Here is a 57,671-nt window from a genome sequence, read left to right as displayed (position 1 = left end):
TCCATGAAGTATAAGGGATGAACAGGTATCCGGGCGTTTCCAATATATCCGGGCGGAGATAGTTGGAAGCCGTTGTTTCATAAACGTTCCAGTTGCCGTCGAGAACTTCGAAGCGTTTCTCTTTGGGCAATTTATATTTTCCAAGTTGTAGGATATAGCGGGGCAGGAGTGTATCCGGACGGACGGTAAATACTGTGTCATTATAGTATTCTTTCATGCAAACCTGATTCTGGAACTGGTATAAATATTTGTCGCATTTTCCCCATAAATAGAGGTTTAGCCCGCTGGGAATGGTGAAACGGTCGTATTGGGGAAATGAAGTCAGTGTATCGCCTTTAGAGTTGATTATTAATAATCTGAAAAGCTTGTTTCCCGTATTGTTGTAAATGTAGGACGCAAAAGTGCTGTCGTTCAGTGCCGAAAATTGCCAGGCAAATGGAAACTTACATTCATTCATGAACTCTCCGTTGCCGGAATATGCCAGTAGTTTTCCATGGTCCATCAGGAATACTTGTTTGGAAACATCGTCTGTTGATATAAAACGAATACCGGTATATTCTCCGGGGCCTTGTCCCATCCGGGCAACTGTCCGGACAAATTTACCCTCGTCCGTGAACTGAAAGACCTGTTTTTGCGTAGGGATGTATAAGTTATGTCCGCAGAGTGTAATACTGTTTTTTATGATGGCCGGCAGTAAACATTGGTCGGTGGTTTCCAAAGGGATGATTTTCACTTCCCGGGCTATCTGGCTCAGGGTAACTGTTTGTTCCGTCCCGATTCCGGTTTCAAAAGAGAGAGTGATGGGAAATGTTGTTTCGGAGATTGGTTCTTGTGGCGAAGAGGGTTTGTTGGTACATCCCAAGAAGAGTAAACCGGAGGAAAGGAGTAAGCTGAAAAGGGTTGTGTTCGTTCTCATAGTCTATGCTTTTTAGTAAATGGCATAAAACTACGTAATATTCGTAACTTAAATCAAACCTGGTAGTTAAACTATGTTATCCTTCAGTGCTATCCTTCTTATAAGGAATATATAAAAAGGGAAAAAGGGTTGAATAATGGAGGTATGCCTCAGATTTATAATTACTTCTGACATACCTCCGGAGTACTGTTGTTATTGGATTCCTATTTCTGCAAATCCCATAGTTTCTCCTTCTGTTACCATTTTGGTAGGTTTCAGAGAAAGGTATCGTGCTTTCACCGGAGTGAAGTAGACAGACTGTAGAATCGGATTGTTTTTGATGTTTGAAAATTCCCCTTTAGCTACTATCTGGTTTACCGCATTTGCTTCGGTACCTACAGATAGTTCATAAGAGGAGATTAATCCTTTGTTATATTCGCTTTGATCCGGCAGATAATGGAAAGAGGTAATTGTGCGTTCTTCTCCCAGATCGATCACCAGTGCGTCCCCTTCAACAAAAGCAGTGGTGCTCTTGTCTTTATCCATACATTTCTTAGTCTCCTCTTCGGATACTCCTACGAGTGTAAACGGATAACTTTTTAATTCTTTGGCCTCTACGGTGAATGTGTCGGGTGTCTCACCTGCATAATAAGCCTCTATGTTGTTGATGCAAAGGCAGGCGCGTGCATCCGTGAAGCGTATGCGGAGTTTGTCGGTCGAAATGGTTTCAAAGCGCAACAAGCGTTTGTAGCCCACGGTCGTAGTCTCTTCATTCAGTTTCACCGGCAGCCATTTTCCATCTTTATCATATTCCACTACGAATGATTTGACACGTTGTCCCAACGGAATATATTCCTGGATCATCATACGGTTGACCTTCTCCGTTTTGGGGAAGTCGAACTCAATATCTGCGGCAGTCACATCGTCGTTGGTAGCCCAGTAAGTATCCCAACTTTCATCTGTTGCGGCTTTGGCTGAGAATTTTCCTCCACGTTCATCCGATACTTTCGGTTGGATACCTGCGAGCAGGTTGTGTGCCAATTGTTTCTGTACATTCTTGTGGAAGTTTACTGCGTTGGCCGAGTCGATCGGATGGATCAGCCCGTCGCGGTCAACCGGGAAGTTAAGCAAGAGGGTCGCGTTGTGTCCCACACTCCGGTAATAAAGGTCTGTTAATTGGTCTACGGTTTTTACTCGGTTGTCTTCTTCCGGATGATAGAACCACCCCGGACGGATAGAGACATCACATTCTGCCGGTACCCATTGGTTACCGTCAGCGTGTCCGTATTGCAGTTCGCGATATTTCGGATAGCCCGGATACACTTCGCCCGCACGCAGGAACGACCAGTTGGTAGCTCCGGCAAATCCGTTCTCGTTACCTACCCAACGGCAACCGGGACCTCCGTCGGAGAAAACAATGGCCTGTGGTTGGAGTTTATCCAGTATTTCATAGATACGTGGATAGTTGTAGTAAGTCTTGCGGTCGATGGTACGGCTGTCTTTGGCTCCGCCATACCATCCGTCACCGCCGTTGGCACCGTCAAACCAAACCTCGAATACTTCGCCATAATTGGTCATCAGCTCAGTCAGTTGTTTATGGAAATAATCTACATATTCCGGTGTACCGTAGTTAGCCTGGTGTCTGTCCCAGGGAGAGAGATAAACAGCGAATTTAATGCCGTATTTCTTACAGGCGGCTGCCAGTTCACCTACAATATCTCCTTTACCGTCCTTGTAAGGAGTGTTACGGATACAATATTCTGTCAGTTCGGTAGGCCACAAGCAAAAGCCATCATGGTGTTTGGCGGTAAGGATTACTCCTTTCATACCCGATTCTACAAAGGTTTTCACCCATTGTTCGCAGTCCAGCTTGGATGGGTTGAACGTTTTCGGGTCCGAATCTCCGTATCCCCATTCACGGTCGTTGAAAGTGTTCAGACCGAAGTGAACGAAAGCATATGTTTCCATTTTCTGCCATTCCACTTGTTTTTCTTCGGGAACAGGTAAGATAGCTTCGGGAGCTTTCACAGCAGGAGCACAAGCGCCAAGTAGGGTCAGGGCAGCTCCGGCATACAGTAGTTTGTTTATTTTCATGATATGTTAAAAGGGTTAATGATGCAAAGATAAAAAAATCCCCGGAAACTCGTTCCGGGGATTAACTAAAAAGCAATTATTACCATCCCGGATTTTGCGGGAGAAGGTTCTCGTTTCTCTGAAGTTCCCCGGTCGGTATCGGCCTCAGGTAAAGCCTGTCATTCCAGGTGCGGCTTTTGCCTGCTTCATAAGAGTAGTCGGCATTGGTATAGGCAGGATATACGACTGCGTACTTGCCTTCCTTATAAGGTTCACGTTTTCCGACGTATGTCTTCACATTATCACATATTTTTCCGGCTTTCCAACGGGCCAGGTCGTCCCAGCGGAATCCTTCACCAGCCAACTCAATGCGGCGTTCGCGGCGGATTTCCTGTAATAGCGGGCTAAGGCTGTATCCCCAGGCGGGCCAGTTCGGATCGGTGAAACCTACTTCCATAGTCAGGTGAGGCATACCTGCACGGTCGCGCAATACATTGATGGTCTTGTTCAAGTCTGCTTGTGTAATCGTACCCAGTTCGGCTTTAGCCTCTGCGTTGATCAACAAGGTTTCTGCATAACGATAGGCGATGCCGTCATAAGTATTGTTGTTTGCCTCAAAGGCTTTATCTGTCGGAATAAGGTATTTGATGGACTTATATCCGGTCAGGCAGTATTGCGAAATGAAATCTTCTTCCTTTTCAACATACGTACTGTCGTTGGTGGCCACAGTCACCCGTGTAGGGAAGTCCCAGGTCAGGATGGTCTGCTTCAGGCGTGGGTCGCGGTCGGTAGTTTCATTTTTCATATTGTCATCCCCTTTATATTGGTCGTTTCCTGTAATGGGTTTACCGTTGAGACACAGATAACTTTCTACAAAGTCTTTTGAAAAGCCGGTATTGGCTTCGGACAACGTACGGCTCATACCGTGTTTTCTTTTGCCATCCAGATAGATCACCGGTAAGATAGCCTCTTTCAGGTTTGTTTTGTCTTCCATTACAAATACGTCGTAATAGTCTTTTTCCGGATGTCCGGTGTTATAGATCTCGTATTTGCCGGTTGCCATGATTGCATCTGTTTCGTCGGCTGCCATTTTCAGCAGACGGTCTGCTTTGTCTGCCCATCCCAATTCGGTGTGATATTTATAATATGTACCTTCGTGCAGACAAGTCCTGGCTTTCAACTGGCGTGCTACATCTTTTCCGATGCGTCCGGTAGCCGGTTTCTCGGGTAACCATTGGATGGCAAAATCAAATTCTTCAATGATTTTATCCATCACTTCATACCGTTTCAGTTTCGGTCCGTAAAGAATATCCGTATCACCCGTGCCCAGGTCTTTATCCAGCCAGGGGATATCTCCGAACGTTCTCATCAATCCGGCATATTGCATCGCTTTGAAGAAGCGGACTTCTGCTACATATTGGTTGATTTCCGACTCCTTGCCGCTTACCGTCTGATAGTGGGTCAGGAAGTAGTTTACCAGCCGGATCGGCTGCCATCCGCCTTTGCTCCAGTTACACCAGCTTGCTGCCTCTGCGGGGGTGCTCAACTGATTCCAGAAGAACTGGGGGATGCTGTTAGGTACCTGATTATCGCTCTCACCGTCTGCTATTGAGGTTACACCTCCGGGGAGGTAACTATAGAATTGATTGGCATATGTTTCCAAATCTCCTGTGGTATTCCAGAAGGTTTTGTCATTGATTGCTTCCGGGGCTCTTTCCAGGAAACCGTCGTTACAGCCCGATAGGGCGAGTGTTGCCACTCCTATATAGAATAAATATTTGATTTTCATAAGATGCTTTGTATTAGAATGTGAGATTTAAACCAACAGATAATGATCTTTGCATCGGATATTTGTATGGGTTATCCAATTCCGGATCGAGTCCGTCGGGAGTGTCTGAAATAGTGAAAAGGTTTTCACCGGTAAAGTAGATACGTATCTTTTCGATCGAAGCTTTCTTGGTCAATACTTTAGGTAATGTATAACCAATGCTGAGCGATTTCAGACGACAGTAAGAAGCGTCAACCAGATAGCGTGTCTGAGCCTGATTGATGGCCGAACCACCATTGAAGCGAGCGCGTGGGAAGTAGGCTCCGGTGTTCTCTTCAGTCCAGTAATCGTTGTTGTAGGCTGAAGGTACCTGCCATTCGCTTCCGTAATGGCTGCGGAATGAAGTGCCCGGCAGATAGAGGTCACGTTTGCCCACACCTTGGAAGAAGATACCCAAGTCGAAGCCTTTCCAATCGGCTCCCAGATTGATGCCGTAATGATAACGCGGAGTGCTGTTACCGATAATTTTCATATCGCCCGGATTATCAACAGTGTTGTCACCCCAGTCAATAACGCCATCGTTGTTGCGGTCTACAAAACGGATGTCACCCGGCATCAGTTTGATACCTCCTGATACTTTATCCTGATTGGCGGCTCCGGCTATTTCTTGTTCGGACTGGAATAAGCCATAGGTTTCATAACCCCAGATTTCTCCTTGTTTCTGTCCCACATACCAGTTGCCCAGTTCTTTTGACTTATTATCGAACTTGGTAACTTCCGATTGATAGTCGGACAGATTGAATCCGACTGTGTAGTGGAACCCGCTTGCCAACTGGTCGTTCCAGCTGATCTCAAATTCCCAACCTTTCGTCAATGATTCGGCTGCATTTTCCTGAGGTTCGTTGGCACCCAGGATACCCGGCAGGATTTTACCTGCGGCAAGAATATCCGATGTACGTCTCTGATAATAGTCGAAAGCACCTTTCAACCGGTTGTTCAGGAAGTTGAAGTCAAGTCCCAGGTCCCATTGTGTTACGGTCTCCCAAGTGATGGACGAGCTGACAAGTCCACCCGGAACCACATACTGCGGTTGGTTGCTGCCCATAATCCAACTGGTCTGTCCGGTACTGTAATTAGAGAGATAAGCATACCATCCATTGTCGAGTGCCTGATTGCCTAAGCTACCATAAGAACCTCTGATTTTCAATTCGTCAAAGAAACTGTTTGTCCAGTTCTTGAACCAGCTTTCATTGGATAGCCTCCAGGCTGCCGAGAAAGAAGGATTGAACACGGCACGGTCGTGTTTGGGGAATTTGGAAGAGAGGTCGTAACGGCCGTTTACTTCAAGTAAATAACGGTCGTCATATCCATAGTTGAGGCGGAAGAAGCCGCTTCGGGTAGCCCAGGAGTTGTCATAGCTGCCTACCCAACGGTCGCCTGTGGCATAGCTCAATGAACCCAAGTCATTTGAGATCAGTTGTTCGCGTCCGGCATTGAATCCGGTGGTGTGCTTGCTTTCCTGATTGTAACCGATCATTCCCTTCAGGTAATGTTTGCCCAACGTCTTTTCATAATCGCCGAAAAAGTTGAAAGCATTGTAGGTATCGTTGGCTTGTGACTGGGACACAGAGTTCGGATTGGTCCATGCAAAAGTTTGCAGGAATTGTCCGTTGGCTCCATATTCGTCGAATGACTTCATGTGTACCTTATTATTCTCACTATAGTAATTGAACGTATAGTCCATGTTGATGCTCATACCTTTAATAGGAGTCAGCTTCATCGTGATCGTGTTCCAAAGGTCATTTTTGTTGGTTTGCCGGTTACCGCCGTCTTCAAGAATGGCAGGGAAGTTGGTAAAGTCGCCCTGTCCGGCCCAATTTCCGTCCGGGTGTTTCACCGGCATGATAGGACGCGTATCACCTCCCATAAAATTATCGCCATGCACGTTATCCTGATTCAATCCTCTCAGCTTGGTGCGGTTGAAGCTTGTTTTCATGGAGAGGTGCAACCATTCGTTTATGTCATAGTTGATGTTGTTCATCACATTGAACTTCTTGAACTGTTCGTTACCGAAACGAATTAGAGATCCCTGGTCGGTATATCCTAAAGAAGTGTAATAGGTAGCCTTCTTACCGCCGCCACTGATATTGACATTGTACTTCTGGACAGGATAATTCTTCTTATACATCTCTTTCATCCAGTTGGTGTTACCGGCATACGTGTATTTGGTGCCGTTTTTACTGATACTCGGATCTGAGTGGATAAATACCGGAGAGTTGTTTGCCGGATCTTTATAGTAAGCTTCAATGTGTTGCATCCATTCAGCATCGAAATAGTCTCGTCCCACTGTGTTTTGCTGTGCGGTGTTCATCCAGGTAGCATATTGCATGGAGTTCATATAGGTGGGGCGCGTAGTAGGTCCGTTGAAAGAAACCGAAGCATCGAATGATACTTGTGTCGGCTGGTCCTTGCGTCCTCCTTTGGTTGTGATCAATACAACGCCATAAGCCGCACGTGCACCATAGATAGATGCGGAGGCGGCATCCTTCAGTACGGAGACACTTTGCACGTCTTGCGGGTTAATGAGGTTCGGGTCCATTTCCACGCCATCGACCAATACCAGTGGTGAACTTCCACTCATGGCAGTGGTACCACGGATATTGAAACTTGAACCTTCGCCCGGACGACCACTGGTGGTTACGTTTAAGTTGGGGATAGCACCTTGCAAACCTTGTCCGAGATTGACAATCGGGCGGTCTTCCAGCACCTTACTGTCCACAGCTGATACGGCTCCGGTCAGGTTGGCTTTTTTCACGGTGGCATAACCAACGACTACCACCTCTTCCAATGCCTTGCTGTCTTCAGCAAGCTTCACTTGAATGGGCTTTCCGGTATAAGGAATTTCCTGTGTGACATATCCGATGTAAGATATTACAATAATATCTCCTTTTTTCACGCCATCCAACGAGAATTTACCTTCTAAATTTGTGATGACGCCGTTAGTCGTGCCTTTTATCATGACACTGGCACCAATAACCGGGCCCATCGCATCTTCAACCGTTCCTGTTACTTTTTCTTGAGTAACTTCAGGAACCAATGCTTCTGTGGCTTGCGTTGCATACGAATAAGCTGGGAAGCTTAGTGCACCGGCGAGCAAGAGCAGAGTAACTTGTCTAGTGATTTTTAACATAACAATTTTGTTTTAGATTAATAATAAAGGTTTTGTTCGGTTCTTTTACATTTCACTTTCTCCATTCATCTGCCTTTCCTTTTTCTTTAAAATAGGATTAGTTCTAACAGAACTTGGTGTACTGTAAGGCGTTTATTATCACAGGGTATGCGCATTTATGTACAGCTCTGCTTTTATTGTGAATAGCTTTGTAGACGGGAAATAAAAGATTGAAATGGCCTGTTGTTCTACTAAATGACCGATTATCTTGTTTGGTATTTAGTGTTTTATGACAAACTGAAGACTTTTTGCAATCCTCTCTGTCTACCCTGACATATATCGAAGTTTATTTCTCTTGATTTGTTTCCGGAAGGAGCGTAGAGGGTGAGGAATATTGGGTTAGAATGAAAAAAAACTTTTGTGATTATTATCTATTTTTAAAATAATCGCTATATTTGCATCATTGTTAATCTAAAAAACAAAAAATATTCTGTTCTTTTTTAATACATTATAAAATGTGTTTCTTTAAAACCGATTAATATGGTTATAGTTCTGTTAGGAATAATCTGTATTTTATTATTTTGTCTTTAGTTAACCTGTTGTATAATAGGTGTATATGCGTCAGGTTGGGGGATGAATCGAATTGTGGTTCCGTATGTTGTAACAATCTGCCGGTTACAAGAAAGAAGGTGTGAATCTCGATGAAATATTCGAAATTTTTGTGATTGAATGTCCGACATTTGTTATGTTGGTTCTGTTTGTGTGTTCTTTTTTTCTCTGGCGATCCTGTTTGAATTGCTAAAGGTGTTCTGTTTACAGTGGGCGAAGTGTTTTTAATCTTGCTTCTCTCCTCCTGTTCTTGAAGGAATAGGAGGGGAGAAGCAGGTTGATAGATCACATTATTTCTTTGACAATGTGTTGCAGGGGATTAGTTTTATGCTATTTGTCGGTTCTTTCAAATTTGGCTAAATAACCTCCTCCCGATAATAATTTTATTTTTAGCGTTTTACCCGATTTTATTTTTCGATTGTTTATCACAATCTTTTTTCTGTTTTCTCCGTCATCGGATGCATAAGTCATGCGGTAGTTGCCTTTGGGCAAAAAGTCCAATTCGATTTCTTGGGTAACAGCCTTTTCTCCATTTAAGATGGAAAGATACCATATATCCCCTTTTCTCCTGGATAATGCGGCCAATTCGCCTATCCGGCTTTCTTTTAGAATTTTTGTCTGATCCCAGACGACTGGTACTTCTTCAATAAACATACGTCCCGGACATGTCAGCATATCTTCCATGTCGGCTGCAAAGATCAGCATGGGCGATGTGAACGTGTAGATACTCGCCAATTGATGCGTGAAAGTGACAGATGGAGGGCAGAATTGGCGGAAGTTCAATGGGGTATAGTCGGCAGGACCTGCCAGCCAGCGGGTAAAGGGTAACACCGTATTGTGATAAGGCCACGGTGGGCCTGGAGCCCAGTTATTTTCTCCACCTACGGACTCTAAACCGCGTACAGCCTCTTTAGCCAACAGGTTGGGATACGTATAGCTATCGCCTGTAGGTTTATTCACCCCATGGAAAATAACCATCAGATGTGCTTTAGCAGCATCTTTCAATATATTCTCCATAAAATTGACTGTAAATAGATTCTCTGTGTGGAAGAAATCTATTTTTAATCCTTTTACACCGATTTCCGCACATCTTTTCATAAAATTGTTGCGTTCGTCCTCATCCAGCAAGCCGACATCGGATTTATTACCATATCTTGGAGAAGAAGGCCGCCATACCCAGATATCTACGTTTTTGCTGCGGGCATAATCGACTAACTCTTTGAGTAATTCCCATTTGGTACGTCCATTGGCATTTTTCTCTGTTTCCGGCCAAAGTTCCCAGCCATCATCCACCACAACAGATTCCAGACCTAACTCGGCTGCTCCGTCAACATATCTTTTGTGAGTCTCTACGCTCAGCCTGTTCTCTCCTTCCACTAACCAGGTGAAAACCGAACGTCCCGGTTTAATCCATTGGGTATCTTTTCCTTCGGGGAAAAGTGTACGCTCCGGCTGGTCTGATACTTGGGCTATGATACGATTATTAACCAATCCATCCAGATTCTCCGATAACATCAGGATACGCCAGGGAGTGATTATTTCCTTACTACCGTTGCGGGGAGAGACGATCCAGGGGGAGTTGCGTACTTCTTCATGCCAGTATTTACTGGCCGGAATGCCTGTGATTATTCCTGTTTCCAGATGGCCTTTGTTGTCTACATAGCCTAATTGTACCCTGTTGTCTTTACATCCGAACAATACTGCACCGTGAAAATTAAACAGGTTAGCTTCGGTAATGGCGGCATACATCCCGTTGGGAAGACGGAAAGTGGCGGGAGGGGCCAACAGCTCGTTTTCTATCTTGTCGGTGGTGCGATCCTGGTAAGCTTGTATCCATCCGTATTGAAAAGGGCCGCTGGCGTACCATACCCGGGTTCCCGCTGGAAATGTGAAAGACGTCTCTTCACCATATACACAACGGCTGCCTGTAGATGGAATGCGGTATCTTAAAGCTATTCCGTTATCAAATTCGCGGATGTCAAGGTGATAAATGTCCCCATCCTTTTTTTCTATTGTATACGTTTTGTACTCCGCATCTGTTTGTTCGACCGACTTTATTTCGACCGATTTACCCAGATCTATATTGTCAATGTTCATGCCCAAGGGCGATGAACTGATGGTTGGTTCGCCTTTATAGGTTACTTCGAAACAGAGTCGGCCGGTTGCCGTGCTGAGGTTTATCTTTGTCTGCTGGGCTCCGGCAAAACCGGGAAAGCAGAGGGAGAATAAGAAAATTGTTAGTTTACTTTTCATATATTAATTTTTATGTGTGGCTATTCAATGACATACCATGTGTATCCGCCGGCAGGAATTCTGACAGTCAGTTCTACTGAGTAATCCCGTTGTAAGGTATGGGTAGTGGGCGTTCCCTCCTGTTCTCTTATCTGTGCGGTTTTTGTCAGGCCGGTATAATATAAAGGTAACCGGATGCGGCGGATGATTTCTTTGTCTGTGGGATTGAAGAACATGGCTAACCCTTTTTCTTTTTCCGCAGGGTTGGCATGCATGATGCCATCCCAATCGCGCGCATCGGGTTTACGTAGATGGATAATGTCGCTATTCAGTATGTTTCTGTATTTTTTATACCAGTTAATCACTTCCACGACTGCCTTCTTGGTTTCTTCCGTATCGTAAAGGCGGGGGCCGCGGTAGCAAGCTTGTATACCGGCACCGTAGTTTTGAAACATCAATGTCTTATACTCATACAAGTGTTCGCTCAACGGCTCTAATGTGGCAGCCGATCCGCCTCCTTGATATTCTACTAATGGGACAAAGCTCCAAAGTGAGGAAGGAATGCGTTCCCATGTACAGTCATAGTTCAACTGGCGGGTATGGATCAGCTGACGATCGCGTGGAAGCGACCAGTTGGCTTCGCGATAGCCGATACCTACTTTAGTAGAACCGTTCAGGAAGTAAAAGTCGGGTACATTGATGTATATTCCGTTCTCACACATCCAATGATAAAGCTCCGTAATCTTATAGAATTGGTTCCATTGTGAGTCCTCCAATCCTTTATGATGGGTATGGGCAGTGGAAGCACAAAAGTCTCCGGGATAAGAACCATCGTGCTCAAAACAACGCATGCCGGTTTTTTCAAAGAAAATTTTTATCTTACGGAAGTATTCGTAGCCCCAATCACTACTGAGGCAAGGAGAACTACCAAATCTCATGCCCCCACGTTTACCTGTCTTTGGATTGATAACGTCTGTCTCATCACTGATCCAGCGGCTGGCAAGTAGTGAGTAGCAACCCATTTCAATACCCTTGCTACGGGCGTAATCCACAAATGCTTTGTATTTTGCTATATTGGCATTAGAAATATCTTCTGCATTCAGTCCGGAGCCAAAGCTGAGGATAATCATTTCGTAACCTGTTTCGGCACATTGGTCGATGGCACGGTACACCACCTTCGGATCCGTGGAAGTGAGATGCATAAAGATTGGATTTTCTGTGCTCCACGGTGCTATCGTGCGGTATAGTTTCCGAGTGAATAAGCCTTTGCGCTCCCGGTCGTAGCTGTCGAACGGCATTTCGTATACACTGAAAGACTGGAATGTACCGTTGGGTTGCAAACGCTGGTCGGGACCTATCGGAGGAGAGACATCCAGCACGCAAGGGGTTTGTAACATATAGTTGCGCTGAGATGTATAGGCAGGATCGGTTACCCACTTTTCCGTAATATCCGTTTCTTTCTCAGTAAAACTTCCGCCGCAGGCGTAATCACTTTCTATGTGAATATTGGGTAAAAGGAATTTGGTGGGATCGCCCCCTCCGGGAGATTCCGGTTCGGAAAAGGCCAGGTATTCCACTTGAAAGGCATCGATATTGACAGGAAGAACAGAGTGGTTCACTAATTCAAAACGTTTGCGAATAACAGGAATCTTGTCATAAACGGAAACATGGAGCTTCACTGTGACATCCTTTAGTTCCTTATCGCCACGCAAAGTGAATATGATTTCGCAGCCTGTTGCCGCCTCCTTATTCAATGCCCAGCGGCTACGTGCCCATTTTATATCTTCTTTGATAGGGAGTATTTCAAAGTCTTCTATGAGGAACGATTCGGGAATGGTGGTCATTTTTTCTATCCATTCTTCTTTTAAATAACCTCGTTCCGGTTGTCCGGTCAAGCCGCCTATCATCCATTTCTTGCCATCAATTTGTATACTCCCTTCACTGCTGACAGCGCGTAGCATACTCTCTCCTGTCATTCGGTTGATGAAGTTGGTCGTTGCCAGATTGGGGAATATCCGGAAAGTGCGTGACACCATCGGATTGGCCACAATGATACTCTTTTGATCTGCCGATGCGTAAATGCCCGCTTTTGACTTCTCGGAACTGATCAGCCAGTCAAAGTTGGTTTGACTGGAAACCGGTTCGGATAAAACAGGGAGTTTACTTATTTTTTTCGCCAACAGAGTGGAGATGGTCTTTGTCATTTCAGGACCTTTTCCGGCATATCCGGCATCGAGGGTGCATGGGCGATCGGATTGATATTCTATAGTTGGCGCAATCCATAAAGCGTTGTCGCCGCTTGCGCCGTCATTGGTCGGTTCTACTGCCAATTCCAGAACCCGAACTCCCTTCAGGCTTACATCAATGGACTGGGGAGCCTCGTTACCACGCACAATGCCGCTATTGTAAAGTTCTTTGTTGTCGCCTTTCAAGACGAACCGAACTGATCCATTTTCTATTTTTCCACTTTTACCGGCCAGTCCTATGAACTGTTTGTCATCTCCTTCTTTGCGGAAATAGAGTTTCGTTCCATTAACAAACGGAAGGATGGTCAGGCTTTTGTCTGAGACCTCCACCTGAGAATCGGCAACTCCCACTTGGGCATGAAAGCGTGTGGCATTGCCGTGCAGATCTATTTTTAAGATACTTTGGGCATGGGTGCCTATCACGTCCTTAAAAGTCTGTCTTTGGATGGTGGCTGGTTCTCCGCTTACCGATTTCCCGGTTTGTACCTTTCCGTATTCTTGCCACAATTTAGATAAGTCCAGTTCGGACAGTTTGATGGTGTGCTGGGCTTGTCCACATAAGCATGTGAAAAGAGTACCCATAAGAAGTAATATTTTTTTATCCATATAATTTTAATGTGTTTTTATTGATTGTTACATCGTTTGTTACTATCCGTTCGGAACGGAGCGACAGGCAATCCTTCTTGATTGAATAAATTTCCGATAGTGGCATCATCGAAGCAATAGCGGACGGCTACCGGATGTTTTACTTTCGGTGAGTAAACCGTTATCTTGTTGCCTTTTATCTGCGCTTTGGCTTCTACGAAGCGCCCGTCTTCACCGGCTATGAGCAGTCCCCTGATTTCCTTCTCCGGACAGACCAACCCTTTGGAGGCATGTTTAAAAGTAAGTATGGCTTTTTTCTTGTCAACAACCATTTGTTCCAAGGTGGGGCTTTCGTATCCGTCTTTCAGTAAACCGTACTTTTTGCCCAACGCCATGTTGGCTAATCGTACGCCTACTTCTTGTTTCTGAATCGGATGAATGGTTTTCGGATCGCCTTTGTCTGTGATAACGACGAGCGCCGTGTTGCGAACCTTGCGTGTTATCTCTTCTTGCGCTTCACGTATAAGCGCAGGTCCGTTATGGGTTGAACCGTAGTTGAATGGAGCTATTTGAACCATGTAAAAAGGAAATTCTTTGCCGAATCCACTTCTCCAGCTTTCAACCATTTTCTCTATCAATGTCGTGTATGAAGAGGGGTTGTCTCTGTTTGATTCACCCTGGTACCATATTGTTCCGGCTATGTCGTAAGGCATCAAGGGATGGATCATGCTGTTATAAAGCACACCGGGCTCTACCGGCCACCAGGGATATGTCTTGTCAATGATCGCGTCTTTTATTAGGGGGGTGCCCATGACTACCTCTCGTGGTGTCCATACTTCTGCCGGAGTTCCTCCCCAGGCTGAAACGATCAACCCTATCGGAACATTCAGCTTCTGTTGCAGGTGCTTACCGAAGAAATAGGCGACAGCACTTCGTTGTCGCATGACTTCCGGTGTACATTTTTCCCATTGCGCATAGCAGTCTTCCTGTAAGGTTCGGCTACCTTGCTTGTTCAGGCTGAAAAAACGAAGGTTGGGGTGTATGGCTGTCGCAATTTCCTCTTGTTGATTGGGGATGCCGTTATTGGGACACCATTCCATATTCGACTGCCCGCTGCATAGCCATACTTCTCCCAACATAACGTCTTTCAACTCGATTTTATTTCCTTTCATGTTGTTAGAAAATAGTTGTAGGGTATAAGGACCGCCATGTTGGGTGGTGGGTATTTGGGTTTTCCAATGCCCGCAGTCGTCAATAAGAGTCTCGATAGTGTCTTTTTGCGCCCAACTTCCTACTATTTTAACTTTTGTGCCGGCTTCTCCCCATCCCCAGATGGGGGCTGAACTTTGTTGCTGGAGTACGATATGATTCGAAAAGATGGCAGGCAAAGATAGCCGGGTAGAAGTTTGCCCTTTGATAATCAGGCTGCTGCATAGGACTAAAGATAAAAATGCAATTCTTCTGGAAACATTCATAATGCTATATTACTAAGGTGAATATATAAAGGTATTATTAAAGCAAACAGCTTTGCTTTAAATTCGTTTGTAAAGAAAGAGAATAGAATGATATAAATCAATGTACTTTTGTAAAAAAAAGATGGATGATTTTCTTTTTACCGGAGACTTTATTCTCCTTTTAGAAAGACAGAGATGTTTTTTCAAGGCATCTCTGTCTTTTGTCTACCGTTATCTTATTCTATATTATTCGTAAGGATTGAATGTCCCATTATCCCAGCCTTGTGTCTGCTGCAATTTAGAGTTTTGCTCCAGATGCTTGTTAGGAATGGCATAAAAATAGTAATTATCTTGAAAATCAATTTCATATTTCTGATCCAATACCACTATTGAGTCTTTAAAATAAGTGGTATAGTCTTTCTCTATATCTACTTTATCTTTTAGATTATCAAATTCTGTTGGAGATCCTTTTAGTTTGGGTAAAAGGCCATGGCGCTTGATTCCATTCATTTCGGAAGCAAACATGCGCCGACGGCGTAAGTCCCAATATCGTTTTCCTTCATAGGCAAATTCTATCTTGCGTTCCAGCATGATAGCGGCTATCATTTCATTGTGTGACATGTTTTCTTTTAATCCGTACATATTATTGTCTCCGGCTGTTATTCCGGCGCGTTTACGGATACGTTTCAATACACTATATGCTTCATCGTATTTCTGAGTTTCGGCAGCGCATTCGGCGTAATTCATCAGCACTTCGGCAAAGCGTATTTCCACCCAGTCCGTACTACTTCTTTCGGTATCATAAGGGGTGAAATTTACGTTGATGGCTTTCCGGCAGTAGAATCCGCTGGCAGAGGGGTTGAGGGTGGAACTGCCTTGGTAAGTCCATTGGATTCTGTCTTTTTTGCCACTAAGTTCCCATAGGCAGCCGTTGTAGGCTATCGTACTGGTAAACCGTGGATCACGATTTCTCCAGAAATGAAGCGGATCATAATCTGCTGATTCTGTGATAGGAACGCCTGTGATCATTTGGTAAGATTCTACCATTTCCTTAGTGGGTTGGTTGGCTCCCGAATAATTCTGAGCTTCCGATAACGGACGGGTTGCCGCATCCCAGTGATGTACGATGTCGGGTTCTTGATAGCGCGTCACGAACAAAACTTCCTTATTCATTTCATCGAACCAGATATTTTCATAGCTTTCATACAAATCATAACCGTTCGTTTCTATTTGTTCGGCAGCCTTCTTGTTATAGACATAAGCTGTTTCCCAGCGTTCCGCTTTATTTTCCGGATTAAATTGCGGACTGGCATAATACAGCAAGATGCGACCTTTTAGTGCTATGGCTGTGGCTTTGCTGAAACGTCCTTCGTCATCGCCTGTCCATTTCCATGGCAAATCTTGAATGGCTTCATCCAAATCCTGAATGATCAAATTGATACACTCTGAGGTCTTGTTGCGGGTAACATACAAATCATCGGTCAGTGCCTGCGGTTCCATGATCATCGGCACGCCTCCATATTGGCGCACCATCTGGAAATACCGCCATGCCCTGAGCACTAGAGCCTGTGCCCTTAAGGAGGCTTTGGTTTCTGCATCCAGATCGCCGGTCTTAATGCTGTTCAGCATGATATTAATGTTACGAATGCTGCTGTAATTCCAAGTATCTATGGAATTGGTGGTAAGTTGTTCGTACAATATACCGGTCTCTCCATAAGCCTCGTCCGAATAACCTGCTACGTCCTGATCCCATCCGGCTGCGGGATATTTGGCATCCGTGTTTTCAGGAGTCCAGTAGTCTGCCCTGAATGCGTATGACGTTTCTTCCATTCCACCCCATTCTATACGTTTGTCATAGAAACGTTTTCCACCGGCTACACCCTGGAAGAACAGGTCGACGCTCAGTCCTTTCCATGATCCTCCTACGGAGAAACCGTAATTGATTGGAGATTTGGTGTGTTTGATTACCCATTCCTGATCATTACTATCGATCTTTCCATCCGGTTCATCAGAGTTGGCACCTCTGATATCTTTATAGTTCAACATTCCCAATTCGGGCTTTTTACCAAAGATGGTATATCCTTCGGGCAGGGCATCGAGTTCGGTTTGTGTACGGATAATGTCTGTAGCTACATAGCCCATTTGGCGGTCCGTATTGTATCCTAACTCTGATTTGTAAGGACGAATATTTTCAGCTTCGTCTTTGGTAATTAGTTCGTTGACTGCATATCCGAGGTTTCCGCTTATGTTGTAACTGAAATCGTCCCCTATCTTATCCTTATATGAGAACTCTATTTCGAAGCCTTTGGTATCGATGGTGGCATAGTTTTCTTTGGGCATGGTGCCACCAAAAGTAGAAGGCAGGCTGGCCAGGCGGTCACCTAAAATGTCGTAGGTATGTTTGTAAAATCCACCGACACTTAATGACAGACGATTACGTAGAATTTGCATATCAAATCCATAATCTATATCCAATGATTTTTTCCATGTAATTTCTGTATTGGGGATTACACTGGCTGATACCCCGTTGCTCAACGAACCGAAGTAGACGCCTGAGTTGAGGTTATAGCGTTGCATCCACTGCCAGCCGCCTACAGCATCGTTACCTGGCAAACCGACTGATCCGCGAAGTTTCAGGTAGTCTATAAACCCGATGTTGTTTTTAAAGAAATTTTCTTCTGAAATACGCCAGGCGACAGATGCGGAAGGGAAGAAGCCCCAGCGGTGTTTTGGATCGAAATTGACAGAACCGTCATAGCGGAAAGAGGCTTCCAGCAAGTATTTACTATCATAAGTATAGCCCAGCCGGCCTACATACGAAAGACGTCCGCCTTCTGAACCACTTCCGTTTAGTGTCGAATTCTTTGGATCGGAACTACCTGCGAATATTTGATCTACGGCAGAGGAGATGAAATAATTTCGTTGCCCGTCCAGCCAGTCGTTAGTACCTTCATACTGTTCGTATACAAACAATGCGTTGATATCGTGTTTGCCGAAGGTCTTGTTGTAGGTAACCATGGCGTTCAACTGATAACTGTTATCATTATTGTATTTCTCATACAGAAAGTCTCCATCATCTCTGGTTTTGACATAATCAATTTCATTGGTTGGGATATGATTGTGTACGCCGGTTGTTTTAAATACGTACAAGTCGTAGGGGCGACTGAAACGTTTGATGAAAGTATGCCGCTCATACCGGTTGTATGACAGTTTCAGGCTTAAGCCTTTAATGAAAGGAATATCGTATTGGAGAGCTACATTTATCTCGTAGTTGGAATAACGCTTTTTATTATAACCGCTATTCCCGTTAATAACCTCCATGGGGTGCCATGCCAGGAATGTCCCGTTGGGTTTTCCATCGATATAGGGGGCAAAAAGACCACGGCGTAATAGTCCGTTATAGAGATTACCCATGTTGTCATTGTCGTTATCCCATTTCCAGTAAGGTTTGCGATCGTTTCGGGTGTCCATATTCAGGTGTAAAGAAGCCTTCAGCCCCAAAGAAATATGGAAATGCCAATTGTCTACAAACTTATTCCGAAAACAAAATAGAGTTGGTTTTCGTATGGATTAGCTATCAGTTTACCAAAAACAGATGGAGTGAATCCGGATGAAATATTCAATGTTTTGGTAGCCGAAAGCCCGACATTAACTACATTAAATTTGTCAGCGTATTCTCCTTCCCATGGGGTGAACCCGGCTTCGACAGCCAAGTCTACTCCCTTTACAGTGAATGGATAGCTGAGTTCGCAATAACTGGACCAGGCACGTCTTTCATTTTCCCGGTAATCGTTTCCGGCAAAGGTGGTATACCAGGCCAACGATAACGGGAAACTTTCACTAATGGTATAGACAGCTCCTGCTTCGAAGGTGTGACCTGTGGTGCGGGGAGTATAGTGGAAATAGTTGAATGGTTCGTCTTCACTTTGGTAAAAGTAGTTATTAAGGCACAGTTGGAGGTTTTTATATTCATACTCCAGCGTAAGGTCTATTTCATTATTCTCGTTTCTGAATTCTGTCGATCCCCATGCCGATAGGGTCCATCCTTTCCACTCTACACCGAGAGTAGGCTGTACGGAAGCATTTCCATTCTTCATTCCACGCCAGATGTAACTGCTTACCAGGTCGGCATTGATAAATACTTCTTGTGCCTGTATGGCAAAGGGGCAAAGGATGAGAGCTGCAAGTATGGCTAATTTCTTCATTAAAATGGCGGATTATTTTTTCGGGCTGCAAAGATAGGTAATTACTGGCAAAATTCGTGGCTGAGGGGCATCGATCTTTTCAGGGTAACGAATAAATGCACCGGCGGAGAAAAGGGAAGTTCATGATTTACCATGCTTTATCGTCAAAACGTCCCTCTTTGTCGAGTTCTTTTGTCGGGTATGGACAAAAGGGGGTATTTTTGTGGACTAATCTTCAGAAAGACTTTATCATAATGAAACAGATTAATAAGCAGCAATTACTGGAGCAGGTGGTTTATCTCGTCATCTGGCTGACTGTTATCTTCGTACCGTTGGTGGGTGACTATCTGTTTTCATCCATTAGTTCGATACATACTTTCAGCTGGCAGACTATACGGGTGGCATGGCTGTTGACGTTACCCTTTTTTCTGCTTTTTGTAGTGAACAACTATTTACTCGCCCCCCGATTGTTGCTTCGGAAGCGATATTGGCAGTATGCATTTTCGTTGATAGGAGTCATTGTTCTGCTTTTTTTCTTATACCCCTCCTTCAGCCGGCCGAGGCACAGGCAGTTCAACAACCCGATGCCCGTTCCTCCCGGTTATATTTATGAAGAACATTCGTCTCAACCACCCATGCCCAAGCGAGTGATGGATCCGCTCCGGCAGGGGCCTTATCCTTTGCCGGGTTATCTTTTTGGACGTTTCTCACTGGCTTTACTGGTAGTGGGGTTCAATGTGGCTATCAAGCTTCTATTCAAGTCCATGCGGGATGAAGAGGCACTGAAAGAGTTGGAACACCAGCATCTGCAATCGGAATTGCAATATCTGAAGTATCAGATCAATCCGCATTTTTTTATGAATACGCTCAACAACATTCATGCACTGGTCGATATGGATGCCGGGAAAGCCAAGAAGACCATTGTCGAACTCTCTAAACTGATGCGTTATGTGCTTTACGAAGCAAGTAATAAAACGATTTTGCTTTCGCGTGAGATACAGTTTCTCGATAACTATATTACCCTGATGAAGCTTCGTTATACCGATAAGGTTTGCATCATGTGCGACATGCCCGGCGAAATACCAAAAGTACAGATACCGCCTTTACTCTTTATCTCTTTTGTAGAGAATGCGTTTAAGCATGGAGTGAGTTATCAGAAAGAGTCGTTCATACGAGTTGCCATGACTGTAGAAGATGGGAAACTTGCGTTTCGCTGTTCCAACAGCAATTGGGGAAAATCCGGTGAACAGAATCATGGCATCGGATTGGAAAATGTCCGTAAGCGGTTGAGGCTTTTGTTCGGGCAGGACTATACCCTGTCTATCAACGAGCGCGAGGGTAGTTTTAACGTTTTATTAATCATTCCTCTGTTATGATAAAATGCATTGCTATTGATGACGAGCCGTTGGCGCTTGAACAATTGGTAGGTTATATTTCACGTGTCCCCTTCCTGCAACTAATTGCTTCCTGTCAGGATGCTTTCGGTGCCATGCAGGTGCTTTCTGAAGAAGAAGTCGACTTGATGTTCGTCGATATTCATATGCCGGACCTGAACGGACTCGATCTGGTGCGTTCATTGGTGGTGAAACCTCTGATTGTGTTTACTACCGCCTATCCGGAATATGCTGTTGAAGGTTTTAAAGTGGATGCGGTGGACTATCTGTTGAAGCCGTTCGAGTTTCAGGATCTCCTGAAGGCGGCGGATAAGGCACGCAGGCAGTTTGAGTATCATTTGCAGGATTACGGGGGAGGGGCAGAACCGGATTTGCTGGAACGGGACGGTTCGTTGTTTGTGAAGTCCGAATCCAGGATTATCCGTATCAATGTGGCGGATATTTGTTATATCGAAGGCATGAGCGAGTATGTGCGCATTTACACGAATATGGCGGATAAGCCGGTAGTCACTCTGCTGAGTATGAGAAAACTGGAAGAGCGTCTGCCGCAAGAAATGTTTATGAGAGTACATCACTCCTATATCGTCAATCTCCGGAAAATAACGGAGGTCTCACGGTTGCGCATCATTTTTAATAAGAATATATACATACCTGTCGGCGATAATTATAAGGAGAGGTTTACAGAATATATCAACAAGATTTGTATCAGCAGTTAAGGTCGGGTTACAGACCATAAGAACGGGCTGTAATCTACAAGTGGATTGCACCTTGCAGACTACAGCCCGTGGCTCTGTAACTTGTAATTTCTTACTTGATTCCCAGTTTCTTTGCGATATCTTTAGGAAGCGCGTCTTTGTGAACCAGAATATTCATAGTCTTGTAAGCAACGAAAGCTTTAGAAGCATACCAGGTACCTTTGTACTTGTTATTAGTGCCCCAAGAGTTTTTCACCATAAAGTATTCTTTTCCGTTCTGATCTTTGGCGATACCGTAGATAATCATTCCGTGGTCATCGGTTGTTTCCCAGTTATCGAAAGCCGTCTGGCGCATTTCCTGAGTAACTTTAATTTCCGGCAGTGGCTTTGAAGTCAGTTCTTTGCGTTTGTCAGCGGCGGTCATTCCGGTCCAGCGGGCCATATCCGAACCTGTCAGTTCAGCACCCTTGGCTGCGTCCGGCATTACGGCGATACCGTCACGGGTAAATCCTTCTTCGCTGACGTCACTACCCCATGCGAACGTGTATCCGTTCTTTACAGCATTGTCCATTACAGCCATGAATTCGTCAAGCGGCAGATTGTATGACAATCCGTTGCGCCAGTTGTCCTGAATTTCGATGGCAAACTGTGAATAGAAGGGGTGGTGTGTGTATGAAGTCAGAGATACATAGTCGTCCGGATTCAAACCCAGAGACTGTGCAAAAGTCATCGGAGTATATTCTTTACCTTTGTAAGTGAAGTTCTCCGGACATTGTCCGAGGTAAGTGTCATAGATGGCGCAAAGACCCTTTTTCCATACCGGAGTCAGTTTCTTCAGTTTGCCTTTGGCAATGGCGTTTACATAACCTTCCGCTGTTGCATCCAGTTCGTTGTGAACGGGCAGTGAGTCACCATACATGATTCCCGGCATGGCTTCTTGCGGAACAAGTCCGTAGTTCTTCATACAGAACATGATGTCATAGAAGCTTCCGCCCGGAGAGAAGGAGCTGTCGCCATGATAGCGGACATAGTTAACGGCGCGGTCAACCATTGTGTGGTGTACAACGAACATTTCAGAAAGATCGTATTCGCCTTTTCCCGTACGGAGCAGTTCCGATTCGAGGAAGCCGAGGCTCGAGAAGCTCCAGCAAGTGCTTGAACGATTCTGGTTTTTGATGGATGTAATCGGGTTTTCTTTCACTGTCGTGAAAACGAAGCCTTCTTCTTTTGGTTTGTCTTTGCCCAATGCGCTCAGACTGATCAAGCCTAAAGCGGCCAGGAGGATTGTCTTTTTCATTATTATGTCGTTTTTATTAATATTTATGCGACAAAGATAGCTGAATATCCTTAAATATGGAAATGAACGCTTATCTTTGCTATCAATATTTTAATGTTTCATTTATAAAAACTTAAACCGATGAAAAAGAATCTTTATTGGATGGCAGCAGCATTCATCACTTTAACTGCTGTAGGTTGTACAAATGCGAAGAAAGCCGATGTGTCTGCGGCGGGCAACGATACCACACAAGTGGTAGATATGCATACAGCCGAAACCTCTCTCGATTACTATGGAGTTTACAAAGGTACGACTCCGGCTGCCGATTGTCCGGGTATAGAACTGACTCTGACCCTGAAAAAGGACCGCACTTATACATACCACTGGCTTTACATTGATCGCAAAGATGCCGAGTTTGATGAAACCGGCACATTCACGGTAAAAGACAATCTGCTGACACTTACTGAAAAAGGAGGCGAAGTCTCTTACTTTAAGGTGCAGGAGGGCAGCCTGGTGATGCTGAACAATGAGAAACAACCTGCTACCGGTGCTTTGGCCGATGCTTACGTTCTGAAGCAGGAAGAAGTGTTCCGTGATTAGTCTATTGTATTTTCGCCCGGTATGTCCGTTCCGAGAAGGTAAAGTTGAAGAAGAGTGCCAGCCCTTGTTCCCGTTGCATACCGTTGGGCAGATGGAGTTGATCACTGTATTTCACTCCTAACGAGAGGACATTTCCGTTATAGAGAGTGAAGTTGCTTCCCGCACTGATGTAGTAGTTGGTTGCTTTCTTCTTCTGGATGACCATATATGAATTGTTGACGCCCGCTCCGAGTAACAGTTTCACCGGATTGCGGTAGATATTGCCTGCTGTGTAGGCCATACCTGCCGATAACCGGTGTTGGTTTTCGAAGCGGACGTTGCTTTTTGAAGACTTCATGCGGCTCCAATCCGTATATTTGTATTCGGCTGTCAGCATCCAGCAGAGTCTATTGTATGATAATCCCGCCCCGATAAACTGCGGGAGGCATTGGCGCACATAACGTTGGCTTTCATCAATCGACTCGCTGCCCGACGAACTGCTCACCGACAGATTGTTGTCTTGTGCCAGATCTTGTGAGTATCCGTATACAAGTCCTGCTACAATGGACTTATCCCTGTTTAGAGAAAACTTGTATTGCACGCCGAAATCGACATAAAAAGCATGCTTGTAAGAACTCTCTTCCACACTGAGACTTCCCTGGGTCTCTGTTTGTTTGATGGTTCCGGTCACGTACGAAAGATTGGCACCGACAGAGAAACCTTTGAAAAGGCGGTAGGCGGTACTGATACCCATTTTAGATAGCCCCCCTTCTCCTTCAAAAAGTGATGATACGGTGGAATTTCCGGTTCCCGTGATGTCCTGATCCAGTGTGATAGCATATCCCATACCGCTGACCGGTGCCATAAATACAGCCCCGTACCAATGGGGAGTGAGACGGCAACCGATGCTGAGGTTATTCAGGTTTCCCACTACCGAATGATTGCTTGTTCCGGTTTGGGTGTAGATTTTGTATGCCCCCATCAGTCCGGCGTCTATCAGAAAACGTTGTCCTTCGATGGCGGTAAGTGAGGCAGGATTGGCAGTATTCAGGAAGTTATAGCTTTGCAGGGCGATTCCCGCTCCGCCCAGTCCGGCGTACTGTCCGCCTTCTCCGGTTGAAAGTTCGCCCAGGCCGAACATGGATGTAGGGGAATTGGTTGTGTTCTGACTATATATTAATAAGGTGGAGTGACAAAGCGTAAGCAGTAGAATCAGCTGTCTTTTCATGGGTTATATGTTTTATAAAGTATGGTTAGTTTCACGGGGCTACTGTCCGGGTGGCCGGCATCTCCGAATACGACTCCACTCAGGGTGGTGAAAAACAAATTGTCCGGAAGCATCAGCTGAAGGATTTTCCGGTTGTATCCCACCGTCCCCAGATTGCTTTGCAGGAAAGAGGTAATATCGAAAGAGTAATAGGTCTCTTCTCCCATCATTTCGTCCGTTACCAGGCTTCCGGTTTGTACCGAACTGCCTGAAATATCCGTCACGACATCTTCCGTTACATTGTTTTCGTCGGCTGTATATAGTGTCAGCGATTCGGGGAGAGGATACCGTTCGCCATACGTCTCTTTTACCGGATAAAGGCGGAGGAGCGCACTTTCGATAGTTACCAGTCTGCCTTCGGCGCGCAAGTCATTGAGGAATGGGAAGTCGATGTTGAGATACATTCCCGTCAGTCCTTGCAGGTAGGCCTGGTGGTCGGACTTTTCCGAAGGAAGCCCGTTATTGATTCCGCTTTGTAAGGAGGAGAGGGTTGTCTGGCTACGGTCACAACTGACCTGGTTGAACCTCAGGTCGCTGTTGGCTGGGAAACTGGCGGACAGTTCCGTTGCGTCTGTTTTCGTCTGGTGATAATAAAGTGTGATGCACAGGCTTGAATCATTCACCATGAAACCGTTGATACAACTTCCTCCCTCTTCGGGAATGAATGCAATGCCTTTGAAATAGTCGCGGAAGTATTCCTGTGACTCCATCTCGCGTGATCCGTTTTGGAAACGTTCGAACCACTCGAGTCCCCATTCGTCGGGGAGGCGGATTTCGTGTTCCCGGGTGGTTTCGCCCGGAGTGGGAGTGAAGGTGAACGAAGCTAAGGGAGTGGCATGGTACGCCACTGTCGATTTACTATACAGGTATCCTTCGTCCAGCGACAGATTTTCTGAGAGGCTGTGCAGTGAGATGCGTTGCGGATTCAGAGTATCTCCCAGATAATTGCCCGAAGAGTAGAATCGGATGGTAATGGAATCGAAACCATAATCGGCGTCTTCGCTGAATGAAACTCCCGGTACGTCATATTCTGCATAGAAAGCGGTTTTTATTTTGCCCCAGACGGGATCGTCAATGGTTCCTATCTGGCAGACTGTGTCGCCCGATGTGGCAAGAGAATCACTCAGGATAGTGCTGATGCGGACCGTGCAAGTATCGGTCTGTACCGTCCGCAGGGAACTTTCCACCCATTTGCCTCCTACTGTCGACAGTTCGTCCCGGCAAGAGGCAAGGAGGGATATTAAAAGAGTGATGAATAAAAATGATAGGGTTTTCTGTTTCATTAATCGGATAATTTTGCCGCAAAAGAAGTCGATTTCTCTTTCCTGTTAAAAAACTATCGACTAACCGGAATGATTTATCGACTGCATTTTGGTTGGTAGAGAGAATGTGCCTGTTAGTCGATCCTTTTTTTCACCCTTACTGATGTCGTCTACATTTGCGGTCAGTAATTAACGATTAAAAAACAGAATAAAAGAATGACTGGAATAGAAAAAACTGTAGCGAGTAAGTCCGCGTCCGGAGCATTGGTGCTTTGTGCCATACTCTTTTGTTTGTGTGCCTGTACGGAAGATGCTTCCTATACGGCCGGAGTATGGTACCGGCGTTCGGACTTTGACGGGGTAGCACGGACCGATGCTGCCGGTTTCACCATTGGCAACAAAGGGTACATCTGCGGAGGCTATAACGGAAAAACGACCCGGCTCGCCGACACTTGGGAATATGATATCGACAATGACTGGTGGACTCAGCGTGCCGATATGCCCGGTACGGTCCGCAATGCTGCCACCGGCTTCTCGGTAGGTAGCAAAGGGTATGTCACTACCGGATACAATCCCGATCAGAAATACCTGTCCGATACGTGGGAGTATAATCCGGAAACGAATAGTTGGAGGCAGATGGACGACTTCAAGGGAGGAGCCCGCTATTATGCCCTTGGCTTCGGGATTGATAATTATGGTTATGTGGGAACCGGTTACAACGATAATTACCTGAAGGACTTTTATCGTTTCGACCCTACTGCCGCAGCCGGTTCACAATGGACTATCGTGAACGGTTTCGGAGGACAAAAGCGTCAGGGAGGTACGGCATTTGTCATCGACGGGAAAGCTTATGTCTGCGGAGGGCAGAACAATAATTCCGATGTATCGGACTTCTGGTGCTTCGACCCTTCCGCTGCTACACCTTGGACACAATTGAGAGACATCGCCAATACGAGTGATGATGATTACGATGATGACTATACATCTATTGTCCGTTCCTATGGAGTCAGTTTTGTGATCGATGGAAAAGCTTATCTGACTCTGGGTTCCACTGCCGGAGGAAGCTATTATTCGAATTATTGGATTTATGATCCGGCAACCGATCTTTGGGAAGGTGACGACCTGACGGCGTTTGAAGGAAGTACCCGTATCCATGCTGTTTGCTTCTCTACCGGGACCCGGGGTATTGTTGCGACGGGTGGCAGTGGTTCGAGTTCTTACTTTGACGATACCTGGGAACTGAAACCTTATGAATATGAAGAGGAATAAGAAGCTGCTTTGTATGATATGCGTTGCCTGCGCTGTCTCAGTCTTCTTTTTCTATGATCGGCATGAAGCTTGTACGTATCGTCTCAAAGTAATTGAAACAGAAAATGGGAACGGATATGGTTATCAGATTCTTTGTGGCGACCGGGTAGTGATCTGCCAACCATACATACCTTCCCTTCCGGGGCGGAAAGGGTTTGCTTTGGAAGAAGATGCCCGGAAAGTAGGCAACCTGGTATTGGAACGGATCAGGCAGGGAAATGATTTTACAATATCGGCTGCCGACCTGAAGGGGCAGGGAATTACCGGCGATTAGTGAACAGGTGTTTTAGGATACATTCGAAACTATGTTCCCGTTAGTTTAAAACCAAAGTCCTCTGGGTTTTTAACTAACGGGTTTTACCTCTTAAATCAACAAGCCTTTGGTTTTAAATCAATTTTGTGTGTTGTTATAATCTTGTTTTCCTGTTGGTTATCTTTCTCTTTTATTCTTTCTTATTCCTCTGTATCTTCGTTTTACTGATGACAAACAGGAACTTTGAAGCGGAAATAAGGAAAGTAAACAGAGTGTCCATATATTCTTTTCAGTGCCTTTTTATATGAATCAATATTTAAACCCGCTCTAAAACTATTTTTTCTTTTGGTTTGTTTTATCTTTGCATAGACACACTTCACACAAAAATATGCTTGTATGCAGAGAGCCAAAAAAAATTATCTTATTTATGTAATCATGTTGCTCCTTTTCGGGGCACTTATTTACATGGCTATCGAGGAAGGTGACCGTTTTTCACACCATGTGGTAGCATCATCAGCTGTTGCGGAGGAGACTCCTTTCGCTATGTTTTGTCAGTTTGTCACCGACAACCTGCATCATCCGTTAAGTATATTGTTGATACAGATAATCGCTGTCTTGTTGATGGTGAGGCTTTTTGGTTTTCTGTTTAAACATATCGGGCAGCCGGGGGTGATTGGTGAGATTGTGGCGGGAATTGTGTTGGGACCTTCCGTGTTGGGCTATTTCTTTCCGGATGTATTCCAGGCCCTGTTCCCTCCGGAGTCCCTTACGAATCTTGAATTATTGAGCCAGGTCGGTCTGGTACTTTTCATGTTTGTGATCGGAATGGAACTCGATTTCAGTGTACTTAAAAACAAGATCAACGAAACATTGGTCATCAGCCATGCAGGTATATTGGTTCCGTTCTTCCTCGGCATCGTCGCATCTTACTGGATTTATGAAGAATATGCCGCTGCCCAGACAAGTTTCCTGCCGTTTGCCCTTTTCATCGGTATCTCTATGAGTATTACCGCTTTCCCGGTATTGGCCCGCATCATTCAGGAACGGAATATGACGAAAACTCCTTTGGGAACTTTGGCCATAGCTTCGGCTGCCAATGATGATGTCACTGCCTGGTGTTTGCTGGCTGTAGTCATAGCCATTGCCAAGGCCGGAACATTTGCCAGCGCTCTTTATGCCATCGGGCTGACTGCCCTTTATATCATAATCATGTTTATGGTGGTACGGCCGTTTCTCAAGAAAGTAGGAGAGGTGTATGCCAATCAGGAGGTGATTAATAAAACATTTGTGGCCCTGATTCTGCTGATTTTGATTATTTCCTCTACGCTTACCGAGATTATCGGTATTCATGCCCTGTTCGGAGCCTTCATGGCAGGAGTCGTGATGCCTCCCAGCCTGGGATTCCGTAAAGTGATGATGGAAAAAGTGGAAGACATTGCTCTTGTCTTTTTCCTTCCGCTTTTCTTTGCCTTTACCGGGTTGCGTACGGAGATCGGATTGATTAACAGTCCGGCGCTTTGGGGAGTTTGCCTGTTGTTGATTACGGTTGCTGTGGCAGGAAAACTGGGTGGTTGCGCCGTTGCCGCCCGTTTGGTGGGAGAGTCGTGGAAAGACAGTTTTACTATCGGTACGCTGATGAATACACGGGGATTGATGGAGTTGGTCGCATTAAACATCGGATACGAAATGGGAGTGCTTCCACCTTCTATTTTTGTAATCCTGGTCATTATGGCTCTGGTGACTACCTTCATGACCACCCCGTTGCTGCATTTTGTTGAACAGATTTTTGCCCGTCGCGAAGAACGTTTATCGGCTAAGTTGAAGTTGGTCTTTTGTTTTGGACGACCGGAGTCGGGACGCAGCCTGCTTTCCGTCTTTTTCTTATTATTTGGAAAAAAGATGAAAGCTGCCCATGTGGTCGCTGCCCATTTTACGGTGGGGACGGACTTAAACCCATTGAATGCAGAGCAATATGCCCGTGATAGTTTCTCGCTGGTGGACGAAAAAGCTTCCGAGTTGGGACTTAGTGTTGAAAACCGTTACCGGGTGACCGATAAATTGGTGCAGGATATGATCCGGTTGGCACGAAAAGAGCGTCCTGACATGTTTCTGCTGGGAGCAGGAAGTAAGTACAGACCGGATGCTGCCGGAGGCAGTGGAGTGTTATGGCTCTCTCTGTTTCGTGATAAGATAGATGATGTGATGGAACAGGTGAAATGTCCGGTAGCCGTTTTTGTCAACCGTGGTTATAGCGGAAACGTCCCCGTCTCTTTTGTGTTGGGTGGGGTGATCGATGCTTTTCTGCTTACTTATCTTGAGAGTATGCTGGAGGGGGGCGCACAGGTACATCTTTTCCTCTTCGATACGGATGATGAGGCTTTCCGGCAGTCTACAGATCCGATATTGGCCAAATATTCCTCCCGGATACGAACGCAATCCTTTAGTAGCGCCGTTGATCTGGCTTCGGTAGCAAAGGACGGCTTGCTTGTGATGAGCCACCTGTCCTATACGAAGTTGTCCGAAGAGGAAGAAGTGTTCCGTGATTTTCCTTCCTTGTTAGTCATCCGGCGGCCTAAGAAAAACTAAGGTACTACTAATTTATAACGATTAATTATTCTGAAAGATGACAATTGATAATCAAACCGGTCTGGTGCTTGAAGGCGGAGGTATGCGCGGAGTGTTTACCTGTGGGGTACTGGACTATCTAATGGACCATGATATTCGTTTTCCTTATACGATCGGGGTGTCTGCAGGGGCTTGTAACGGCCTTTCGTATATGTCCCGACAGCGTGGGCGTGCCAAGTACAGTAATATCGACCTGTTAGAAAAATATCATTATATCGGGCTGAAACATCTGCTTAAGAAACGGAATATTCTGGACTTCGATCTCCTTTTTACGGAGTTTCCCGAGCATATACTTCCATACGATTATCAGGCATACTTCAATTCTCCCGGGCGTTATGTGATGGTGACTACCAATTGCCTGACCGGAGAAGCCAATTATTTTGAGGAGAAAGAGGATAAAAACCGTGTGATCGACATTGTCCGTGCTTCCAGCAGCCTTCCTTTCGTTTGCCCCATAGCTTATGTAGACGGTATTCCCATGCTGGACGGAGGTATTGTCGACTCTATTCCTTTGCAACGTGCCATAGACGATGGATATCGGAACAATGTGGTTGTCCTTACCCGGAACCGCGGTTATCGGAAAGAGAATAAAGACATCCGCATTCCCTCTTTTGTTTATCGTAAATATCCGAAGATACGTGAAGCGTTGAGCAGGCGTTGTGCTGTATACAACGAACAATTGGAGATGGTTGAGCGTATGGAAGAAGAGGGAAATATAACTGTTATCCGGCCCCGGAAACCGGTTGTTGTCGATCGCATTGAACGTGACATTCATAAACTGACCGATCTGTATGAAGAAGGATACGAATGTGCGAAGCAGCAGTTTGAAGTTGGCTGATATTCCCGGCAAAGAATGTGGATGTTTTAAGAAGCCGGGTCACAAGTGGTTGAAAATAAAGTTAAAAGTCTGATTGGTTAAGTAACAAGTAAGTTACAGCCATGTTCCTATATAACGTCACTATAAAAAGAATATATATGGATACTTTGAAAATGCTGGCTGTTGTAACGGGAACGGATATGTATGCTGATGGAAATCTGGAAACAGGGTTGTGGCTCAGTGAGTTGACCCACATCTATCATTGTGCGGAAGAAAAGGGCTATGAAATAATCATAGCAAGCCCCAAAGGTGGCAACGTCCCTGTTGATCCGGAAAGTTTAAAGCCGATGGTTTTAGACAAACTTACGAAAGGGTATTGGGATGATCCTGAATTTAGGAAAGAGTTGCGACATGCGAAGAGTTTGGACGAGGTTACCGGAGAGCTGTTTGATTGTATCTATCTGGCGGGCGGACATGGTACGATGTATGATTTTCCTAATAATACCACCTTGCAGACGATTATTAAGGAGCATTACGAGCATACTAAAATAGTAGCCGCGATCTGCCATGGTGTAAGTGGGCTTTTGAATGTCAAATTGTCCAACGGAGAGTATCTTATAAAAGATAAAAGGCTCACAGGATTTTCCTGGTTTGAGGAAAGTGTTGCCGGGAGAAAGAAGGAGGTACCTTTTGATCTTGAAGCAGAGTTGAAAAAAAGAGGAGCCGATTACGAAAAAGCATTGATTCCGATGACCTCAAAAGTAGTGGTGGACCATAATCTGATAACGGGGCAAAACCCGTTCAGTTCAAAAGAAATGGCGGAAGTCGTCATGCGACAGTTGGGTTGAGAAAGGTAATTTTTATTATAATAGAACATGAATTTAGAGGAAGTCTTAAATTATCGTCGTTCCGTACGGGTGTTTGATAAAGCGAAGCCGTTGGACCCTGAGAAAGTGAAACATTGTCTGGAACTGGCAACGCTGGCTCCTAACAGTTCGAATATGCAATTGTGGGAGTTTTATCAGGTCACGCAACCGGAGTTGCTGGCAAAGATATCCAAAGCCTGTCTTGACCAGACTGCGACTTCAACAGCTTCAGAGATTGTCGTTTTTGTTACACGTCAGGATTTATATCGGAGCAGGGCCAGGTTTGTACTCGATTTTGAAAGAGGGTACGTCAGACGAAACAGTCCCCGGGAGCGTCAGGAAAAACGTATCAAGGACAGAGAACTCTATTACGGAAAGTTAATGCCGTTTCTTTATGCCCGCTTCTTTGGTATACTGGGTTTTTTGAGAGTTTTATTGACTAAAGCCATCGGCCTTTTCCGCCCTATTGTGCGTGAAGTTTCCGAGGGTGATATGCGTGTCGTCGTCCATAAATCTTGTGCACTTGCCGCTCAGACCTTTATGATTGCAATGGCCAACGAAGGATATGATACTTGTCCCTTGGAGGGCTTTGACAGTAAACAAATGAAGAAACTGTTGAAATTGCCTCATGGTGCCGGGGTGAACATGGTGATTGCATGCGGAATACGGGATGGAAATAAAGGAATCTGGGGTGAACGGGGCAGAGTACCCTTTAATGAAGTTTATCATAGAGTTTAATATTGCCCCCAAAAGTCAGACACAAAACTTTTGGGGGGCACTTTAGTTGGACACACCCTCATAACAGGCAGACGCAACAGAGGTCGTTTTTATTCCTTTTTCAAAACACTTGCCGGATTCAGGTGCATTACTTTATAAATCTTGTATGCCGTAACCAAGAAGATCAAAAGGGCCATCGTGAAGAACAACAAGATTCCCCAATTCCAACTATATATGCTTTTCAAACTACTTTTTTGTGCGATCCCTATCAACACCAATCGTACTAACGGATAGATAATTACGAAGACAGAGAGGTAAATGATCAGATAGATTTTGCCGAATAACAGGGCAATCACTTTCGGGGTAGCTCCGTTTATTTTTCGGATGGCTACTTCCTTTTGACGGTTTACCACATCCATGGAGATTCCGGAATAAATACTTAATATCAACAAGAGGATACTGACTATTGCCAACAACAGGGATGCTGTCTGCAAGAGTGCTACAGTTCCCATAACGGACTGTTTGGAATCACCCATATTACGAATATCAAGAGGCAATGTCTCAGGTACATAACGCCGGCAGATCTCTGTTATTTTTTCCAGGGCGACCGGAGTAATATCCGAATGGAGGGTTTTGAAGTAATAGGTATAAGCTTGCGGATTAACTAAAAAGACAGAACCGACTGCCCTGTTCTGAGCATTTTCCTTGTTCAGTGCGCGGTAAGTTCCGGCAATCTGGTATTCTTTGCCATCCAACGTGACACTACCTTCTATACTATCCTTTTGCAATTGTTCTTTAAACTGTTCGCTTATATAAACAAAGTCTTGAGCATCCTTATCCACCAATTTTCCGGAGAACGGGATCTTGAAGAACTCAAAATAATGGGGTTCTGCTTCGTTCATCAGCACACTTCCTCTCGGCTTTCCGTTTTTCATGTAGGTCATGTAGGTATAAACATCGGCATCGAAAGTATTGAAAGCGGATGTCCGATCGGTTATCTCGGGTAAGGACTGGATATCCGAAAGAATGGCATCCATGTTTTTCTGCATGCGTATGGTATTGACCGATATTGAAATCACCCGGTTCTCTTCTTCCGTGCTCAAAGGATGGTACATTCCTTCAAACATCTCATCGAACAAAAGCGTTATGCCAAATACACCGCCTGTGAAAAGGATGGAGATCGCCAATTGTAAAGCAATCATGAAATTGCGGAACACGTGCCGCTTCTGTCTCTGCACGACCGAATGGAGGACACTCAACCGGCGTAACCGATAGATAGGATAAAGAATGGCGAGCATGCAGATCAACAGCAAAACGAGATACAAGCCTAATTGTGAACCATATAGATCTACCAAGGAGAATGAGATCATGTCTTCCGGACGGATGTATGTATATGCCAGAGAGAGGGTGATTTCCGTCACGGCCAATGACAGAAAGAAAGCGACAGATAGCATCCAGAAGATCTCGGCGAAAAGCAGGGCAAACAATCCTTTGATGTCCGAACCGATACATTTGCGAAGCACCAGTTCTCGTTGCCGGTTATAGAACATCTGGATAATGAACTTCAGAAAATTGATCAAACCCGACAATAAAATCAGCGAAGCTATAAACCGGGCGAGCAGAATACTTATCGTTCTTTGGACGCTGTCATTCTGTTCCGACTCCAGGAAAGCATATAAATAGATATCCTGGTCTCCATGCTTCCAGGTCAGGTTCTTTAACTGTTTATTCAGGCTTTCCGTCGTGGTTTGTCCGGTGAGACGTGATCTGATACTGAGTGGAGTACGGGACTTTGCGGACAGGGGAAAATAACAATCGATTGTTTTTCCACGATGATCTTTTTCTTCTGTCAAAGCAACATTGACAATTTTATACACCACAAGATCAGACGAGTCGTTAGCCTCTGTCTCCTGACGGATGACCTGACCTATCGGATCTTCTTGTCCAAATGCTTTCCGGGCAAACGATTCGGAAACGATCACCTCGTTGGGAGCTGTTATCTCTTGATTGCCATACTTCAATTGGAGCGAATTATAAGTGAAATAATTAGATGATACATCTTTGAACGACACCAGAAACGGCAGTTCCCGTTGTTTTTTGTCGATGGCCGTAATTTCTTTTCCATTGCTATAAGAGGAAGAAGCCACAAGGGTATCTATGCCCGCTATCGGCAACTCTTTCAGATAATCAAAATCCTCCTTAAACAAATAGATATCGGCGGCTGTCTGGGAAGATGTTCCGAGCAACCGGATGCTGTATTCATTATCATCGGACAGTTCAATCTTACCGGATACGGCATCAATAAAATGATTCATCATACAAAAGCAGGTGATGCCTATCGCTAAACAAACAGCCGAAATAAGACTATGAACTTTAAAGTTCATTAGATTGCGTAATGCTACTTTCAAGTAATGCTTAATCATGTTCTATTACTGTTTTTTCTTTATACTTGCAAGAATCATGCCATATAGCTAAATAGCTATTATATAATACAATATATTCCCGAACGCTCTCTTGCATTTGTGCGAACACGCACAAATGAGGTTCACTATCGCACAATTACATCCGGCTGCCCCTCCCGTAGCAAAAAAAGTGAATACATGCTTTAAGAACTGATTTATAACGCATTAAACAGAGAAGCTCGGAAATAGGAACAATGGCAATAAAGCAAGGGAATGAAGGCGGACAGTTTTCAAATCATTACCCGATGACAGAGTCTGATTTTTCTTTGTGGCATTACGTTTCATCGTTCTGCATCATTTTGTATATCAATGGGGTTAGGCTTAAAAACATACGAGGCAAGCAAAATAAGGCTAAAGGTTTTGAATAGTTTATGCCAACGGAAAGAAAAAGGTAGTAGTCTATTTATTGGGTTAGGAGAAAAAATAATGGACAACTAAGGTTGCTTATAGAATCTTTTTACTAAATTTGTTGTCAAATATTGACTATTCAAGATATATACAATAATTTGATATTAAAATGAGCAATATTATTAATACAATGAAATATACAGAACTCACCAATGCTGTTCAAGCAATTAAAGGTGCGATTTTGCAAAGCCAACAACGAGCCTTGGCTATAATTAACCAAGAACAATTAGCACTTTACTACGGCATTGGACGATTTGTCTCTGTGAATACCCGCAATAAGAATTGGGGCAAGGGATTCATTGAAGCAATCAGCGAACAACTTCGTAAAGAATTACCCGGGTTAAGAGGCTTTTCCGCAGCAAGCTTACGAAAGATGCGTACATTCTATGAGGAGTGGCAGATGCTTTCGGACAATTCGTTCGTTGAAACGAACAATTTAATAAGCGAAAAGCATAATTCGTTCGTTGGAACGAATGAATTGCCTACAGTGCAGTTTAAGATAGATGCAAATTTCCCGATTGCAGCATTTATGAACATTGGTTTTACCCACCATTATGTTATCATCAGCAAAGTCAAGGATACAGAGCAACGAAAATTCTACATTCAATTCGCAGCTGACACAAAAGCAAAGGTAGAGGATTTGGAACGAATGATAAATGACGATTTGTATAGTCATCAAGGTGAGTTGACAAATAATTTCAAGAAAACAATCCCTGGTCAGCTACAGGCATATCGTGCAATCACGATGTTCAAAGATGAATATCTGCTTGACTTTATCAACACCGAAGAGTTGTTTGTTAGGGACAAGGATAGAGATGAACGGGTAATCGAACAAAGCATAGTGCAGAATGTGAAAGAGTTTATTATGACATTCGGCAAGGATTTTACATTTGTAGGCAACCAATATCATTTGGAAAAATTCGGTGTAGAGGAGTTTCCGGACTTGCTATTCTTCAATAGAGAGTTGGCTGCTCTTGTTTGTGTGGAATTGAAAGATGGTCCGTTCAAGACCTCGTATTTAGGTCAATTGGCGGCATATCTGCGTATTTTGGATGATGAAGTACGCAAGCCTAATGAGAATCCGTCTATAGGAATCATTCTTTGCAAGAGTGCCAATAAGAAATTTGTTGAGTATGTAATCCAAGACTATGACAAGCCTATGGGTGTGGCGACATATAAGACTACTGCCGATATGGATGAGCGTCTAAAGAGACTGCTCCCTCCTGTAGAAGAATTAGAAAAACTTCTTTAATTCATTACATATGTTATTAGGAAAGAGAATAAAAGAATTAAGAGAGGAACAAGGATTGCTTCAACGGCAATTAGCGGCTATTCTTGAAATAGACACTCCTATGTTTAGCAAAATTGAACGTGGCGATAGAAGAGCAAAACGTGAGTAGGTAATTACCCTTGCCAAACAATTTAAGGTTGATGAAAAGGAACTCTTAACGCTATGGCTTGCAGACAAAGTACTTGACGCTATTGAAGAGGACAATGATAATTTGAAAAAAGAAGCAATAAAGGTCGCTCAAAAAGTCTTGGATTAAAACCATAACATATATGGATGTAATGAATATAGATGCCATTATTGCAAGGCTTCATGAATTGGAAGAAGACCATTTCATGGTTCTGGAGCATCTTCTTCTGTTCAGGCGTGATTTTGGTACCCATGATAGTGTCGTTGACTTTCAGCTGTTCGCCGGACTGCTTGAATGCGATGTCCATTATTCTCGGATCGACGAAAGCAACCCCGGAAAGCAGTGTGTCGTTTTTGCGTTGTATGTCGTTGATGGGAAGCCGGTCTCCTGATGCAAGGATTTGCTTCTGTTTGTCATCCAGTCTTTTACTGTATATGTAATCGGGTATCTTGATAGCATCCACCGGCATGGTAATGATACGGTTGCTCGGTTCATGGAAAGATACATAACAGTTGCAGACCGTTCCTGTATGGGGGTCCTTCATCTCCTTGACTGCCCCCAAAGTTCCAGTGTCTTTAAGCGACAGCTTTTCCTCGTCCGTGAATATTCCCTTATAGGCAGGTAGGTCATACTGCGGTTTGTCGAGCCTGCTTAGGGTTTTTCAGTTGCACCTTGCCATCCTCGCCCTTGATGCAGAGGAAACAGGCTTCCTCCATATCCTTCTTTTCACCGTTCACTTCCTTGCTGATGGGGAAAGCCATTGAGGTAATCCTTCCTTTCAGTATCTCACCCATGCAATGGTTGTCGAACAAGAGTTGCTTGTTAATTCCCAATACGGCGAGTTCTTTCCACGGAAGCTGGTGTTCGTCGAACTTATACCGGCGGGCAAGTTTGGCGATACGCCTTTCATCGTTGAGTTCGCTGTTCTTCACCAGTTTTTTGCCTTCCACTTCGGGATCTTCCCCTTTTCGGATCTGGACTACTTATTGAGAAATACCGGAATACGGCTTTTGCCGGGCTTGATGGAAAGGTCTTTAGGTTGTGCACAATAGAAAATGCTGATATTCAGTTGAAAAAGATAGCCAAAACAGCCAATGTCGAGAAGCGGCTAACCTATCACAAGGCAAGACATAGCTATGCAACTCTTGGCTTTCAATGGGTGTTCCAATAGAAACGATAAGCCAAACATTAGGACATCGAAGCATTTCCACTACTCAAATCTATGCGGATATAACCCGTACCAAAATTAATGAGGATATGACTAACCTTGCGGAGCGGATTGAAAAAAAGTATAGCTTGGCTAAACAATAACATTTCAAAAGATGCAAATATAAATAAATATTCATATTTTTGTCTATATAAACAAGTTAAACCTCATCTATTAATATAATATGAAATTGATACTAGATTGGATACCAGTAATCTTTAGCATAGGTAATCTCCTTTACGCTATCGCAAATGACTGTGGTAGTATATACATACTAACAGGTATATTTATATTTATTATATGTTCGGCGTATTATACTATTTTTAGACTACATATTTTACATCCAAAGGGGGTATTTGCTGTATCTGCAATAATTATTGATGAAAATAACAAGATGTTATTGATAAAAAACAATAACGGTTTACATATGCAGCCTGGTTCTTATTATAGAACGAATAAGCCAATGCTAAATATGTCCTTGGAAACACCATTTAAAAAAATGATTGAAACAATACGAAAAGAAACAGGGCTGGAAGATATAGATATTGAATTGATTGACCTATCTTATTCTGGAAATAATAGAGAATATTTACTTAAGGATTTATTGAAGACAGATGAAGAAAAAAAATTCTTCAGAGAATATTTGAATCATAATATCACGCCTCCTCCTTTTTTTATGATACAAGAATTTGGAGATAATAAAACATCAAAAGAAAAATATCATATTTCCATGTATTATGCTTTCAAATTAAAGAATCTGCAAAAAAATCCTAAGTTAATATTTAAAGATATTGACGAGTTTGAAAATTTAAGCGTATATAAAGATTTGAAATACGTTTACAATAAATTAATTATGCTATACAAAAAGACTAATTATCCAACTTCAAATATTAGATTATGTAGATTTAATGACAAGACTAAAACAGTCTGTTGGAGAATGACACATCATTGTTCTACACATTGTCGCCATTGTTTTATTGACATAGAGGTTGATACAAATCCCATAAATATAAATGTTGATTATGATAAAATTTACAATAATATAAGTAAATATCAAGTAGAAAAAATGGTATTATCAGGAGGAGAACCTTTCCTTATTAGTAATTTATTTGATATAGTAGAAAAAATAAACGAATCTCCAGTAATGAAATTTTCCATATGCACTAATGGGATTTATTATCATAATCAAATTGCTTTAATTGATAAAATAAATCAATTTAGTAAGTTTGATAAGTTTGTTGTTAGCTTGGAAGGATATAAGAATGATAATTATTGTAAAACTAAACACATAGAAAAAAACAACAATGCATTTGACAAGGTAGTTGAATTTTTATCAAAATGTCAATCATTAAATATTCGATTTAATATTAATGTCATTGGAGATTCTTACTTTCTTTCCAATACAAAAAAATTCATCGATTTTTGGCGAGATAAAAAAATTGAGGATATTACTATTTCATATCCAATAAGAACAAGGAATAATTCAAAAACAGATTTATTAAAAACATATCAGAAAATAATTAATGGGGATTTTGGAGATGTTTCATTTATTAAAAATATTGAATTGATTATTCCTATCTGCGAAGATACTATATGTCCAAGTAGACAAAATATTTTCTCAATAGACAGTAGTGGCGATTTTCATAAAAATTGTATTGATTTTAATGATAAAAATAGCACTTCATTGTTGATAAATAGAGAAGATTATAAACATTTAGTAGAGGTGCATGTTGCAGGACTTTGTATTAAACAAGAGAATGAAATAATTTCCATATTGATAGCTCGAAGAAGTCCAGATAGAGATTTATTTCCTGATAAATACGAAGGTTGTGGAGGACAATTAAGACCCGGTGAATTATTTAATGATGGCGTAAAAAGGCATTTTAAAATAGAGATGGGGCTTGATGTTGAAGTTATTAACAAAATCCATCGATTCTATTATATATCACCGAATAAACAATCACCAATTCAAGGAGTATTCTTTTTATGTATGTATAAAAGTGGTGAACCTAAATCTATAAATCACACAGAAGTCAAATGGGTAACGCTTGATGAATTGAAATCAATGAGTGAGTCCGTTTTTATCAAAGACGTAAAAAATGAAATGATAGCATTAGTTAACCAGTATGTTCAATCTACGAAAAAATAGGAGGTTATCACTAAAACGAATTGGCTGAGAAAATAGTACCTAAAGCAAGAAGAATTGACTACTATAGTACCCTAATGTAACCAATATATTTTTTCCTTTTTTTCTCTGATAAGCATTAACTATATGGAGAGAATAAATAAAGTAGCTCTTTTGATAAATTTACTCTTTTAAGGAACGAAAAAGGAAGAAATTTATCAGAACCCGTAGGGCTTGGTGTTGCCGTTTTATTTTTGGAATCTATCTTTGTGTTCAGAAAAATAAAGGATTAATTAAGATTATTTTATTGATAAATAAAATATTAGATTGCTTACGACTATTGTGAAGAAAGAGGAACATTTTATTCTGCCTTAAAAGCACCGATCTTCAATTCGATGGCAACAAGTGACCGCAACCCCCTGTGAAAGAATAGCATATCCACCGCATATTCCTTGTTGTTATACTCCAGACGGTATTGGTTTCCAATAAAAGAAAATCCCTTACCTAACTCCAGTATAAACGATCTGATTTTAGCAACCAGCCGCTTCTCCAATTCCAGCTCTTTAACCGGTTCTGTTATCCCAAGAAACCCCAAGTTGTATGAACTTTTAAAGACCTCATTCGCATAGTCTGCTTGTGCTACAGGTAAGACCGAATCAAAATTATTCGTTTTGATTTGTGTCTGATGAGCTGCGTAAGTATTCATCTTTATTGCATTGAGTAACATATCTCTCGACCAACCTTTCTGCAAGCACTCTTCTGCATAAAATTTCACAGCATTATTGTCATCTATCTTGTTTATCAATAATAAATTATGTCCCTAAGGTAAAACTGCGACAGCTTGTCGCAGTTTTGAATCACAAGTTTTATATCTTTCATAAAAACGCTTCATATCCCATAGATTACGAGGAGACAATCCCATATCCGGAAACTGTTCTTTCAAATCCACTGATAATCGTTTAACTACGCCACTACCATATCCACTCTCTAAATTTCTATCAAAGAGCAACTTTCCGATATTCCAATATACAGAATTGACGGAAGTGTTTACTTGCCGGGCAATGATAGTGCGAGCGGTCTGAATTTCAGAGACTGCCAGCTGTAATATTTGAGCGTACTCGCTATCATTTATTATTATTTCTTTTGCCATATCATGAATTCTTTCAATACTAATCTATTATATTTTTTTCAGTACACTTTCTTTGTTATTTTTTCGGCAAATAACATCGGTAACGGAGCACCTGCATATCGGACATTCTCATGCCTCGACACCCTTTGGGTACAGTGCAAGTGTCCGAGTGCCGTGTATGCAATCTCTTCGTCGAATACTTCAGGCGAAAAACACTCTAACCTTCCGATAATCGTGCGTTCGGCACGGTTCTTTTCCAAAATCTTCGAACACATAGCCTGCAAATACCACATTACAATGAAAAGTTTACTTTTGTCCGGCATAGGTAGTGTATCAAAAAGTTCTCTATACATCACTTGCACTCCTTCTGCATAGGCATCTGATTCGGGATAATCCTCTTGTCGCAAATAGGGTACAACCAAACAATACTCTCTTTTACCGAGCGGTACAATCAAATGGTCGAAATCAATATTACCCTCTTCGGTACGCTTGACAATTCCCCACACAGTAACATCCATCGATACCAAAAGCGAATTGAGAACTTCGAGCTGGGCTTCCGAGTCATGATTTCCGGCAATAATGATGATTTGCAGAGCGAAATTCTTCGCCGTCACCTCTTTGAAAAAAGTATAGTACTGCCGTTGTAATTCAGCCGATAGGTTTGGGATATCAAACAAATCTCCGGCAGTAAACAACACATTCACCTCGTGAACTTTCACTTGCTCTCGAAACCACGTCAAAAATAGAGTCTGTTCACCTTTACGGTCATATTCAAAAAACGTCTGCCCTAAATGCCAATCTGCAGTATGGATTATTTTCATTTATTATTATTTATACCATTCTTTTTTTATCTCATCTATTTTAAGATCTTTCCATTCCTCTTTCCATAATTTCCATCTACTGCAAATATATTGAAAATGCAGATTAGTAACATTGTTTTCTTATATATTTATTTAGTAATCCTATTCTTGATTTCTACAATCGCCCGACTTGGGGGAGGGCGATTGCTCCCTGTAGGGGCAAGGTGTGGCGAGCAACTCGCTGCCTTTTGAGTTACCCCAAATACCTACAATGGTATTGGGCTTGAATTTCAATTGTACCCGTAGGTAGAAATCAAAGGCTTCGACAAAAGAATAATCCAATGCTTGAAACGAAATGTCACTCAGATTGTACTTTGTTCGTAGAAAACGGCGTAGGTGGTTGAATGATGCGCCGTATCGTTTATAACTTTCCAATGTTATGTTTACACCGATTCTGGCTGCAAGTTGGTGGTTGTATCGGTTGCAATAGCTGATAAGTGTTTCCTGCGTTTTGACCGTTTTTGCTTTAACAGGATACAAACTGGTAACGTAACTCCCTTCCAAATATGCTTTCCTTTGTTTTCTTGTCCGACTTCGCTAAAAAAATCTGTTTTATAACTATTTGATTTTTAGTGTGGTTGCGTTATCTTTGCGCATCTTTTAAAAATACTTGGTTTCACAATGCTGAAACTCGTTGTTTATAGTTGACAAAGAAGTAAGTATCCCGGCTTTCGCCCGAAGAGTCCATCCGTGAGGTGAAGAAGCGAATTTTAGACTAAACCATCTGAAAATCAACATCTTTAAACAGTAAGATTTCTGTCCTCAAAAGCTTTGTTTTAACACAGAGTTAAAGCTTGTTCTTTAGATGTGAATAACAAGTTCTTTAAATGCAAAAGACTTGTTATTTGCGCATAAGAATAAGACAAGCCTGAAAAAGGTGTTAACAATGTTAATGAAGAAAGGCATAAGGGTGAAGATACCGGTTCAAGCGGTGTAAATCCGCTTTCTAAACTTGAGTTATCCAATTCGGTTGGTGTCTGTTTTATTATCTCCGGAAGTGAATCTAAGGCCATATCTCCGGGAATTGCAGATTCTTTTTGTGATAACATCTTATATATTAGCGGCTTGTAAGATGTTCGTTTGATATGTATATAATGCTATACATTATTATATATGAAATAATAATATCTTTATTTTCTTTTATGTTGAGGGCTTTTTTCACAGTTCTATATTACGTGGATATTTCCTTGTTTTATGATTATATGGATATGAAGAAGCTGTTTAGGCTTTTTCTTTTCACTTGGATTCCATTAAAACTCAGACTTATACAAAAAACTCTAATTTTTTTTCTCTTAACTCTTGCTTAGTATAATTATAATATCTACATTTGCTTCGAACAATTAAATATACCCAATTATTAAAGGGTTCTTTGAAAAGTATGTTAACCATTGGCAAATATAGCCAATTTTGATAGAATAGAGAAAAATAAAGGTATTACACTAATATTGAATTAATTATATTATTAACACTAAAAATTGAGATTATGAAAAAGAAACTCATGATGGTTGCAGTGCTTCTGGGTGCGTTGTCACTGGGAGCTTGCGTAGACAACGACGAATCGGCATCGGTAACAGCGGTGCGTAACGCAAAAGCAAAGCAATTAGAGTCTGTTGCGAACATGAATAATGCGAATGCGGATGCTAAGAAAGCTATTACTGCGGCTGAAGTTGCAATAAAAGAGGCCGAAGCCGCTTATAAAAAAGCACAAGCTGAATTGGAGCAGGCTCAAGCAGATCAACAAAAAATCTTATTGGAGAAAGCTCAGGCTGCTTTGGAGGCGGAACTTGAAGCTGCTAAAATTAATGCTGAAGCACAATTGAATTATGCCAAAGCTTCTTTGGAAACTGCTAAAGCTGCCCTTATTGCCGCTTTGGATGACGTAGATCAGGCCAATAAGACAAGAATTACAACTCTGTTAGGTAAAGCTAATGGGTTGCTGACAACGATCAATAACGATAGACAGAGTTTAATTGATGCAAAAGATCAGTTGGCAAGATTGAAAGCTGGTTTAGTGTCAGTAGAGTTAAGCAATCAGCAAACAATAGCTAATGAGGAAAAAAATAAAGCTGTTGCTCAGGCATTAATTGCGGAATATGAGAAGTATAGTACTAAAGATAAGGCCGATGCTGAGAAAGCGGCTCAGGAAGCTAATGCTAAATTGACTGCTCTTGACCAGATTAAAGGTGAAAAAAATACAGCTGATCAAAATGCGCAACAAGCTTATCAGGTAGCATCTACTAATTTGTATGGTTCTCTTTATGTTCAGACATTGCAGCAAATAGGTTCGTCTTACTATGATACGGAATATATTAGGGGAGAAGGTGTGAATTATACAAACGATGATTCTACTAACGGAACAGTATGGCCTCGCTCTTATACCAAATATACTGCTAATTTGGATCGTATCAATGAGACAATTACTAATCAAACAAGATATTTGAGTGTAAGTAAAGCTGTTCTTGCAGATGCTAATAAGGCTTTGACAGATGCAAAGGCTTCTGATACTTATAAAAGTCTGACAAAGGCTGTAACTGATGCGCAGAAGAAATTTGATGATGCTAAAACCGAAGCAGATAAAAATACTGCTTTGAGTGAACTACGTACAGCGGAGGATAATTTAAGTGCTTACATGCAGCCTTTGGAAACTGCAGTTAAGGATGCTACTACAGATGTAACGGATAGTGAAAATAACTTGAAGTCTTGGAATAATGTATTGGCTAATGTTTCGGGTGACAATGCTACAGCATATGCTAATTTATTAACAGTTATGGATAATGCCGTCAAAGCACAGGTAGAGACCGCAATTGCTTACAATAAAGCTTCTCATAATTATTCTGTTCAAAGTTCTTTGGCCTATACATTGCAAAGTATAGCTAATGGCTTAGCTGATTACGATCAGTTGATTTTAGCCCAGAAACAAGCTATTGCTACTGCCGATGTAAATATAGCTAACGCCGCTTCAATTGTATCAGAGGAACAGGCTATCGCAAATCAGGAGAAATTAATTGCTGACCTTGAAAATAGTTTGGCTGTAAATGAACCTATTTACAATGATTATTTGGCTCAGATCAAAGCTTTAGTAGGTGACTCTGCAGAATAATCGCCAATAGTAACGGCAAATAAACAACAAATCAAAAAAAGTATCGTATGAAAATAAAAAGACTTTTAGTGTTGGCCGTTCTACCCATGATGTGTCTTGCAGCTAATGCGCAGAACTGTAGTAAAGACAATACTCCTAAAAAGGGTGACTTTACGGTAGCAGCTACTGTTGGATACAATAGTTACACAAACGTCACAGCCCCTTCGGGGCTGCTGACTGACTATGAAGTCAGAGCGCTCTCAACCAACTGGGCAGACAAAAAGCTGATGGTTGGTTTCGAAGGGGGCTGGTTCTTCAAAGATCAGTGGAAACTAAATTTGGGTGGCGGTGTCAGCTTCACGAATAACCCCGGTTATCCGGCTGTTCCCGGCACGATAGACGATTCGAATAAGGATAACTCGGCAGACGAGAATATGGGAGAAATCCCTAACTACCGTGCCGTAGCCAGTGCTCAGTCGTTCGCCTATAATGTGTCGGCAGGTGTTGATCGTTATTTCAACATCAAGCGTGTTCCTAACCTGATGTGGTATACAGGCGTTCGCGTAGGTTTTGCTTACGGCGAAAATGAAATGAAGTATGATGAAGAGACCTCTATGGGCAAATCGGTTGCCGAGAGCTGGAATCTTCGTGGCGCCCTGACTATCGGTGTCGATTACTATGTTCTTCCTGCCCTCTACGTCGGTGCGCAAATCGATCCGTTTGCTTATACGTACAACAAGACTACGTATAATCCGCAAGCCGGTCTTGGCGATCTGTCGGCAGACAGCCATAACTACAGTGTTTTGGCGGCTCCGACATTGAAGATCGGATTTAAGTTTTGACCTCTATCTCCATCCGGCCGATAGGCTATCGGTCGGGTGGGTGATTTTATAAATAAGTCCATTTATTTATACCTCCCCGGTGTCCGTGACGGCTGTCGGGGATTTTTACGTGATTGGCATTTTGGATGACTGAATGGTATTTAGAATATGAAGAAGAGTAATGTATACATAGGTGAAGTGATAAAACAGGTCATGGCCGAAAGGCAGGTGACAAAAGCCGAACTTGCCCGCAGATTGGGGGTGAGGCCACAGAGTGTGGACTATCTGCTGACACGAAAGAGCATTGATACAGATACGCTGTATAGTTTGTCATTGGCACTGGATTATGATTTTGCTGTTCTATATTCCATAAAAAAAGGAGTTGCTCTCCCTGTTGATGAAGAGGAGACGTTTAAAATGGGAAATGCAAAGATCACTTTGGAGATCGAGTTGCGACAGGATGAAATGTTGAAACTGAACCTGAAGCAGAAGATCGCAGATCTGCTGGAAGGAAAAGGAAAGTGATTTTGCGTATCTGATATCTTCTTTTATCTGTTCTTTCTATAAATCAATTGAAGGAAGAATGGTATCATCTCATATTTATTGCTGTAAACTGACTTTTTTCTGTTTTTGTAAACGATTGATAATTAATATGTAATGTGCCGGTGAATCAAAAGTAGCAGCCTTTGAAACAAATCTTTTAGTTGAGAAATGGGATTCCGCGTTCCTTTGCGGCATCAAAACAATCTCAATCAACTAAAAAATTTAAGTACCATGATGAAGAACAAAAAAAGGGCTGTTTGGTTGCTGGCTTGCTTCCTGATGGCCGGCTTCACAACCGCACAAGAAAAGAAAGAATCTTCCCGGACACCTTCCGGATCGAAAGAAGAAGGCAATCGCAACGTTATGCTGAACGCTTCGAGCGCCAATGGTCCCCGCGAAATCTCTATCGGCCTGCCTGGTGGAGACGTAAACGTACTCGAAAACGGACTTCCTGTAGTCTATACCTCTAATCCGCATAACGTAAATACGCACTGGCGTGGAGACAGCAGTCTCGGACACGTCGGGCTGCTAAAAATCTCCGAAACCGCTATTACTACCGGAAATATCGGCTATGCCGTAAACTCTTTTATTCAGTTGGGAACTGAGAAATTCCGTGGAATCGTCAATTACAGTACCAACCACTTTGGCAAGCAGCAGTTCGATGCCAATATCAGCGGTGGTATGGGGAAAGGCTGGTTTTACAGTGGAAGTGTCTACCAGAACTTTGACCCGGGCAGTTTCAAACTGCGCTTTACTTCCAATCAGGACCGCACTCAAATCTATAAAGCAGCCTTGACCAAGAATTATAGCGAAGGGCGCGGACAGCTGTCGGCCATCTATCATTACAGCAACAGCCGTTGGCCGAGTAATGAAACGACTTCCGCTCCTTTCATCTATGTTGGAGACGGCAGCGTGAAAGAAATACTGGGATTCAGCCTCGGAACAAGTTCTTACCTGCCTGCCACGGGAGAAATGGTTTATCGTGATATGCGTACGGGGGAGCTGAAAAAGACCAATCTTTATGATGCCACTCTGAATAAAGGAAACCAGTTGACTTTGCTCAATACCTATACTTGGGACAACGGTCTGAACTGGAAGGTTAACCTGAAGTATGATCATGCCTTGGGTTCGTATGTCTATCAGACCCCGATGGCCATGGAACAGAAGGATGCTTCCGCCGGCTATTTTCTGAAAGGAACGGACGGTACGTTGAAACCGTATGAAGGGTATGTGCAAAGTCGCATGTCTTGCTTTAACCGGGGGACGATTGACGAGTTCTTCGCCACTTCCGAACTTTCACGCCAATATCGCAATATGACCTGGAGGCTCGGTGTGAACGAATGGCACTACAAAGTGGATTATGCTTCGAACACAACCATGTACGACCATACGGTAGAAGAGTATCCCGAGCGTCTGGTGCGTGAGGGGAATACGGACGACGTGTACTACGATTTCAATAAGAATGCTTCGGAATACTACAAAGGGCACGAAAACAAGTTAGCTGTTTATGCCACCCACGACTGGGATATTTCTCCCCAATGGAATGTATATTATGGTGCACGTCTGGAATGGCAGCATCTGGAAGGAGAGAATGCGGCTGTGTATGACGCAGAAGGAAATGCCGTAGGCCGTTTCGCAGATTATTATCTGGGCGCCGTATCCGATAAAGGAGTCAGGATTACACCCCGCCCTTTCGATTACGACTGGATGAACATGGCATTCACTGCCGCCGCTACCTATAAACTGACCCGGGAGTTCGGTTTCACCGCCGACTTTACTTACAATACACAACGTCCCGGTTTGTCGAACTTTGCACCTGCCACAATGCCCAATACCGATAAAATATCCGTTCCCCTGGGACGTGCCGGGGTCTATTATAACACGAACTGGATTAGCCTGACTTCTCTGTTTTCCTACATTTCGAAAACAAACAATAACTCGACGCTCAATCTGATTAACCCGAATGACCGGACCGAGATTCTTGCCGCTCCGTTGAGTTATGACATCAAGACCATCGGCTGGACGACGGATGCAGTGATCAAACCGTTCAAAGGCTTCAACTTCCATTTCCTGTTTACCTACCAAAGCCCGACTTACAAGAAATATGAAACGAGTGTGACTTTCAAGGACGGTACGATAGGTGAAATCAATGCCACGGGAAATATTGTGACGGAGATTCCGAAAGTGCTTGTCGAACTCGATCCCAGCTACAACATTACGAACGACCTCAGAGTCTGGGCCAGCTTCCGCTATTTCAGCAAGACGTACGCTAACATTAAAAATGCTTACTACTTCAACGGGCGTTGGGAAACTTTCGGTGGTGTCAACTGGACGGTGAACAAACATCTTGCATTGAGTGCCACAGTCGTTAATTTCCTCAATCAGACCGGAGCCAAAGGAAGTATTGCCGGTGCCGAACTGGTGGACAAAAAAGACGCGGCATCCTATAACGGTCATTGGATGGCAGGCAGCTATATTCGTCCGTTTACCGTGGAATTTGCTGCCAGCATTCGTTTCTGACGCGGTTTGGTATCAATCGTTATACTATTTGAAACAAAAATAATAGCCGGTGGCAGATAACTCCGCTATTTTTGCCATCGTAAACACAGCTATTGCATTACTAATAAAAACATCCTGTTATCATGAAAACAACTTTTATGAATGTAAGTAGAAGAGTGATCGGCGCTTTGGCTGTTTTACTCGGAATTTCGTCTTGTCAGAGCTCACAATCTGAAATGACATTTGAACAAGAAGGCGACAGCCTTACCGTAATTCATATTACAAATCCTACCCGATATTTACTTTTGCCCATCGAAGAACAGACTCCCGAAGCGCAGGTTTGCATTGCGTCAGATTCGGTTCCGGTAGAGATGGACGTGCGCCTGTCGAGGGCGAAGGTGGACTATTTCGTCCCTTACGCCTTACCTGAAGGAGAGAAAAAAGTAGCTGTGCGCATCCGCCACTTACCGAAAGATGCCTTGTGCTGGAAAGAGCTCAAACTCTCGGATACGTTTGATACTGCCAATACGGACAAATACCGTCCTGTCTATCATCATACTCCGCTTTACGGATGGATGAACGATGCCAACGGGCTGGTATACAAGGATGGCGAATATCATCTGTTCTATCAGTATAACCCTTACGGCTCTATGTGGGGCAACATGCACTGGGGGCATTCGGTAAGTAAGGATCTGGTACACTGGGAACATCTGGAACCGGCGCTTGCCCGCGATACGTTAGGGCATATCTTCTCCGGAAGTTCGGTGGTGGACGATGCCAATACAGCCGGTTACGGCGCAGGTACCATCGTTTCTTTCTATACCTCGGCCAGTGACAAGAACGGACAGATACAGTGTATGGCTTACAGCACCGATAACGGTCGTACGTTTACCAAATATGAAAAGAACCCCATCCTGACTCCGTTTGACGGATTGAAGGACTTCCGCGATCCGAAAGTGTTCTGGTATGTTCCGGATCAGAAGTGGGTGATGGTGGTATCGGCCGATAAAGAGATGCGTTTCTATTCGTCACTGAACTTGAAGGACTGGACATATATGAGCGGTTGGGGCGAAGGCTACGGTGTTCAGCCCAGTCAGTTCGAGTGTCCCGATATGGTGGAACTTCCGGTGGACGGTGATCCGAATCATAAGAAATGGGCGTTGATAGTCAACGTGAATCCGGGATGCTACTTCGGTGGAAGTGCCACTCAGTACTTTATCGGTGATTTTGACGGCGAGAAATTTGTTTGCGACAATAAGCCGGAAACTGTGAAGTGGCTCGACTGGGGAAAAGATCACTATGCGACTGTCTGCTTCTCGAATACGGGTGACCGTACGATTGCCGTGCCTTGGATGAGCAACTGGCAGTATGCCAATATTGTGCCTACCCGCCAGTTCCGTAGTGCCAATGCGTTGCCTCGCGAACTGAGCCTTTATACTCAGGATGGAGATATCTATATGGCTGCCGCTCCGGTGGAAGAGACGAAGTCGCTGCGTAAGGAGTCGCGGGAGATTCCGGCCTTTGAGGTGGCGGACGCCTATCATGTGGATTCACTGCTGGCCGATAACCGGGGAGCTTACGAGATAGAGCTGGAATTGGCTGCCGGTTCGGCGGAAATCATGGGACTGAAACTGTTTAATGAGAAAGGGGAGAATGTAGATATCTATATCAGCCTTCCGGAGAAGAAACTGGTGATGGACCGCACTAAGAGCGGCATTGTAGATTTCGGAAAGGACAGCGCCCCTCATGCCATCGAGGCACACGACCGCCGGAAGCAGAACTCCATCAACTATGTGGACGATTTTGCCTTGGGTACCTGGGCTCCGGTGAAGAAGGCCGACAGCTATAAACTGGATATCTTTGTTGATAAATGTTCGGTGGAAATCTTTCTGAACGGTGGAAAGATTGCCATGACAAACCTGATATTCCCCACAACTCCCTATAACCAGATGAGTTTCTACAGCCGTGGGGGAGCTTTCAAGGTCAGCCAGTGCAAGGTGTACAGGCTGTAGCTTAAATCTGCTTTTTTTAAATTAACATATCATGGAAAATACCAAAAACAACTCTTACATGAAACTTATCCCGGTGATGCTCTGCTTCTTCGCCATGGGATTCGTAGACTTGGTGGGCATTGCCTCCAACTATGTGAAAGCAGATTTAGGACTGACGGATTCACAGGCAAATATCTTTCCGTCGCTCGTGTTCTTCTGGTTTCTGATCTTCTCGGTGCCTACGGGAATGCTGATGAACCGCATCGGGCGTAAAAAGACCGTGTTGCTTAGTCTGCTGATCACCTTTGCATCGTTGCTGCTGCCTGTCTTTGGCGACAGCTATCTGCTGATGTTGGTTTCTTTCTCGTTGCTCGGAATCGGCAACGCACTGATGCAGACATCACTCAATCCGCTGCTTTCCAACATCGTGAGCGGTGAACGCCTGGCAAGCACCCTTACTTTCGGGCAGTTCGTAAAGGCCATTGCCTCTTTCCTTGCCCCTTACATCGCTATGTGGGGAGCTACGCAGGCTATCCCTACCTTCGATTTAGGCTGGCGGGTACTGTTCCCCATCTACATGGTGGTGGCAGTCGCTGCCATCCTGATGCTCAATGCCACGCAGATCACCGAGGAGCCTGAAGAGGGTAAGCCCTCCACTTTCGGGCAGTGTCTGGCTTTGCTGGACAAACCTTTCATCCTGCTCTCGTTTCTGGGTATTATGTGCCATGTCGGGATCGATGTCGGCACCAATACCACAGCACCGAAGATTTTGATGGAACGTCTGGGCATGACTCTGGCAGATGCCGGGTTTGCAACCAGTCTCTACTTCATCTTCCGTACGGCAGGTTGTTTTCTGGGGGCATTTGTTTTGCAGAAGATGGCAGCCAAAACCTTCTTCGCCATCAGCGTGTTGTGTATGCTGGCGGCTATGGCAGGGTTGTTTATTTTCCAGGATCAGACGATGATTTACGTTTGTATCGCCCTGATCGGGTTTGGAAATTCCAATGTATTTCCTATCATCTTCTCGCAGGCATTACTTTATATGCCGGGCAAGAAGAACGAGGTTTCCGGCCTGATGATTATGGGACTTTTCGGAGGAACCATCTTCCCGCTGGCAATGGGAGTGGCTTCGGATGCAGTGGGACAGAGCGGAGCCGTGGCCGTGATGACGGTCGGGGTACTCTATCTGATGTTCTATACATTGAGAATCAGAAAGTAATTTATTTAATAACCATAATGAAGCGGTAACCTTGAGGGTGTGTTATAATTCACCACAGAGTTTCACAGAGAGAACTTAATCTGTTGATAGCTAATGGATATTTATCTGTGTAATCTATGGTGAATACGAGTTCCGACACACCTTCCTGAGGTGAGGCTTCCCAATTCATGCCATGAACAATATAATCGTAGGAATGGGCGAAGCACTTTGGGATGTGCTGCCCGAAGGAAAGAAAATCGGGGGAGCCCCGGCTAATTTTGCTTATCATGTGTCGCAGTTTGGCTTTGACAGCCGTGTGGTCAGTGCGGTGGGAAATGACGAGCTGGGGGATGAAATTCTGGAAGTATTCCGGGAAAAACAGTTGAAGCACCAGCTTGAGCGGGTCAATTATCCGACAGGAACCGTGCAGGTGACTCTTGACGGTGAAGGAGTGCCGTGTTATGATATTAAGGAAGGCGTAGCATGGGACAATATCCCCTTCACGGACGATTTGAAGCGTTTGGCACTGAACACGCGGGCCGTATGTTTCGGTTCGCTGGCACAGCGCAACGAGGTGAGCCGCGCCACCATCAACCGTTTCCTCGACACCATGCCCGACATGGACGGACAGTTGAAAATATTCGATATCAATCTTCGCCAAAGTTTCTATACCAGGGAAGTGTTGCGCGAATCTTTCCTGAAGTGTAACGTGCTGAAGATTAACGATGAGGAGCTGGTTACCATCAGCCGTATGTTCGGCTATCCGGGCATCGACCTTCAGGATAAATGCTGGATTCTGTTGGCCAAGTACAACCTGAAGATGCTGATCCTGACATGCGGTACGAACGGTAGTTATGTATTTACCCCCGGTGCGGTCTCTTTCCAGGAAACCCCGAAAGTGCCGGTTGCCGATACCGTGGGGGCAGGTGACTCGTTCACGGCAGCTTTCTGCTCATCTGTTCTGAAAGGAAAGAGTATACCCGAGGCACACAAACTGGCAGTGGAAGTGTCGGCTTACGTGTGTACACAGAGCGGTGCGATGCCCGTACTACCGGATGCTCTGAGAAATCGTTTAGATGATTAATGTGTTGGTTTATATAGGGTTATTGATTGGTTGATAGAGTCGTGGGGATGTGTCATAACTCTTTTCACCACAGAGTATCACGGAGTATCACAGAGTCTTTTTAATAACCAACGATTTAAAATCATCTCTGTGTTACTCTGTGTCCTCTGTGGTGAGTTTTGACACACATCCGTCTTGGTTTTAAACCGGCCGGATGGAAGATTTCGGAGGGAAATTGTTATATTTGCCTCCGGAACCTTTTATGTAATAACCAACCATGAAACGTGTACTTTTCTTACTTGGGCTGGTTTTGTCGGGACTGCTTGTCTCGTGTAGCCATGATGCTCCCCGGTACGTCATCGGCGTGTCGCAATGCAGTGATGATACCTGGCGGCATAAGATGAATGACGAGATACAGCGCGAAGCCTTATTTTACGGAGGCGTAGAGATAGAGACGCGTACGGCGAATGACGACAGCCGGCGACAGATAGAAGATATACGTCACTTCATCCGGCAGAAGGTAGACTTGCTTATTGTGGCTGCCAACGAGGGAACGGCTCTCACTCCCGTTGTGGAGGAGGCCTTCGATAAAGGTATTCCGGTGATTATGGTGGATCGCAGGATACTTTCCGATAAATATACCGCATACATCGGAGCCGACAATTACGAGTTGGGCAAAGCCGTCGGCAATTACATAGCCCATCGCCTGAAGGGGCGTGGAAAAGTAGTCGAACTGAGCGGACTTGTCGGTTCCACTCCTGCCATCGAACGTCACCAAGGCTTTATGAGTGCCATCAGCCGGTATCCGGGCATCACCTTGCTTGCCCGGGAGGATGCGGGTTGGTTGAGGCAGCCTGCCGAAATAAAGATGGATTCTCTCTTGCAGTGTTTTCCGGAGATTGATGCCGTGTATGGGATGAACGACCGTATGGCCGCCGGTGCTTATCAGGCCGCCAGACGTCTGGGACGTGAGGAGGAGATGCTGTTTGTAGGTATCGATGCTCTGCCCGGCAAGGGTAACGGAGTGGAACTGGTACTGGACAGCGTGCTGGATGCTACCTTCATTTATCCCACCGAAGGAGACAAGGTGGTTCAGCTGGCGATGGATATTCTACAAAAGAAACCTTTTAAACGGGAGACAAAACTGAAGACAGCAGTAGTTGACGCGGTAAATGCGCACGTGATGGAATTGCAGACAGCCCATATCAGCGAGTTGGATGGAAAAATCGAGACGCTCAACAGCCGGGTAGGGACGTATCTTTCGCGGGTGGCCACGCAGCAGGTGGTGCTGTATGGGGGCTTTGTCATCCTGTTGTTGATCGTCGGATTGTTGATTGTCGTGTACAAATCTCTCCGTTCCAAGAATCGCCTGTACCGGGAACTTTCCCGCCAGAAGGAGCAACTGGAAGAGCAGAGAGACCAACTGATAGAACTTTCCCATCAACTGGAGGAAGCCACACATGCCAAACTGGTTTTCTTTACCAACATTTCACATGACTTCCGCACCCCTCTCACTCTGGTTGCCGATCCGGTGGAGCAGTTGTTGGCCGACCCGTCATTGGAGGGTGACCGGCGCAGGATGTTGTTGCTGGTGCAGCGCAACGTACAGATCCTGTTGCGTCTGGTCAATCAGATACTCGATTTTCGCAAATACGAGACGGGAAAGATGGAGTTTACCCCGGTCCCGCTCAACCTGTTGCAGTGCTTCGGAGAGTGGAACGATTCGTTTCAGGCAGCCGCCCGGCGGAAGCATATCCATTTTTCGTTCGACAGCATGCCCGGTGCCGATTACCACACTCTGGCGGATGCTGAGAAGATGGAGCGTATCTACTTCAATCTGTTGGGCAATGCGTTCAAGTTTACCCCCGAGAATGGTAAAGTCACTGTCCGGCTTTCGGCTTTGCAGAAAGAGGGCACTCCTTTCTTCCGTTTTACAGTCGCCAATACCGGGAGTCTGATTTCGGCAGAACATATCCGCAGCATCTTCGACCGTTTCTATAAGATCGACAGGCATCATACCGGTTCCGGTATCGGGCTGGCACTGGTAAAAGCGTTTGTCGAGATACATGGCGGAATCATCGAGGTGGAGAGTGACGAACGGCAGGGAACTGTCTTTACCGTCGATTTGCCGGTGCGGACATGCGAAGCGGAGACCGGCGTGGCATCTGCTCCGGTGGAGGCATCTGCTCCGGACCGGGTGGATAACCTGCTCCGGGAGGATGAAGCGGAGAACTTCAATGATCCCTCCAAACCTTCTGTACTTGTGATCGACGACAATGCTGACATCCGTGCTTATGTGCACACATTGCTCAATTCGGAGTACTCCGTCATCGAAGCTGCGGACGGGACCGAAGGAATCCGTAAAGCGATGAAGTATGTTCCCGATGTCATCATCTCCGATGTGATGATGCCGGGGATTGATGGTATCGAATGTTGTCGGCGGTTGAAGGGGGAATTGCAGACCTGCCACATTCCCGTGATCCTGCTGACAGCTTGTTCGCTTGACGAGCAGCGTATTCAGGGATATGCCGGTGGAGCCGATTCTTATATTTCCAAGCCTTTTAGTTCGCAGTTGCTGCTGACTCGTATCCGCAATCTGATTGAGTCGCGACGGCGCATGAAGCAGTTCTTTGGCGACCGGCAGACATTGGCCAAAGAGGATATCTGCGATATGGATAAAGATTTTGTCGAACGGTTCAAGTCCCTGATTGAAGCAAAGATGGGTGATTCGGAACTGAATGTGGAAGATTTGGGCAAGGAGATGGGGCTGAGCCGTGTTCAGCTCTACCGGAAGATCAAGTCGCTCACCAATTTTGCGCCGAACGAACTGCTTCGCATGGCACGGCTTAAGAAAGCGGCTTCGCTGCTGGCCTCTTCGGACATGACGATAGCAGAGGTTGGATATGAAGTGGGTTTTACGTCACCTTCCTACTTTACGAAATGCTACAAAGAACAGTTCGGTGAAAGCCCGACGGAGTTTTTAAAAAGAAGCGGATTATAAAAGAACCTGCTGCATAAAAGCGATACATCTATGAAAGATTATAAAGAAAATAAATCTAATTTGTCCGAAACTTTCTGCAATGAAGTATACAGTGTCGTGCGTGAAATTCCTGCCGGTAGAGTTGTTACTTATGGTGATATTGCCGCTTTGCTCGGGATGCCGCAATATTCACGTATGGTGGGGCGTGCATTGAAGCAGGTACCTGCCGGTTTAAGCCTTCCTTGTCATCGGGTAGTCAATGCCATAGGACGATTGGTGCCCGGATGGGATGAACAACGGCAACTGTTGTCCGATGAAGGTGTTTCATTCCGAAAAAACGGTTGTGTCGACCTTAAACTTCACAGGTGGAAGAGCGACAGTATTTGAGTGGGGTGATGCCGGCTTTCTTGTGGCAGTTTATGTACATGCGGCGTGTTCATCGAAAATAATGTGATGAACTATTTGAACGCTCGGCTTGTTTATTTAATTGTCCGTACACACATCTTTGGGTAATACCTGTGTATGGATGTGAATTTGACTTTCGGGATATAGTAACTATCTGTTGACAGGAATCCTGTCTGTAATAACCGGGTTAAGAAATCATATTTGACCGGGGGAACAACACAACCGTTGTTTTCCGGTATCAACTTTTTTACTATAAAGAAGTGTTTGTTTTCGTGTGTGTAGGCCGCCCGGTCCGTTTTTTAATAATCTAAACCCTATTATGTATGAGTAAAATAACGATTAAAGACTTGTATCTCATTTTTGGCAACGACAAGCAGCATGCTTTGCGTATGTTGAAAGAAGGAAAGAGTAAGAGTGAGATCTTAAAGGAAACCGGATGCACGGTTGCCGTAAAAGACGCAAACCTCTCTGTCCGGGAGGGAGAGATATTCGTGATTATGGGACTTTCGGGGAGTGGGAAATCCACTTTGCTGCGTTGTATCAACCGATTGATAAAACCTACTTCCGGTGAGGTAATCATCAATGGAAGAGATATTTCGAATGTTACCGATAAAGAGCTGCTCCGTATCCGGAGAAAAGAACTGGCTATGGTGTTCCAGCATTTCGGACTGTTGCCCCATCGTTCGGTGTTGCATAACATAGCTTTCGGGCTGGAGCTGCAAGGAGTGAAAAAACAGGAACGTGAGCACAGGGCGATGGAAAGTATGCAGTTGGTGGGTTTGAAAGGTTACGAGAATCAGATGGTCAGCGAACTGTCCGGCGGGATGCAGCAACGCGTCGGGCTGGCCCGTGCTCTGGCCAACGATCCTGAAGTGCTGCTGATGGATGAAGCTTTTTCTGCCCTCGATCCTTTGATCCGTATACAAATGCAGGATGAATTGCTGACTTTACAGTCTAAAATGAAAAAGACCATTGTGTTTATTACTCACGATTTGAATGAAGCCATCAAGCTGGGTGACCGGATTGCCATCATGAAGGATGGGGAAGTGGTGCAGGTAGGTACTTCGGAGGAGATTCTGACAGAGCCGGCGAATGCTTATGTGGAACGCTTCGTGGAGAGTGTGGATCGTAGCAAGATCATTACCGCCGCTTCGGTGATGGTTGATAAACCCCTCGTGGCCCGGTTGAAGAAAGAAGGGCCGGAAGTTC

The 57,671-nt window shown here is 44.1% G+C and carries 36 protein-coding genes and 6 pseudogenes (2 of these 42 running past the window's edge); 24 read left to right on the top strand and 18 right to left on the bottom strand.

All coding sequences use genetic code 11. The features are described 5' to 3' along the window. The 9 genes from DBK98_RS20290 to DBK98_RS20250 all read right to left on the bottom strand — a co-directional run. Positions 1–916 carry the 5' portion of a 6-bladed beta-propeller gene (locus tag DBK98_RS20290; protein ID WP_032535631.1) on the bottom strand. 296 nt of this gene lie to the left of the window's left edge, so 916 of the gene's 1,212 nt are visible here — the first part of the coding sequence; its start codon is at positions 914–916; its stop codon lies off the left edge, out of view. A 192-nt stretch (positions 917–1,108) separates the two neighbouring features. Next, complete coding sequence (locus tag DBK98_RS20285; RefSeq protein ID WP_005807775.1) at positions 1,109–2,989, bottom strand: alpha-L-fucosidase; 1,881 nt, start codon at positions 2,987–2,989, stop codon at positions 1,109–1,111. 79 nt (positions 2,990–3,068) lie between these two features. Next, the gene (locus DBK98_RS20280) at positions 3,069–4,757 is read right to left on the bottom strand and encodes a RagB/SusD family nutrient uptake outer membrane protein (RefSeq protein ID WP_005807773.1); all 1,689 of its coding nucleotides are present in this window, start codon (positions 4,755–4,757) and stop codon (positions 3,069–3,071) included. A 13-nt stretch (positions 4,758–4,770) separates the two neighbouring features. Continuing rightward, positions 4,771–7,926 (bottom strand): TonB-dependent receptor, encoded by a 3,156-nt coding sequence (locus tag DBK98_RS20275; RefSeq protein ID WP_005807772.1) that lies wholly within the window; start codon positions 7,924–7,926, stop codon positions 4,771–4,773. A gap of 918 nt (positions 7,927–8,844) precedes the next feature. Beyond that, entirely contained in the window at positions 8,845–10,767 is a 1,923-nt protein-coding gene (locus DBK98_RS20270) for a glycoside hydrolase family 97 protein (RefSeq protein ID WP_032535632.1), read from the bottom strand. 20 nt (positions 10,768–10,787) lie between these two features. Next, positions 10,788–13,598 carry an NPCBM/NEW2 domain-containing protein gene (locus DBK98_RS20265; protein ID WP_032535633.1) on the bottom strand — a complete coding sequence of 937 codons (2,811 nt, stop codon included), beginning with the start codon at positions 13,596–13,598 and terminating at the stop codon, positions 10,788–10,790. Between the two features lie 17 nt (positions 13,599–13,615). Next, positions 13,616–15,052 carry a sialate O-acetylesterase gene (locus DBK98_RS20260; RefSeq protein ID WP_032535634.1) on the bottom strand — a complete coding sequence of 479 codons (1,437 nt, stop codon included), beginning with the start codon at positions 15,050–15,052 and terminating at the stop codon, positions 13,616–13,618. 225 nt (positions 15,053–15,277) lie between these two features. Further along, the gene (locus tag DBK98_RS23430; RefSeq protein WP_080714492.1) at positions 15,278–18,502 is read right to left on the bottom strand and encodes a SusC/RagA family TonB-linked outer membrane protein; all 3,225 of its coding nucleotides are present in this window, start codon (positions 18,500–18,502) and stop codon (positions 15,278–15,280) included. A 53-nt stretch (positions 18,503–18,555) separates the two neighbouring features. Continuing rightward, a complete protein-coding gene (locus DBK98_RS20250) occupies positions 18,556–19,236 on the bottom strand; it encodes a transporter (protein ID WP_032535635.1) in 681 nt (226 codons plus the stop codon). Positions 19,237–19,469: 233 nt separating this feature from the next. Between DBK98_RS20250 and DBK98_RS20245 the strand changes: the two genes are divergently transcribed. Both DBK98_RS20245 and DBK98_RS20240 read left to right on the top strand, forming a co-directional pair. After that, entirely contained in the window at positions 19,470–20,591 is a 1,122-nt protein-coding gene (locus tag DBK98_RS20245) for a sensor histidine kinase (protein ID WP_032529990.1), read from the top strand. Further along, on the top strand, positions 20,588–21,325 hold the full coding sequence (locus DBK98_RS20240; RefSeq protein ID WP_032535636.1) for a LytTR family DNA-binding domain-containing protein: 738 nt from the start codon (positions 20,588–20,590) through the stop codon (positions 21,323–21,325). Before DBK98_RS20245 ends, DBK98_RS20240 begins: the two co-directional genes overlap by 4 nt. Positions 21,326–21,416: 91 nt before the next feature. Here DBK98_RS20240 and DBK98_RS20235 read toward each other — a convergent pair whose 3' ends face one another. Next, the gene (locus DBK98_RS20235) at positions 21,417–22,601 is read right to left on the bottom strand and encodes an aminopeptidase C (protein ID WP_005807760.1); all 1,185 of its coding nucleotides are present in this window, start codon (positions 22,599–22,601) and stop codon (positions 21,417–21,419) included. 120 nt (positions 22,602–22,721) lie between these two features. Between DBK98_RS20235 and DBK98_RS20230 the strand changes: the two genes are divergently transcribed. Continuing rightward, positions 22,722–23,180: a copper resistance protein NlpE gene (locus tag DBK98_RS20230; RefSeq protein WP_022011795.1), complete on the top strand. Its 459-nt coding sequence runs from the start codon at positions 22,722–22,724 to the stop codon at positions 23,178–23,180. Position 23,181: 1 nt separating this feature from the next. Here the strand turns inward: DBK98_RS20230 and DBK98_RS20225 are convergent, their stop codons facing one another. Then, positions 23,182–24,387, bottom strand: coding sequence for a hypothetical protein (locus DBK98_RS20225; RefSeq protein ID WP_032535637.1), 1,206 nt, complete (start codon positions 24,385–24,387; stop codon positions 23,182–23,184). Then, the gene (locus tag DBK98_RS20220; RefSeq protein ID WP_032535638.1) at positions 24,384–25,709 is read right to left on the bottom strand and encodes a DUF4270 family protein; all 1,326 of its coding nucleotides are present in this window, start codon (positions 25,707–25,709) and stop codon (positions 24,384–24,386) included. The genes DBK98_RS20225 and DBK98_RS20220 overlap by 4 nt, the downstream gene beginning before the upstream one ends. 195 nt (positions 25,710–25,904) lie before the next feature. Between DBK98_RS20220 and DBK98_RS20215 the strand changes: the two genes are divergently transcribed. The 6 genes from DBK98_RS20215 (at position 25,905) to DBK98_RS20190 (ending at position 32,295) form a co-directional block, all read left to right on the top strand. Continuing rightward, on the top strand, positions 25,905–26,957 hold the full coding sequence (locus DBK98_RS20215; protein ID WP_022011792.1) for a kelch repeat-containing protein: 1,053 nt from the start codon (positions 25,905–25,907) through the stop codon (positions 26,955–26,957). Further along, positions 26,944–27,270 carry a DUF4907 domain-containing protein gene (locus DBK98_RS20210; protein WP_234072718.1) on the top strand — a complete coding sequence of 109 codons (327 nt, stop codon included), beginning with the start codon at positions 26,944–26,946 and terminating at the stop codon, positions 27,268–27,270. Before DBK98_RS20215 ends, DBK98_RS20210 begins: the two co-directional genes overlap by 14 nt. Positions 27,271–27,645: 375 nt before the next feature. Next, positions 27,646–29,835, top strand: a complete 2,190-nt coding sequence (locus DBK98_RS20205; protein WP_022011790.1) for a cation:proton antiporter — start codon at positions 27,646–27,648, stop codon at positions 29,833–29,835. Positions 29,836–29,872: 37 nt separating this feature from the next. Further along, positions 29,873–30,712 (top strand): patatin family protein, encoded by an 840-nt coding sequence (locus DBK98_RS20200; protein WP_022011789.1) that lies wholly within the window; start codon positions 29,873–29,875, stop codon positions 30,710–30,712. Positions 30,713–30,849: 137 nt separating this feature from the next. Continuing rightward, a complete protein-coding gene (locus tag DBK98_RS20195) occupies positions 30,850–31,539 on the top strand; it encodes a type 1 glutamine amidotransferase domain-containing protein (RefSeq protein ID WP_032535640.1) in 690 nt (229 codons plus the stop codon). 27 nt (positions 31,540–31,566) lie between these two features. Next, positions 31,567–32,295, top strand: a complete 729-nt coding sequence (locus DBK98_RS20190; protein WP_128900037.1) for a nitroreductase family protein — start codon at positions 31,567–31,569, stop codon at positions 32,293–32,295. An 89-nt stretch (positions 32,296–32,384) separates the two neighbouring features. Here DBK98_RS20190 and DBK98_RS20185 read toward each other — a convergent pair whose 3' ends face one another. Further along, the gene (locus DBK98_RS20185; RefSeq protein WP_032535641.1) at positions 32,385–34,697 is read right to left on the bottom strand and encodes an ABC transporter permease; all 2,313 of its coding nucleotides are present in this window, start codon (positions 34,695–34,697) and stop codon (positions 32,385–32,387) included. Between the two features lie 577 nt (positions 34,698–35,274). Here DBK98_RS20185 and DBK98_RS20180 point away from each other — a divergent pair. Beyond that, a complete protein-coding gene (locus tag DBK98_RS20180; RefSeq protein WP_032535642.1) occupies positions 35,275–36,396 on the top strand; it encodes a YhcG family protein in 1,122 nt (373 codons plus the stop codon). A 10-nt stretch (positions 36,397–36,406) separates the two neighbouring features. Next, positions 36,407–36,691 (top strand): annotated as a pseudogene (locus DBK98_RS20175) (helix-turn-helix domain-containing protein). A 49-nt stretch (positions 36,692–36,740) separates the two neighbouring features. Here DBK98_RS20175 and DBK98_RS20170 read toward each other — a convergent pair. Next, positions 36,741–37,545 (bottom strand): annotated as a pseudogene (locus tag DBK98_RS20170) (DUF4099 domain-containing protein); the annotation flags it as partial. Positions 37,546–37,679: 134 nt separating this feature from the next. Here DBK98_RS20170 and DBK98_RS23695 point away from each other — a divergent pair. Together DBK98_RS23695 and DBK98_RS20165 are read left to right on the top strand one after the other, a co-directional pair. Continuing rightward, positions 37,680–37,873: pseudogene (locus DBK98_RS23695) on the top strand (tyrosine-type recombinase/integrase); the annotation flags it as partial. A gap of 80 nt (positions 37,874–37,953) precedes the next feature. Then, positions 37,954–39,918 (top strand): radical SAM protein, encoded by a 1,965-nt coding sequence (locus DBK98_RS20165; protein WP_033572499.1) that lies wholly within the window; start codon positions 37,954–37,956, stop codon positions 39,916–39,918. A 340-nt stretch (positions 39,919–40,258) separates the two neighbouring features. On the opposite strand, the pseudogene DBK98_RS23690 reads toward DBK98_RS20165, so the two are convergent. The 4 genes and pseudogenes from DBK98_RS23690 to DBK98_RS23685 form a co-directional block, all read right to left on the bottom strand. Beyond that, positions 40,259–41,044: pseudogene (locus DBK98_RS23690) on the bottom strand (PDDEXK nuclease domain-containing protein); the annotation flags it as partial. Between the two features lie 38 nt (positions 41,045–41,082). After that, positions 41,083–41,844 carry an exonuclease subunit SbcD gene (locus DBK98_RS20155; RefSeq protein ID WP_050503212.1) on the bottom strand — a complete coding sequence of 254 codons (762 nt, stop codon included), beginning with the start codon at positions 41,842–41,844 and terminating at the stop codon, positions 41,083–41,085. A gap of 141 nt (positions 41,845–41,985) precedes the next feature. Beyond that, positions 41,986–42,387 (bottom strand): phage integrase SAM-like domain-containing protein, encoded by a 402-nt coding sequence (locus DBK98_RS23425; RefSeq protein ID WP_229067022.1) that lies wholly within the window; start codon positions 42,385–42,387, stop codon positions 41,986–41,988. Between the two features lie 272 nt (positions 42,388–42,659). Further along, a complete protein-coding gene (locus DBK98_RS23685) occupies positions 42,660–42,932 on the bottom strand; it encodes a hypothetical protein (protein WP_156127614.1) in 273 nt (90 codons plus the stop codon). 434 nt (positions 42,933–43,366) lie between these two features. Here DBK98_RS23685 and DBK98_RS20140 point away from each other — a divergent pair, with 434 nt between their 5' ends. The 11 genes and pseudogenes from DBK98_RS20140 to DBK98_RS20095 form a co-directional block, all read left to right on the top strand. Further along, positions 43,367–44,983, top strand: coding sequence for a hypothetical protein (locus tag DBK98_RS20140; protein ID WP_032536611.1), 1,617 nt, complete (start codon positions 43,367–43,369; stop codon positions 44,981–44,983). A gap of 47 nt (positions 44,984–45,030) precedes the next feature. Beyond that, a complete protein-coding gene (locus tag DBK98_RS20135; protein WP_033572500.1) occupies positions 45,031–45,804 on the top strand; it encodes a BT1926 family outer membrane beta-barrel protein in 774 nt (257 codons plus the stop codon). 147 nt (positions 45,805–45,951) lie between these two features. Beyond that, complete coding sequence (locus DBK98_RS20130; protein ID WP_032535686.1) at positions 45,952–46,308, top strand: helix-turn-helix transcriptional regulator; 357 nt, start codon at positions 45,952–45,954, stop codon at positions 46,306–46,308. A gap of 249 nt (positions 46,309–46,557) precedes the next feature. Next, positions 46,558–48,846, top strand: coding sequence for a TonB-dependent receptor (locus DBK98_RS20125; protein WP_033572580.1), 2,289 nt, complete (start codon positions 46,558–46,560; stop codon positions 48,844–48,846). A gap of 122 nt (positions 48,847–48,968) precedes the next feature. Then, positions 48,969–50,837: a DUF4980 domain-containing protein gene (locus tag DBK98_RS20120; RefSeq protein WP_032535687.1), complete on the top strand. Its 1,869-nt coding sequence runs from the start codon at positions 48,969–48,971 to the stop codon at positions 50,835–50,837. 31 nt (positions 50,838–50,868) lie between these two features. Further along, positions 50,869–52,035 carry an MFS transporter gene (locus DBK98_RS20115; protein WP_032535688.1) on the top strand — a complete coding sequence of 389 codons (1,167 nt, stop codon included), beginning with the start codon at positions 50,869–50,871 and terminating at the stop codon, positions 52,033–52,035. Positions 52,036–52,207: 172 nt separating this feature from the next. Continuing rightward, a complete protein-coding gene (locus DBK98_RS20110; protein WP_005780717.1) occupies positions 52,208–53,098 on the top strand; it encodes a carbohydrate kinase in 891 nt (296 codons plus the stop codon). A 256-nt stretch (positions 53,099–53,354) separates the two neighbouring features. After that, positions 53,355–55,223: pseudogene (locus tag DBK98_RS20105) on the top strand (substrate-binding domain-containing protein); the annotation flags it as partial. A gap of 90 nt (positions 55,224–55,313) precedes the next feature. Next, a pseudogene (locus DBK98_RS23680) lies at positions 55,314–56,078 on the top strand (response regulator); the annotation flags it as partial. 30 nt (positions 56,079–56,108) lie between these two features. Continuing rightward, positions 56,109–56,444 carry an MGMT family protein gene (locus tag DBK98_RS20100; RefSeq protein ID WP_005807724.1) on the top strand — a complete coding sequence of 112 codons (336 nt, stop codon included), beginning with the start codon at positions 56,109–56,111 and terminating at the stop codon, positions 56,442–56,444. Between the two features lie 341 nt (positions 56,445–56,785). Beyond that, positions 56,786–57,671, top strand: the 5' portion of a protein-coding gene (locus DBK98_RS20095; RefSeq protein ID WP_005807723.1) for a glycine betaine/L-proline ABC transporter ATP-binding protein. Its footprint extends 341 nt past the window's final position; only the first 886 of its 1,227 coding nucleotides appear in the window; the start codon lies at positions 56,786–56,788; the stop codon falls past the right edge of the window.

This window comes from Bacteroides sp. PHL 2737 (assembly GCF_004115325.2).
Lineage (GTDB): Bacteria > Bacteroidota > Bacteroidia > Bacteroidales > Bacteroidaceae > Bacteroides > Bacteroides hominis.
This window is presented reverse-complemented; position numbering and strand designations above follow the sequence as displayed.

Excerpts from the sequence above, each read along its gene's own strand:
- DBK98_RS20285 (WP_005807775.1), bottom strand. The coding sequence starts at position 2,989 with ATGAAAATAAACAAACTACTGTATGCCGGAGCTGCCCTGACCCTACTT.
- DBK98_RS20280 (WP_005807773.1), bottom strand. The coding sequence starts at position 4,757 with ATGAAAATCAAATATTTATTCTATATAGGAGTGGCAACACTCGCCCTA.
- DBK98_RS20275 (WP_005807772.1), bottom strand. The coding sequence starts at position 7,926 with ATGTTAAAAATCACTAGACAAGTTACTCTGCTCTTGCTCGCCGGTGCA.
- DBK98_RS20270 (WP_032535632.1), bottom strand. The coding sequence starts at position 10,767 with ATGAAAAGTAAACTAACAATTTTCTTATTCTCCCTCTGCTTTCCCGGT.
- DBK98_RS20265 (WP_032535633.1), bottom strand. The coding sequence starts at position 13,598 with ATGGATAAAAAAATATTACTTCTTATGGGTACTCTTTTCACATGCTTA.
- DBK98_RS20260 (WP_032535634.1), bottom strand. The coding sequence starts at position 15,052 with ATGAATGTTTCCAGAAGAATTGCATTTTTATCTTTAGTCCTATGCAGC.
- DBK98_RS23430 (WP_080714492.1), bottom strand. The coding sequence starts at position 18,502 with ATGGACACCCGAAACGATCGCAAACCTTACTGGAAATGGGATAACGAC.
- DBK98_RS20250 (WP_032535635.1), bottom strand. The coding sequence starts at position 19,236 with ATGAAGAAATTAGCCATACTTGCAGCTCTCATCCTTTGCCCCTTTGCC.
- DBK98_RS20245 (WP_032529990.1), top strand. The coding sequence starts at position 19,470 with ATGAAACAGATTAATAAGCAGCAATTACTGGAGCAGGTGGTTTATCTC.
- DBK98_RS20240 (WP_032535636.1), top strand. The coding sequence starts at position 20,588 with ATGATAAAATGCATTGCTATTGATGACGAGCCGTTGGCGCTTGAACAA.
- DBK98_RS20235 (WP_005807760.1), bottom strand. The coding sequence starts at position 22,601 with ATGAAAAAGACAATCCTCCTGGCCGCTTTAGGCTTGATCAGTCTGAGC.
- DBK98_RS20230 (WP_022011795.1), top strand. The coding sequence starts at position 22,722 with ATGAAAAAGAATCTTTATTGGATGGCAGCAGCATTCATCACTTTAACT.
- DBK98_RS20225 (WP_032535637.1), bottom strand. The coding sequence starts at position 24,387 with ATGAAAAGACAGCTGATTCTACTGCTTACGCTTTGTCACTCCACCTTA.
- DBK98_RS20220 (WP_032535638.1), bottom strand. The coding sequence starts at position 25,709 with ATGAAACAGAAAACCCTATCATTTTTATTCATCACTCTTTTAATATCC.
- DBK98_RS20215 (WP_022011792.1), top strand. The coding sequence starts at position 25,905 with ATGACTGGAATAGAAAAAACTGTAGCGAGTAAGTCCGCGTCCGGAGCA.
- DBK98_RS20210 (WP_234072718.1), top strand. The coding sequence starts at position 26,944 with ATGAAGAGGAATAAGAAGCTGCTTTGTATGATATGCGTTGCCTGCGCT.
- DBK98_RS20205 (WP_022011790.1), top strand. The coding sequence starts at position 27,646 with ATGCAGAGAGCCAAAAAAAATTATCTTATTTATGTAATCATGTTGCTC.
- DBK98_RS20200 (WP_022011789.1), top strand. The coding sequence starts at position 29,873 with ATGACAATTGATAATCAAACCGGTCTGGTGCTTGAAGGCGGAGGTATG.
- DBK98_RS20195 (WP_032535640.1), top strand. The coding sequence starts at position 30,850 with ATGGATACTTTGAAAATGCTGGCTGTTGTAACGGGAACGGATATGTAT.
- DBK98_RS20190 (WP_128900037.1), top strand. The coding sequence starts at position 31,567 with ATGAATTTAGAGGAAGTCTTAAATTATCGTCGTTCCGTACGGGTGTTT.
- DBK98_RS20185 (WP_032535641.1), bottom strand. The coding sequence starts at position 34,697 with ATGATTAAGCATTACTTGAAAGTAGCATTACGCAATCTAATGAACTTT.
- DBK98_RS20180 (WP_032535642.1), top strand. The coding sequence starts at position 35,275 with ATGAAATATACAGAACTCACCAATGCTGTTCAAGCAATTAAAGGTGCG.
- DBK98_RS20165 (WP_033572499.1), top strand. The coding sequence starts at position 37,954 with ATGAAATTGATACTAGATTGGATACCAGTAATCTTTAGCATAGGTAAT.
- DBK98_RS20155 (WP_050503212.1), bottom strand. The coding sequence starts at position 41,844 with ATGAAAATAATCCATACTGCAGATTGGCATTTAGGGCAGACGTTTTTT.
- DBK98_RS23685 (WP_156127614.1), bottom strand. The coding sequence starts at position 42,932 with ATGTTATCACAAAAAGAATCTGCAATTCCCGGAGATATGGCCTTAGAT.
- DBK98_RS20140 (WP_032536611.1), top strand. The coding sequence starts at position 43,367 with ATGAAAAAGAAACTCATGATGGTTGCAGTGCTTCTGGGTGCGTTGTCA.
- DBK98_RS20135 (WP_033572500.1), top strand. The coding sequence starts at position 45,031 with ATGAAAATAAAAAGACTTTTAGTGTTGGCCGTTCTACCCATGATGTGT.
- DBK98_RS20130 (WP_032535686.1), top strand. The coding sequence starts at position 45,952 with ATGAAGAAGAGTAATGTATACATAGGTGAAGTGATAAAACAGGTCATG.
- DBK98_RS20125 (WP_033572580.1), top strand. The coding sequence starts at position 46,558 with ATGATGAAGAACAAAAAAAGGGCTGTTTGGTTGCTGGCTTGCTTCCTG.
- DBK98_RS20120 (WP_032535687.1), top strand. The coding sequence starts at position 48,969 with ATGAAAACAACTTTTATGAATGTAAGTAGAAGAGTGATCGGCGCTTTG.
- DBK98_RS20115 (WP_032535688.1), top strand. The coding sequence starts at position 50,869 with ATGGAAAATACCAAAAACAACTCTTACATGAAACTTATCCCGGTGATG.
- DBK98_RS20110 (WP_005780717.1), top strand. The coding sequence starts at position 52,208 with ATGAACAATATAATCGTAGGAATGGGCGAAGCACTTTGGGATGTGCTG.
- DBK98_RS20100 (WP_005807724.1), top strand. The coding sequence starts at position 56,109 with ATGAAAGATTATAAAGAAAATAAATCTAATTTGTCCGAAACTTTCTGC.